This window comes from Pedobacter sp. Hv1 (assembly GCF_001412215.1).
In the GTDB taxonomy this organism is placed as follows: domain Bacteria; phylum Bacteroidota; class Bacteroidia; order Sphingobacteriales; family Sphingobacteriaceae; genus Pedobacter.
In genome coordinates this window covers 575627-633297 of sequence record NZ_LLWP01000009.1, presented here as the reverse complement: position 1 = coordinate 633297, position 57671 = coordinate 575627, and the positions used below count along the sequence as shown (strand labels likewise).

General features: G+C 36.3%; 50 protein-coding genes (2 of these 50 running past the window's edge). 15 read left to right on the top strand and 35 right to left on the bottom strand.

The annotated features are described in order from the left end of the window. The 10 genes in view from AQF98_RS18925 to AQF98_RS18880 are tightly spaced (at most 34 nt apart) and all read right to left on the bottom strand, a layout consistent with a single transcriptional unit that may run on beyond the window. On the bottom strand, positions 1-701 hold the 5' portion of the coding sequence (locus AQF98_RS18925; protein ID WP_055133518.1) for an EpsG family protein. 430 nt of this gene lie to the left of the window's left edge; only the first 701 of its 1131 coding nucleotides appear in the window; it begins with the start codon at positions 699-701; its stop codon lies off the left edge, out of view. After that, positions 691-1911: a glycosyltransferase gene (locus AQF98_RS18920; protein WP_055133517.1), complete on the bottom strand. Its 1221-nt coding sequence runs from the start codon at positions 1909-1911 to the stop codon at positions 691-693. The genes AQF98_RS18925 and AQF98_RS18920 overlap by 11 nt, the downstream gene beginning before the upstream one ends. 3 nt (positions 1912-1914) lie before the next feature. Next, positions 1915-3057: a non-hydrolyzing UDP-N-acetylglucosamine 2-epimerase gene (gene wecB / locus AQF98_RS18915; protein WP_055133516.1), complete on the bottom strand. Its 1143-nt coding sequence runs from the start codon at positions 3055-3057 to the stop codon at positions 1915-1917. A gap of 21 nt (positions 3058-3078) precedes the next feature. Beyond that, positions 3079-4203: an NAD-dependent epimerase/dehydratase family protein gene (locus tag AQF98_RS18910; protein WP_200911920.1), complete on the bottom strand. Its 1125-nt coding sequence runs from the start codon at positions 4201-4203 to the stop codon at positions 3079-3081. Continuing rightward, positions 4204-4638, bottom strand: a complete 435-nt coding sequence (locus AQF98_RS18905; protein ID WP_055133515.1) for a WxcM-like domain-containing protein — start codon at positions 4636-4638, stop codon at positions 4204-4206. It lies immediately after the preceding gene. Next, a complete protein-coding gene (locus AQF98_RS18900; protein WP_055133514.1) occupies positions 4638-5672 on the bottom strand; it encodes a polysaccharide biosynthesis protein in 1035 nt (344 codons plus the stop codon). Before AQF98_RS18900 ends, AQF98_RS18905 begins: the two co-directional genes overlap by 1 nt. A gap of 18 nt (positions 5673-5690) precedes the next feature. After that, positions 5691-6962 carry a nucleotide sugar dehydrogenase gene (locus tag AQF98_RS18895; RefSeq protein WP_055133513.1) on the bottom strand — a complete coding sequence of 424 codons (1272 nt, stop codon included), beginning with the start codon at positions 6960-6962 and terminating at the stop codon, positions 5691-5693. A 29-nt stretch (positions 6963-6991) separates the two neighbouring features. Next, the gene (locus AQF98_RS18890; RefSeq protein ID WP_055133512.1) at positions 6992-7960 is read right to left on the bottom strand and encodes an SDR family oxidoreductase; all 969 of its coding nucleotides are present in this window, start codon (positions 7958-7960) and stop codon (positions 6992-6994) included. 34 nt (positions 7961-7994) lie between these two features. Next, complete coding sequence (locus AQF98_RS18885) at positions 7995-10391, bottom strand: tyrosine-protein kinase (protein WP_055133511.1); 2397 nt, start codon at positions 10389-10391, stop codon at positions 7995-7997. A 14-nt stretch (positions 10392-10405) separates the two neighbouring features. Beyond that, positions 10406-11176, bottom strand: coding sequence for a polysaccharide biosynthesis/export family protein (locus AQF98_RS18880; RefSeq protein ID WP_055133510.1), 771 nt, complete (start codon positions 11174-11176; stop codon positions 10406-10408). Positions 11177-11827: 651 nt separating this feature from the next. Between AQF98_RS18880 and AQF98_RS18875 the strand changes: the two genes are divergently transcribed. Next, positions 11828-12556: a tyrosine-protein phosphatase gene (locus AQF98_RS18875; RefSeq protein WP_055133509.1), complete on the top strand. Its 729-nt coding sequence runs from the start codon at positions 11828-11830 to the stop codon at positions 12554-12556. Between the two features lie 426 nt (positions 12557-12982). On the opposite strand, the gene gmd is transcribed toward AQF98_RS18875, so the two are convergent. From gmd to AQF98_RS18770, 21 genes are all read right to left on the bottom strand, one after another. Beyond that, the gene (gene gmd, locus AQF98_RS18870; RefSeq protein WP_055133508.1) at positions 12983-14119 is read right to left on the bottom strand and encodes a GDP-mannose 4,6-dehydratase; all 1137 of its coding nucleotides are present in this window, start codon (positions 14117-14119) and stop codon (positions 12983-12985) included. A 785-nt stretch (positions 14120-14904) separates the two neighbouring features. Further along, positions 14905-15768, bottom strand: coding sequence for a glucose-1-phosphate thymidylyltransferase RfbA (gene rfbA / locus AQF98_RS18865; RefSeq protein WP_055133507.1), 864 nt, complete (start codon positions 15766-15768; stop codon positions 14905-14907). 45 nt (positions 15769-15813) lie between these two features. Further along, positions 15814-16377 (bottom strand): DUF3109 family protein, encoded by a 564-nt coding sequence (locus AQF98_RS18860; RefSeq protein WP_055133506.1) that lies wholly within the window; start codon positions 16375-16377, stop codon positions 15814-15816. A 9-nt stretch (positions 16378-16386) separates the two neighbouring features. Further along, the gene (locus AQF98_RS18855) at positions 16387-17157 is read right to left on the bottom strand and encodes a DUF3108 domain-containing protein (RefSeq protein ID WP_055133505.1); all 771 of its coding nucleotides are present in this window, start codon (positions 17155-17157) and stop codon (positions 16387-16389) included. Positions 17158-17190: 33 nt separating this feature from the next. Next, positions 17191-17706, bottom strand: coding sequence for a DUF2480 family protein (locus tag AQF98_RS18850; RefSeq protein WP_055133504.1), 516 nt, complete (start codon positions 17704-17706; stop codon positions 17191-17193). Positions 17707-17770: 64 nt separating this feature from the next. Next, positions 17771-19867, bottom strand: coding sequence for a peptidylprolyl isomerase (locus AQF98_RS18845; protein WP_055133503.1), 2097 nt, complete (start codon positions 19865-19867; stop codon positions 17771-17773). 204 nt (positions 19868-20071) lie between these two features. Beyond that, positions 20072-20650 carry an OstA-like protein gene (locus AQF98_RS18840; protein WP_055133502.1) on the bottom strand — a complete coding sequence of 193 codons (579 nt, stop codon included), beginning with the start codon at positions 20648-20650 and terminating at the stop codon, positions 20072-20074. Between the two features lie 2 nt (positions 20651-20652). Then, on the bottom strand, positions 20653-21996 hold the full coding sequence (locus AQF98_RS18835) for an outer membrane protein transport protein (RefSeq protein ID WP_235524269.1): 1344 nt from the start codon (positions 21994-21996) through the stop codon (positions 20653-20655). Then, positions 21977-22711, bottom strand: coding sequence for a type III pantothenate kinase (locus AQF98_RS18830; RefSeq protein WP_055133501.1), 735 nt, complete (start codon positions 22709-22711; stop codon positions 21977-21979). The genes AQF98_RS18835 and AQF98_RS18830 overlap by 20 nt, the downstream gene beginning before the upstream one ends. Positions 22712-22808: 97 nt before the next feature. Then, positions 22809-23789, bottom strand: coding sequence for a DUF6427 family protein (locus AQF98_RS18825; protein WP_055133500.1), 981 nt, complete (start codon positions 23787-23789; stop codon positions 22809-22811). A 30-nt stretch (positions 23790-23819) separates the two neighbouring features. Then, the gene (locus tag AQF98_RS18820; RefSeq protein WP_055133499.1) at positions 23820-24812 is read right to left on the bottom strand and encodes a glycosyltransferase family protein; all 993 of its coding nucleotides are present in this window, start codon (positions 24810-24812) and stop codon (positions 23820-23822) included. Positions 24813-24814: 2 nt separating this feature from the next. Beyond that, the gene (locus tag AQF98_RS18815; RefSeq protein WP_055133577.1) at positions 24815-25666 is read right to left on the bottom strand and encodes a UDP-2,3-diacylglucosamine diphosphatase; all 852 of its coding nucleotides are present in this window, start codon (positions 25664-25666) and stop codon (positions 24815-24817) included. A 413-nt stretch (positions 25667-26079) separates the two neighbouring features. Further along, positions 26080-28539, bottom strand: a complete 2460-nt coding sequence (locus tag AQF98_RS18810) for a hypothetical protein (RefSeq protein WP_055133498.1) — start codon at positions 28537-28539, stop codon at positions 26080-26082. Between the two features lie 205 nt (positions 28540-28744). Then, positions 28745-29458 (bottom strand): DUF4397 domain-containing protein, encoded by a 714-nt coding sequence (locus AQF98_RS18805; protein ID WP_161805890.1) that lies wholly within the window; start codon positions 29456-29458, stop codon positions 28745-28747. 170 nt (positions 29459-29628) lie between these two features. Then, positions 29629-29880, bottom strand: a complete 252-nt coding sequence (locus AQF98_RS18800) for a DUF4834 family protein (RefSeq protein ID WP_055133496.1) — start codon at positions 29878-29880, stop codon at positions 29629-29631. A 95-nt stretch (positions 29881-29975) separates the two neighbouring features. Next, the gene (locus AQF98_RS18795; RefSeq protein WP_055133495.1) at positions 29976-30491 is read right to left on the bottom strand and encodes a hypothetical protein; all 516 of its coding nucleotides are present in this window, start codon (positions 30489-30491) and stop codon (positions 29976-29978) included. 1 nt (position 30492) lies between these two features. After that, the gene (locus tag AQF98_RS18790) at positions 30493-30693 is read right to left on the bottom strand and encodes a YwbE family protein (protein WP_055133494.1); all 201 of its coding nucleotides are present in this window, start codon (positions 30691-30693) and stop codon (positions 30493-30495) included. A gap of 46 nt (positions 30694-30739) precedes the next feature. Continuing rightward, positions 30740-32074 (bottom strand): DUF5077 domain-containing protein, encoded by a 1335-nt coding sequence (locus tag AQF98_RS18785; RefSeq protein WP_055133493.1) that lies wholly within the window; start codon positions 32072-32074, stop codon positions 30740-30742. A 1-nt stretch (position 32075) separates the two neighbouring features. Continuing rightward, complete coding sequence (gene uvrB, locus AQF98_RS18780) at positions 32076-34112, bottom strand: excinuclease ABC subunit UvrB (protein WP_055133492.1); 2037 nt, start codon at positions 34110-34112, stop codon at positions 32076-32078. A 614-nt stretch (positions 34113-34726) separates the two neighbouring features. Beyond that, positions 34727-37135: a M1 family metallopeptidase gene (locus AQF98_RS18775; RefSeq protein WP_055133491.1), complete on the bottom strand. Its 2409-nt coding sequence runs from the start codon at positions 37133-37135 to the stop codon at positions 34727-34729. Between the two features lie 10 nt (positions 37136-37145). Next, positions 37146-37730 (bottom strand): HupE/UreJ family protein, encoded by a 585-nt coding sequence (locus AQF98_RS18770; RefSeq protein WP_055133490.1) that lies wholly within the window; start codon positions 37728-37730, stop codon positions 37146-37148. A gap of 90 nt (positions 37731-37820) precedes the next feature. Here AQF98_RS18770 and AQF98_RS18765 point away from each other — a divergent pair, with 90 nt between their 5' ends. Continuing rightward, positions 37821-38333 (top strand): DUF6702 family protein, encoded by a 513-nt coding sequence (locus AQF98_RS18765; protein WP_055133489.1) that lies wholly within the window; start codon positions 37821-37823, stop codon positions 38331-38333. Positions 38334-38402: 69 nt separating this feature from the next. Here the strand turns inward: AQF98_RS18765 and AQF98_RS18760 are convergent, their stop codons facing one another. Together AQF98_RS18760 and AQF98_RS18755 are read right to left on the bottom strand one after the other, a co-directional pair. Next, a complete protein-coding gene (locus AQF98_RS18760; RefSeq protein ID WP_055133488.1) occupies positions 38403-40853 on the bottom strand; it encodes an outer membrane beta-barrel protein in 2451 nt (816 codons plus the stop codon). 354 nt (positions 40854-41207) lie between these two features. Next, on the bottom strand, positions 41208-41699 hold the full coding sequence (locus tag AQF98_RS18755) for a hypothetical protein (protein ID WP_055133487.1): 492 nt from the start codon (positions 41697-41699) through the stop codon (positions 41208-41210). A 352-nt stretch (positions 41700-42051) separates the two neighbouring features. On the opposite strand from AQF98_RS18755, the gene AQF98_RS18750 reads away from it, so the two are divergent. From AQF98_RS18750 to AQF98_RS18690, 13 genes are all read left to right on the top strand, one after another. Next, entirely contained in the window at positions 42052-43359 is a 1308-nt protein-coding gene (locus tag AQF98_RS18750; RefSeq protein ID WP_152969760.1) for a polysaccharide deacetylase family protein, read from the top strand. Positions 43360-43420: 61 nt separating this feature from the next. After that, complete coding sequence (gene upp / locus AQF98_RS18745) at positions 43421-44065, top strand: uracil phosphoribosyltransferase (RefSeq protein ID WP_055133485.1); 645 nt, start codon at positions 43421-43423, stop codon at positions 44063-44065. Positions 44066-44471: 406 nt separating this feature from the next. After that, positions 44472-45161: a YjjG family noncanonical pyrimidine nucleotidase gene (locus AQF98_RS18740; RefSeq protein ID WP_055133484.1), complete on the top strand. Its 690-nt coding sequence runs from the start codon at positions 44472-44474 to the stop codon at positions 45159-45161. A 62-nt stretch (positions 45162-45223) separates the two neighbouring features. After that, positions 45224-46222 (top strand): DUF4476 domain-containing protein, encoded by a 999-nt coding sequence (locus AQF98_RS18735; RefSeq protein WP_055133483.1) that lies wholly within the window; start codon positions 45224-45226, stop codon positions 46220-46222. Positions 46223-46242: 20 nt separating this feature from the next. After that, positions 46243-46767, top strand: a complete 525-nt coding sequence (locus tag AQF98_RS18730) for a DinB family protein (RefSeq protein ID WP_055133482.1) — start codon at positions 46243-46245, stop codon at positions 46765-46767. Positions 46768-46801: 34 nt separating this feature from the next. Then, complete coding sequence (locus tag AQF98_RS18725) at positions 46802-47380, top strand: hypothetical protein (RefSeq protein ID WP_055133481.1); 579 nt, start codon at positions 46802-46804, stop codon at positions 47378-47380. Positions 47381-47410: 30 nt separating this feature from the next. Then, positions 47411-48739, top strand: a complete 1329-nt coding sequence (locus AQF98_RS18720) for a flippase (RefSeq protein ID WP_055133480.1) — start codon at positions 47411-47413, stop codon at positions 48737-48739. Beyond that, positions 48736-49383: a class I SAM-dependent methyltransferase gene (locus AQF98_RS18715; protein WP_055133479.1), complete on the top strand. Its 648-nt coding sequence runs from the start codon at positions 48736-48738 to the stop codon at positions 49381-49383. Before AQF98_RS18720 ends, AQF98_RS18715 begins: the two co-directional genes overlap by 4 nt. An 18-nt stretch (positions 49384-49401) precedes the next feature. Next, positions 49402-50175, top strand: coding sequence for a class I SAM-dependent methyltransferase (locus AQF98_RS18710; RefSeq protein WP_235524268.1), 774 nt, complete (start codon positions 49402-49404; stop codon positions 50173-50175). A gap of 1 nt (position 50176) precedes the next feature. Further along, a complete protein-coding gene (locus tag AQF98_RS18705; RefSeq protein ID WP_055133478.1) occupies positions 50177-51073 on the top strand; it encodes a glycosyltransferase in 897 nt (298 codons plus the stop codon). A gap of 149 nt (positions 51074-51222) precedes the next feature. Further along, positions 51223-52674, top strand: coding sequence for an alpha-L-fucosidase (locus tag AQF98_RS18700; RefSeq protein WP_055133477.1), 1452 nt, complete (start codon positions 51223-51225; stop codon positions 52672-52674). 95 nt (positions 52675-52769) lie between these two features. Further along, entirely contained in the window at positions 52770-53144 is a 375-nt protein-coding gene (locus AQF98_RS18695; protein WP_055133476.1) for a BlaI/MecI/CopY family transcriptional regulator, read from the top strand. After that, entirely contained in the window at positions 53141-54550 is a 1410-nt protein-coding gene (locus AQF98_RS18690; RefSeq protein WP_055133475.1) for a M56 family metallopeptidase, read from the top strand. Before AQF98_RS18695 ends, AQF98_RS18690 begins: the two co-directional genes overlap by 4 nt. Positions 54551-55031: 481 nt before the next feature. Here the strand turns inward: AQF98_RS18690 and AQF98_RS18685 are convergent, their stop codons facing one another. After that, a complete protein-coding gene (locus AQF98_RS18685; RefSeq protein WP_055133474.1) occupies positions 55032-55781 on the bottom strand; it encodes a bifunctional 2-polyprenyl-6-hydroxyphenol methylase/3-demethylubiquinol 3-O-methyltransferase UbiG in 750 nt (249 codons plus the stop codon). 121 nt (positions 55782-55902) lie between these two features. After that, positions 55903-57671: the 3' portion of a S41 family peptidase gene (locus AQF98_RS18680; protein WP_055133473.1), read on the bottom strand. Its footprint extends 1414 nt past the window's final position; the window shows 1769 of its 3183 coding nt (coding positions 1415-3183); its start codon lies off the right edge, out of view; the stop codon is at positions 55903-55905.

The following is a 57671-nucleotide window of genomic DNA, read 5'->3' as shown; positions in this document are numbered from 1 at the left end:
TAAATTGCCAACTGATTTTTATAGATCATAAAAATTGGGAAGAAAGAAAGAATGGCTGCATAGAAATATTTTGTATTCTTAATATTTGCAATAAAATAAAAAGGAATAAAAATCAATACAGATTTATGAATGGTTGCTGCTAAGGAGATCAATATCAAAAAAGGAATTAATTTCCTTTTCTTAATGAGTTCATATCCAAAAAGTGTGGCTGCTGTTGCTATAGTCTGTCGATGTCCTGTGATAGAGAAAAAACTATAAAATAAAGATGAATAAATTACAAAAGCAATGATTGCATCAACTAATCTTGTTGTATTTTTATAGATAAAACTACCAAGTGCTGAGAAAAATATGATTGCGATAATCATTAGATAAACCTGATAATCATCAATAATATATTGTAGTAGCTTTTGAAAAATTAAATAACCAGGATCTTTACCTATCCCTAATCTATAATAATCAGCTATTGAATTAAAGATGTCACTCCATGAAGTTGTTTTTACTTCATTAAACAACAAGGAATAGGCATAAGTATCATCCCCAACGGCTACATTTCTGAGACCAGATTGTAAAATCAAAATAAAACATATCGTACTGATATATTTCTTCCTATTGCTAGCTTTATCTACTGCAAGCTTACTCCCATTTGAAAATAGCTTACCAATACCAAGGATTAAAAAAATTACAAATAAGTTAACAATCATTTTTAGATATAACTAGTTGGTAAAGGTCAATAGTTTGTTGAATATTAGTGTGGCGATCATAATTTGCTTTAACATGTGCCCTACAGTTGTAGCTATATATTGACTTGGGTTGGCTTTTGATAAGCTTAATTTTATCATAAACGGCTTCGACATTTCTCTTATCTACAACGTAACCACAACCCTCCCCAACTATTTCAGGGCAAGCCGTTGAATTATAAACGATTACAGGTGTGCCACAGCTCATTGATTCGGCAATTACCTTTCCAAAAGTGTCTTCAGTAGATAAATGTACATATACATCTGCTGAAGCATATAACTCTGTTAAGGCAGATTCACTATTTAAATATGGAATACTAATCACATTATGAGGAATATCATTGAGGTTGTATGTCTTACCTATCAACACAATTTGCATATCCTCACTTACCATCTTAGAGAGTTTGATAAAATCTATAAGTCTATTTTGATTTTTGCTCCAACCAGCACTTACACCTAAAATTAAAAACTTATTTGGTTCTATTCCATATTGTTGATAGATTGTACGTCTTTCGATAGGTTTAAAAATATCATGGTTAACCCAATTATAAATTCTTAATGTAGTATGATCTTTCAAAAAAGATTGTTCAACCTGCTGAAGCAACCAATCAGAAACTGTAATAATACTCAAGTTTTTAATTGCATTAAACCATCTTTTTTTATCCTTATACATCATAAATGAACTATCTAAAAATAGACTAGCTGGGTATTTGTGCACTTGTGGACAGTGTTCACATTGTGTTTGCCATTTGAAGCACTGTACATCTGTATAATGTGTGCATTTACCTGTAAATGCCCAACAATCATGAAGTGTTAATACAACAGCTTTGTTATAAGTGATTAAAAAATCAAAGAGGATTTCAAGATTGATGTAATTACCATGTAGATTATGTAAATTAATTACATCGGGTTGGATTTCTTCGATAAATTTAACCAGTCTTTCGGTTCCCCTTTTGGTAAAGTACCCTTGCTTACCAAGCACACGTGAGCCCAAATTATGCAGATGGTTTTCTAAAGTAGTACCCACTTTGAATGACCTATAATACGAACTATGACCTTGACCATAGGCAATGTAACACTCATGACCCTGTTCTTCAAGCACCAACGCTTTTTCGATACATGTTCTACCTGTACTACCTATACCCGATACTGTATTGATCAATAGCACTTTCATAGGTTAATTATTCTCACTCCAAACCATGCGTTTAATGTAATCTACATAACTAATAATGATCTTTACCACTTTATCTGAAACATTAGGCATCGCATAATCAGCCACAAGTCTAAAATTTCTCTCACCTTCTATTGTTTGGTATTTAAGCTGTATTAGCCCCTGCATAATTCGTTCTGGGTTTAAGCCAACCATCATTACTGATGCTTCTTCCATTGCCTCGGGGCGTTCATGGGCATCCCGAATATTTAAAGCTGGGAAATTTAAAATAGATGATTCTTCTGAAATGGTACCACTATCTGACAGTACTGCATAAGCTTTCATTTGTAAAGCATTATAATCGCTAAAACTCAATGGCTTCAAGAATTGTACCTCGGGACGCATTTGAATATTCTTAGCTTCGATCATTTTCCTAGTACGAGGATGTGTGCTTACAATAATCGGATAATGATAGGTTTTGGCGATGAGATTTAAACTCTTCATCAGCCCTTCAAAATTCTTTTCGTTATTTATATTTTCTTCTCGATGTGACGATACCACAAAGAATTTGCCTTCTTTTAAGTTCAAACGTTCCAGTACATCAGATGCTTCAATTTTAGGCAGATAATGCATCAATACCTCAAACATCGGTGAGCCAGTTTTAATGATCCTATCTGCAGGCAAACCTTCTCTTAATAAATATTCTCTGGCTATTGAGCTGTAGGTTAAATTGACATCAGCAATATGATCGACAATTTTCCTATTGGTCTCTTCTGGTACACGTTGATCAAAACAACGATTACCAGCCTCCATATGAAAAATCGGGATATGATGTTTTTTAGCTGGTATAGCACACAAACAACTGTTGGTATCTCCTAGAACCAAAAAAGCATCTGGTTTTTCATTAATCAGTAAAGGGTCAATCTTGATTAAAATCTGTCCTATGGTTTCTATTGCTGTTGTACCAGCTGCGTCTAAAAAGAAATCAGGCTTACGAATACCCATATCGTCAAAAAAGATCTGGTTCAATTCATAATCATAGTTTTGTCCTGTGTGCACCAAAACATGCTCAATCGCATCAGATTCATCTAACTTTGCTACCACCCTCGCTAATCTAATAATTTCTGGTCTAGTACCGACCACAGTCATTACTTTCAATTTATTTTGCATCTGTTCGTCAATTAAACCAAATTAAACTACTTCCATATAAGTATCAGCATCAATTGGATCGTAAAATTCGTTGATCCAAAAATTCGTATATAAATCCTCATCACCAATATTTTTGATATTATGAGTATACCAAATTGGCATATCTACATAAGCTGGTTCATTCCCGTCAAGGTAAAAATCCATTACTTCAGTAGTACCAATACGACGTAGCTGAATGAGTGCCTTTCCTTTAATTACTGAGAAACGCTCTATTTTTCGGGTATGAAAATGGTTGCCCCTTGTAATTCCGGGAACTGTTGTAGAGAAAGAAACCTGCCCACCAGTGCCTAAACGAATTATCTCTACAAAAACTCCTCTTGCATCTGTATGTTGAGTGTACTTTACAGGATAATGGTTTTTAATATCCATGTAGCACCTAAAAGTGTTAAATAAATTGAGTTCAAAACGATTATTGATTTCTGGAATAATACCTAGTTTTACATACTGTTCGTTATACTTTTCTAATAATAACAGTATTGTAGAAACCTTTAATTCTTCTGTATGTGCTATCTCTAATAATGAATTCCCTTTAGCTTGTTTTATTTCTTTAATAATCAACTGAACCAGATCAGCTACATAAATGAGTTTAATCAATCCATCGGAATCAATTTTTGGCTGTTCATGATGCGTAAGTTGATGACAAAAAGTGGCAATAAATGAATTGTAATAAGGATGACCAAATGGACCAAAAACATTTGGGATAACCATTCCTGTAGCCTTTCCACCTGACTTTATTGCCCAATTGTTAAACAATTCTCTCCCTACTTTTTTACTCTTGCCATAGGGATTATCTCTTTCTTCTTGTGAGGATGAGGAGAATATTACATGAGCTTTACTTTGTACACTTTCTAGCGCAGTAATTAATTGATGAACTAGGGCTACATTGTTATCATAGATCATTTGGGGATCATTGTGTTTATTTAATGCTGCCAAATGAACAATTACATCACATTGTGCCACAAAGTTTACAAGTTCTTGCTGATCTTCAAAGAAATTGCGATTAAAATCAATGCGTTCAAACTCTTCTGGAGAAAGTCCCAATGTGTTGTATAGATGTTTGCCTATAAAACCTTGTTGTCCGGTAATGCCTATTTTTATTTTCATCATTTATTCTTCCCATTCCCCAAAATAATTTACGGGGAATAAATAATCATCATTTTTAGCATTTGTAATATCAGAATCTGCAAATATGATCATTTCTGAATCTTCTTCTAATGCTTGTAACCCGCTTGCATAACCAACCGGAATATGTAATACTTGATTTTCTGCTGCATTTAAAACGATCGTTTGTTGTGCTAAAACAGGATTAGGATTTTCCCAATCATCTATACAAATCAGTTTAACCTTAAACACTCCTTTACTTACATAAAACCAACGTTGTTCTAATTTGTGTGCCCGCCATGCCCTAATGGTACTAATATCTGGATGTACAATACAGTAAAATCTGCGCACCTGTTTCATATCAAAATCATTCACAAATTTGATCGTTCCGCGTTGATCTGTATGAGCACCTCCTTGTATAATTTTTGGCAAATTTTCCATTACCCAGCGTATTGAACTGCAGTTAAATCGCCAAAAACTTCTCTTTTTATCAATGGAAGATTTGACAACAATGTCTTCATCCCATTAACATCTAATTGTTCAGTATTATGCGAGTGGTAATCTTCAATTCTAGAAATATCTGTTTCTCCTTCAGAAAAGTACTGAGCATAATTTAAATCTCTATTGTCTGCTGGTATGCGATAAAACGCACCCATATCTTCTGCTTTCAACATTTCTTCTCTAGTGCAAAGTGTTTCGTATAATTTTTCACCATGCCTAGTTCCTATAATCTTAATCTCATTGTTAGCTTTACAAAGTTGTTTAAGTGCCTCAGCTAAATCTCTGATGGTACCAGCGGGTGCTTTATTGACAAACAAATCGCCTGAGTTTCCATTTTCAAATGCAAATAACACTAGATCAACTGCATCTTCTAATGACATTAAGAATCTGGTCATGTTAGGATCGGTAATCGACAACGATTCTCCCTCCTTAATTTGCTTTAAAAAAAGTGGAATAACAGAGCCTCTTGATGCCATTACATTACCATATCGGGTTAAACACACTGTGGTCTCCATCGAATTTCTTGAAGCGGCAATTGCTACTTTTTCCATCAGAGCTTTAGAAATACCCATGGCATTAATTGGATAAGCTGCTTTATCTGTACTTAAACAGATAACCTTGTTTACCTTATTTGTCATGGCAGAGTCGATCACATTCTGTGTGCCAAAAACGTTGGTTTTGGTAGCTTCAATTGGGAAAAACTCACATGAGGGAACTTGTTTTAAAGCAGCTGCATGAAATACATAATCTACTCCCTGCATTGCTCTATTGATACTGTCAAAATCACGAACATCACCAATATAGAATTTAAGCTTATCGTTTTTAAGTGTGTTCCGCATATCGTCTTGCTTTTTTTCGTCTCTAGAAAAAATTCGGATTTCCTTAAAATGGTCTGTATATAAAAAGCGATTCAATACGGCCGATCCAAATGAACCCGTACCCCCTGTAATCAGCAATGTTTTATCTTTAAGCATAGTATCTTTTATTTATAATTACAATCCCCCGTCAGCATCTTTCAATATCCCTTTCACATCGTAAATGATGCTATTTTCATTCTGCAATGAACTTAAATCCAGATTCAGGAATTGATTATGTGCAACACCCAATACTATAGCATCAAATTTTTGATCAGGTAAATTATTTGTGGTAAAAAGTCCGTATTCTGATTCTACTTCTGCTGGATTTGCCCAAGGATCATAAATAGATACATTTACATTGTATTCTTTTAAAGCGCCAATTACATCAACAATTTTAGTATTGCGAACATCAGGACAATTTTCTTTAAATGTTATACCTAGGATTAAGAGATTTGCACCCTTAACAGAAATATCATTTCTAATCATCAACTTCACTACTTCAGAAGCCACATATTCTCCCATACTGTCATTTAATCTGCGACCTGCCAGAATAATTTCAGGATGGTAACCATGTTCTTGCGCCTTTTGAGCTAAATAATATGGGTCAACACCTATACAATGTCCTCCTACCAATCCTGGTTTAAATGGTAAAAAATTCCATTTCGTCCCTGCCGCTTTCAGTACAGCTTTAGTATCTATATTTAGGATATTAAAAATTTTAGCCAGTTCATTTACAAATGCAATATTGATATCACGTTGTGAGTTTTCAATCACCTTTGCTGCTTCAGCTACTTTTATACTAGGTGCTAAATGTGTTCCGGCAGTAATTACACTTTTATATAAATCGTCCACCTTTAAACCAATTTCTGCAGTAGAACCTGATGTGATCTTTAAAATTTTATCTACAGTATGTTCTTTATCTCCAGGATTTATTCTTTCGGGAGAATAACCAGCAAAAAAATCTTCATTAAACTTTAATCCACTAATTTTCTCCAAAACTGGCACACATTCTTCTTCTGTTACACCAGGATACACAGTTGATTCGTAAATCACGATATCACCCTTTTTAAGCACTTTACCTACGGTTTCACTTGACCTGTATAGTGGGGCTAAATTTGGTCGGTTATTTTTATCTACCGGTGTTGGTACGGTAATAATGTAGATTGTGCAATCAGCAATATCCGCAAGTTCTGCAGTACAAAACAGACCCTTTTCAGCTAATGAAGTATCTTTTATCAATACTTTTCTGAGTTCGTCTTCTTCAATCTCTAGGGTATGGTCATACCCATTATTTAATGCATTGATACGGGATTGATTGATGTCAAAACCAACAACTTGATACTTCGTGGCGAATAACCTAGCCAATGGCAAACCAACATACCCTAACCCTATAACTGCAATCTTCATTCTATAATTTACTTAATAATATCAATACTTTATTTTAGGCTTTCCCAGTACCATTTTATGGCTTCCTTCAATCCATTACGAATAGTATGTGATGGTTCGTACTTTAACAATTCGCGTGCCTTAGCTATAGAGGCTAATGAATGTGGTATATCTCCCTTTCTTGTTGGTCCATATTTTACTTCAATTTCTGCGATGTCTTTATCATAAAAAGCTAAAAATTCTTTTAAATATCCGACCAACTCATTCAATGTAGTCCGATCTCCAGCGGCGGTATTATATACTGTATTAATTGCTGCTGGATCAGTTGTTAACATGGCCCTTTCATTCATTTGAATCACATTGTCGATATAGGTAAAATCTCGAGAGTAATCTCCTGTACCATTAATCTGTGGACTTTCATGCTGCATTAATTGTTTAACAAACAATGGGATTACTGCGGCATAAGCTCCATTTGGATCCTGCCTACGACCAAATACATTAAAATAACGTAATCCAATTGTTTCTAAGCCATACGCCTTGTTAAATATATCTGCATACAGTTCATTTACATATTTAGTAATGGCATAAGGTGATAAAGGTTTGCCAATTTTGTCTTCTACTTTTGGCAGACTTTCCGAATCACCATAAGTTGAGGAGCTAGCTGCATATACAAAGCGTTTAACTTTGGCATCTCGTGCCGCCACCAACATATTTAAAAATCCAGAGACATTAACATCATTGCTAGTTATTGGGTCCTTAATTGAGCGTGGTACCGAACCCAAAGCAGCTTGGTGAAGTACATAATCGACCTTATCAATTGCTCTTTCACAATCCTCCATTTTTCGAATATCACCTTCAATTAATCGAAAATTTGGATTTTGCAAACAAGATTCTATATTTTTCCTATAACCTGTAGCAAAATTATCTAAAACTACAACCTCATAGCCAAGTTTTAAAAAATGTGTTGTTAAGTTAGAGCCTATAAAGCCCGCCCCTCCAGTAATTAAAATCTTTTCCATTGTTCTTTTTTACTTCTATTACGCAGAGCAATGCTTACCAATTCTTTTTGAATCTGCTTAAAAACCTACCAAAGAAAGATTTGCTTCTATCGGCATTTACATCATCAGCATAATAGCCGTAACCATAGCCATAACCGTAGCCATAACCATAACCGTAACCATAGCCATAACTACCGCTTAATTTAATACCATTTAGAATAATATTCAATTTTGGAAATTTATTGGCTATATACAATTCATTTAAACGTTCGATCTGATTTTTAAGCGTAACTCCATGACGTACAATATAGATTGAAGCATCAGCCAAGCGACTTAAGATTTGTGCATCTGTAACTAAACCAATCGGTGGTGTATCGATAATGATTTCATCAAAATGAAGTTTTAAATAAGCCGTAAGTTCTTCAATTTCTTTTCCCAAAAGCAGTTCAGACGGATTTGGTGGAATTGGGCCAGAACTGATCACCATTAAATTATCATGTACGCCCGAAGGCTGTATAATATCTTTAATTTCTGCCCTACCGATTAGATAATTACTTAATCCTACCTTATTATCTAAACTTAAGTATTTAGAAACTTTAGGTTTCCGCATATCAAGCTCCAAGATAATTGTTTTTTTACCGCTAATGGCCAAAGCTGCAGCTATATTAGAAGCCACAAAACTTTTTCCTTCACCAGACATGCTGGAGGTAAATAAGGTAACAAAACCTGTCTGCTCTTCATTCTTATGTCTTAAAAACTGTAAGTTGGTACGAATGGCCCTAAACTGCTCTGCTATAGCATTTCGGTTATTGGCAGCTACAACAATCGGATTGGCGTGTTCCTTATACAATAATTCACCAATAATAGGTGTTTGGGTAAATTCTTCAATATCCCCTGGCGATACCACCTTGTTGTTCATTAGCTCCCTAATAAATACAATACCAATAGGTAATACCAAGGCAATGATAAATGCAGCTAAATAAATTGATTTTTTTGTTGGAAAAACAGGAGATTTAGAATAAGATGCTGGATCTACAATTCTGGAATCCGCTACATTTGAGGCTGCTGAAATAGCTGATTCTTCTTTCTTTTGTAATAAAAATAAGTATAAACTCTCTTTAATTGTCTGTTGTCTTTTGATACTTATGAATTGACGTTCTTGAGTTGGCACTTTCTTGATGGAGTTTTCGTATTTGCCAGCATTAGAATTCAGGCTAGACTTCATACTCATCAATGCTGTTTTTATTGTTTTTACATTTGATCTAATTGCCGCCTTTAACGATGTGATCTGATCATTAATTGGCCCAAACAATGGATTAGATTCTGGCACATTAGCTAATGTGGCAATTTTCTTTTGCTGCAATTCATTCAATTGATTTATCTGACCTAATAAGATTGGGTCTTCAATTCCAAAAATGCTCGGTGCTTTTCCATTTGTATTTTCAGAGTCTACATAACGTTGTAAATCATTTACTACACTAATCTTTAAATCAATTTCTCCAATTTTAGCATCATTGGCCTGCATGTTTTGCAGATACGTTTCGGCTTGCGCCGAAATATTTGTAATTCCTTGACTCGTGCTAAAGTCTTCTATATTTTTTTCTACACTCGTTAGTTCACCTGTAATCAGTTTCAAACGTTCGTCTACAAAGTTTAATGTACTTTGTACTGTTTTGTTTTTGTCTTCTAAAGTAGCTTCATTGTATACCTGCATTAATGTATTAACCACATCTTTACCTTGATCTGGTGTAGCTGATAAGAAGTTGATCTGCAATACCGAAGATTGCTTACCTACAGGCAAAACCGTTAATTTACTTAAATAACTATCTGCTACCTGATCTCTATCTCCAATAGAAAGTATATAGTTATTATTTTGATTACCCTTTAAATAGGAAGTTGTAGTTATCTGATATATACCTAAAAAATTACGTTGAATCTGATTGAATTTACCTAGTACTTTCTTTCCTGAATTCTCATCATGTATAGTGTAGGTACTATCACTTAAAATGGTGAATTTAAATAATTTACCTAAATTTTCTCTTGCGATATCAATGGGTTTAAATTTTACAGGGCTTGATGAGTAAGCAGAAGTATTGATTACCCTACCTTCTACCTGTAAATTGGCATCTAAACTTAACCGTTTTACTACCTGCCTCATTAATGTTTTAGATTTTAAGATCTCTATCTCATTATCTATCACCTTTGATGAGCCAAACATATCTAATTGCTTCAGTATTTCGCTGTTGGCATCACCTTTTTTCTCATCTTTAATTAATAAGGTGGCCTCTACCTTATATATAGGTTGTGCATAACGCAAGTATATGTAAGCACCTATAAACATGATAATTAAGCTTACTAAAAATAAAGGCAAGAAGTATAGGTATTTATGAATCAATTTTTGAAAATTGATGTTTTCAGACTTTTCTGTTAATAATGGGGTATTGGGTTGCATAGGAAGAAAATAAATTATAGACGTGATAAAAATATAGAGAGAATGGAAATCACTGATAAAATGATACCGACATTTCTATAACTGTTATCAACATTAGAATAAGCCACTTTATCTGGCTGTATATAGAGTACATCATTATTTTGCAGGTAATAATAAGGTGAGTTAAAAACATCTTTGCTTTGCATATCAAAACGGATATATTTTCTTTCACCATCAATTTCCCTTACTAATAAAACATCTTGTCTTCGTGCTGTGATATTTAAGTCTCCGGCTAAGCTCAATGCTTCTGCAATATTTACCCTCTGGTTATTAATAGGATAGACTCCAGGTTTAGCTACATCGCCCAAAATAGATATCTTAAAATTAGCCAGACGAATATTAACTACAGGATTTTTAAGATAGGTCGTTAACTTTTCTTGGATTAATAATCTTACTTCTGCTAATGACAATCCTACAATTTTTACTGCACCTACTAAAGGAATTTGAATATCTCCCTTTTCATCTACAGCAAATCCATTCATTGCCGTTAATACATTTGTATTGTTCTCATTTTGAACAGAACTTGTTGTGCCTACATTAAACATTGCTGCTGCCTCTGGACTAGGGCTAGAAACCGTGATTGCTAATACATCATGAACCTGAACTTTAAAGGTTGTTTGATTCGTAATTTTTTCCTTTATTTCTGAATCTCGTGGTAAATCTGTAAAATAAGGTACGTATTTATATTTAACGCCACATGAACTTAAAAAAAGAACGGTAATAAATAAGTAGATAGTTTTTTTCATAGAAGGTTTTCAATTAGATTATTTCTCCAAATATACTAATATGAGCTTAGCGGGTTATTAAAATGAGTTAATTATATATCGTCCTTTAATTTAATCAATTCAGCCTTATTTAACGAATTGTCATCTAAAAGCAAAATTCATGCCCTATTCGTTTAGCAACTTATCGCTCAAAGATTTTCAGATTAAAAATACAATTAATACACTATTAATCAGTATTTTAAATGAGATTTTATTTTTATACTTTATATCTTTTTTACTAAAAGCATTGTGTTTTTTGCCTCTCATCACTTCACATTAAACTTCACTTTAACAAATCCTGCGAATTTATCTATTTAAACTGGGTTCATGAATTCTAGTAGACTTAACCCATCATATAGTCTAGCAAAATAGCCATGTAGTAGACATTATAGACTATAGTCAATTTCTTTCCTTCAGTTTTCATACGATTTTAAAAAACTGTCAATAGATCAGCTTGGTTTTACTTAACTGTTACCCTATTTCTTTGGTGTAGATTTTCTACTATAAAAATCAAATTTTGTCATCAAAACAATATAGCTGTGAGAAGCGTTAAACTAGCATAAGAACCGGCAATCGGTTTTAAAAATTTTATTCCTTAGCTTCGTAGCTATTTATTTTAGATAAAACAAGATTATGTTTTTTTTCAATCGCTCAAAAAAATCCAGCTATTCAGATTTTAGTGCAGTAGGTTTAGATATGCATTCGCATCTTATTCCTGGTGTTGATGATGGAGCTAAGGATGTAGAAAATAGCATTCAATTGATTAGCGGCCTAAAGACATTAGGTTTTGCCCATTTAATTACTACCCCGCATACACTACAAGAGATACACCCTAATACAAAGGAAAGTTTAACAAGAGGTCATGAATTACTGAATGGTAAATTACCAGAAGGCATTACCTTAAATTTATCTTCTGAATATTATTTGGATGATCAATTTACTGATCAGATCAATTCAAATGGTGTGATGCCATTTAAAGGGAATAGGTTATTGATTGAGTTTAGTCAAATCTCTAGACCACATAATTTAGAAGAAAGTATTTTTGAACTCGGTATAAAAGGATATCAAGTTGTTCTGGCACATCCTGAGCGTTATTTGTTTTTTCACAAACAGTTTAACTATTACACTAGGCTTAAAGAAATGGGGGTAGAACTCCAAGTAAATGCTTTATCATTAACCCCACACTATGGCAAGAATATTAAGACAATTGCCGAAAAGCTAATTGAAAATGATATGATTGATTTTATTGGAACCGATATCCACCATGTTAAACACCTCGAGCTTTTAAAAGAAGTACCTACAACCAAACATTTTGCCCGCTTGGTTGATAGTGGGTTATTGAAAAACAAAGAATTGATGTAAATCTTATTTTTTGCGTTTAATCCAAACGTAACGATTGGCTACACACTTTGGACACCAATAAATCCGAATAGGTAAAAAACCTAATACTGATTTTAACAAAAACCCACGAGGAACCTGATAATGAAAATCGGCACCGCATTTTCTACAATTATAATCCTGAAAACTCATTGCCTGAGAAACGTCTTAAACACATCATACTTTAAATGATACAAATACCAATCCATTTGCATAGATGAAGTATTTTTATTTCTATTTTTTATATAAGTACGTCAGAATAAGACATTCAGATGCCTATAAATGAAAAAAATTGATAATCTGAATCAAACCATCAATTTTTTGTATGGGATTACTTTCTACAAATTGAGGAAGAACATAAGCGTTTCTTGGCACTTGTAGATAGAATTAGCTCTGAGTACTAATTTTTTATTATTCGAAATAGTTTAATGTTTTAAAATCTCCCTCTTTTAAATATTCATCTTTCTTCATTAAATGTAGGTCAGATTGCATCATATCTTTAACCAAGGCAGGCAAATCGTATTTAGGTTCCCAACCTAGTTGCGTTTTTGATTTTGTTGGATCTCCCAAAAGTAGGTCAACTTCTGTAGGTCTGAAATATTTAGCATCTACTCTAACTACTGTTGTTCCCAGATGTAGGTCTTCTGCCTTTATACCTAAGCTTGTTGCTTTTTCTTGATCAACGTCTATAATTACTCCAATTTCATTTTCATCTTTACCAGAGAACTCTATTTCAATACCTACCTCGCTAAATGCCATTCGTACAAAATCTCTTACTGTTGTTGTAATTCCTGTAGCAATTACAAAATCTTCGGCTTTCTCTTGTTGCAAAATCAACCACATTGCTTCAATGTAATCTTTGGCATGCCCCCAATCTCTTTGAGCAGAAAGATTACCTAAGTACAAACAGCTTTGCAAGCCCAGTGCTATTTTAGCGGCAGCTCTTGTAATTTTACGTGTAACAAAGGTTTCTCCTCTTAATGGACTTTCGTGATTGAACAATATTCCATTACAAGCAAACATTCCATAGGCTTCGCGGTAATTGACCGTAATCCAGTAACCATAAATCTTAGCCACTGCATAAGGCGAACGTGGATAGAAAGGCGTAGTTTCACTCTGTGGTACAGCTTGCACCAAACCATAAAGTTCAGAAGTAGAAGCTTGGTAAACTTTGGTCTTTTTTACCAGACCTAAAATTCTTACTGCCTCTAATAAACGTAAAGTTCCTATCCCATCAGCATTAGCTGTATATTCTGGCATTTCAAAACTTACCTGTACATGGCTCATTGCGGCCAAATTATAAATTTCGTCGGGTTGGGTTTCCTGAATAATCCGAATTAAATTGGTAGAATCGGTTAAATCTCCATAATGCAACTTGAAATGCACATTTTGCTCATGTTGATCCTGATACAAATGATCAATCCGATCGGTATTGAACAAAGATGATCTACGTTTGATCCCATGTACAAAATATCCTTTTTTTAACAAGAACTCTGCTAGGTACGCTCCATCTTGACCCGTAACTCCAGTGATTAAGGCAACTTTCATTAATTTGAACTTTTTTGATTAAAGAAAACAAACATAAACAATAATATTTGCTCATGCTCATTTAAAATTAATTTCAAAAGACAAAAAAACTGTGCGCCTTTACTATAACTATCAGACAATAAAATTTCTTTAAAAAGAATATACTCAACTCATTTAAAGCTTATCTCTATTTAATGAAATTAAAAACGAGCTGCTTAATTAAGGTTAGGCACTAACGTGATTCCAACCCCAAAAATAGCTCTTGGTGTCGCATTTGGAACACCAGAATATTTTTAGTGAAACCAGTTTAAAAATGAAATTACTTGGTACTTCGTAATAAAGGCTGCGCTCGCAGTTGCTGCATTTACAGGTCGTATACATAAGGGTTGGTTTAAGGGTGATTACCTTTACCAAGACAAAATCGAATCCATTTTTAAAATGAATTGATCCATTACCATTTAGTCCATCTGTTTTTGAAAGCTTAAAACGGATGAGCAAAACTTTTAAGTCATTCCGATTTAGGGTGTTTGTGTTATAAACAATTGATTATGACTATAAATAGGAACTTTTTAAACGTTAAGGTTAACACATACCCTTTTGAAAACTAGCACTTTAGTCATAAAAATTAATTTGAATTTAACCTATAATTAAGAATTTTTCCTTTAAAATAACGCAGAATACACAAAAAATATGGGTAAAAAAATCCCCACTTTGTAGAAAATGGGGAAAATATAGGTTTAAAATTCTACACAAATAACATGTTTTAACCTGCTTAATACATTCCGTTAAAACACAAAATATACTCGTTAGTGTTTGATAATTTTCAATAGGTATTCGCCGTAACCACTTTTAAGCAATGGGGTAGCAATTTCTACCAGTTGGTCTGTATTGATAAAGCCCATACGGTAAGCAATTTCTTCTATACAACCTATTTTTAAGCCTTGACGTTCTTCTATAATTTGCACAAACTGACCTGCCTGCATTAAAGATGCAAATGTTCCTGTATCAAGCCAAGCTGTGCCTCTACTGAGTACGCCTACTTTAAGTTTGCCCTTACTTAGGTATTCTTTATTCACATCGGTAATCTCATACTCGCCACGAGCCGAAGGTTTAATATTCTTCGCAATTTCTACTACACTGTTATCATAAAAATATAGCCCTGGAACTGCATAATCTGATTTTGGAACTTTAGGTTTTTCTTCAATAGAGATTGCATTTTTATGTTCATCAAATTCAACTACGCCATAACGCTCAGGGTCAGATACCTGATAGGCAAAAACTACCCCTCCATCTGGATCTGCACTTGCTTGTAAGAGTCTGGCCATACCATCACCATGAAAAATATTATCGCCCAATACCAATGCAACTTTATCCTGGCCTATAAAATCAGCACCTATTACAAAAGCTTGCGCCAAACCATTCGGTTCAGCTTGTACAGCATAAGAAAATTTACAGCCAAGGTTTGATCCATCTCCCAACAATTTTTCGAAGTTAGGTAGATCATGTGGGGTTGAAATGATCAATATTTCTTTGATCCCTGCCAACATTAAAGTAGACAATGGATAATAAATCATTGGTTTATCGTAAACAGGCATCATTTGTTTACTACATGCCAACGTTAATGGATGTAAACGGGTTCCGCTACCACCAGCTAAGATTATACCTTTCATAGAGAGATTTGAGACATTAATTGTAATAAATCTTATTTAAGATCTTTATTTTGAAGATACACTATTTTCTAATTCAGTATACCATTCTAAACCATATTTTCTAATTAATGGCTCTTTTAAGAACTGATAAACCGGCACTTTAAGTTCTCTTCCAAATGTACAAGCATCATGACAGATGTGCCACCTGTCGTAATTAAGCACATCAAATTCGGGATATTGCGTTATTCTAATAGGATACAAATGGCAAGAGATTGGTTTTTTCCAATCGACCAAGCCTTGTTCGTATGCTTTTTCTATGGCACACTTGGTAATCCCATTTTCGAACGTTACATAGGCACACTCTTTATGGCCATCTACACATGGCGTTGTCAGATCGCCATCCATATCAATTACCGATGTGCCTTGTTCTTCTATGGCTTTGATGCCCTTAGGTGCCAATAGGTGTTTAATTTTAGGATAAATTTCCGCTAAAATTACAGTCTCCGCATGATCTAAAGGCGCTCCTGCATCTCCTTCTACACAGCAAATACCTTTGCACTTACTTAAATTACACACAAAGCTTTCGCTTATCACATCCTCATGCACTAAGGCATTTTGTACCTCTATCATTTATTTTGTTTAGTTACCTATGGGATATTTTAACCCTTCGGCAGATTTAATTTCAAGCGACACAGATCCAACTAAGATCTCTACCTCGGCCTTTACAGGCACCCTGTTGCCATCATCTGTAATCCAAAGATACAACTTGCTATCCTTTTTAAAAATACGTCCAGGCTTAATAGAAGGACTAAATTTTAAACACCTTATACTTCCCAACTTGGTTTTGATTACTTCTTTACCAATATACTGGATCTCTAATTGTGAAATTTCATCGCCCAAAAAATAGTTGAGCTTAAATTTATCTCCAATTTTTAGGTCGGTGATGTCTAAACTACGGGCAAAATAATAGGCCGAAACCAAGTCAAATGTTTGGGTTGTAGGGGTAGCAAAAGTACCTCTATTGGCTACAACTTTTTTGGTATCTTGATAAAATCTGGCTTTATCTTGTCTGCGGTAACTGGCCTCTCTAATATTCTCTTGGTAGAAGTAAGGGGTTAGATCGGTTTTATCTATAAAAGAGTCGTAATGATCTCTTACCTTATAAAAGATATCAAATGTTCCAGATGTTTCTGCATCCACAACTAATCTATAAGCAGGCTTATTGTCAAACTTAACATCAGTTGCCTGTACCTTTAAGGTAGCTTCTGCTGCAGTAAGAAAACCATATTTGAGCTTATACTTTAAAACCTCTCCTTCCTTAAAAACAGGCTCCTTTTTTAAGGGCAACTCTTGTGCAAAACCAACAAAGCCATTTACTGCTAATGTTAGTACTAAAATCCATGTTCTCATATTATTGCTTAAACAAAAAGCAATCCAAAATTACTAATCTTTGCGTTTATAAATTGGAACAGTAGAACATGGCTCGCCATACATGATACTTTTAACAATGGGCGTGAGTAAGGAAGTAATCTCTACATAGGCAGAAACTGGCACTTCTAGGTCTGCACAGCCTTTAATTACCACACGTTCTCCGGCAAAATTATTAAGGTCTATTTTTGCAAAGGCTTTAGTGTACAATACCGTTTCTAATGTTTCTAGGCTACCAAACACAATTTCGTTAGCAAATGGTTTCATTTTATTGGCCAATAACATATAGGCCCAGGTTGGCACAATAGCATCTGTACTACATGTAATTGCTATATTTTTATCTTGGTACTGTTCCCAGTTATGTTCTTTTATAAATGCTCTAAAATCTTGCTCCTTTAACATTAATCCATGAAAAAGATTGTCTTTAATATCATACACTAAGCGCTCTCCTTTGTGGAAATATTCTTCAAGATTTAAGGTAACTAAACCACTTGCAGCAACTTTATTAACAAATTTTTCCTGAATGTCCATAGCTATCAAATAAAAAACCGCCTCGATGGTATATCGAGACGGTTACAAAATTACATAATAAAGATTAATAGAATTTCACCCTATTGTCTTTTATATCACTTTTATCTTGTAGTGCTTGGAATGCTGCGCCTAAAGAGCGTTGTGCCACACCAAGAATCATGGTTTCTTTTTGTTTAAATACATTGTCTAATGGCGCTGGGTTGGTAAAACCATCCACAACAAATGCATATACACCTTTATCGCCTTCAATGGCTTTAGATAATTTGCCTACCTGCGAACCAAATATTGCACCTATTACTTTGTTCTCTTGTGCTAAACCTGGAATGATAGGGTTAGAGAACACTACATTTTGTGCAGGAGTTGCAGTTTTACCTAATTTTTGAGCCACTTGATCAATGTTAGCTGCACCTTGCAAAGCTTTGTCTACTTTCTCAGTTAACATTTTAGCTTTAACAGCATTCATTACCATTGGTTGGATTTCTTTTTTCACATCAGCTAAAGACAATTGTCCTTTTGGTTTAATGTCTGTTAAACGTGCTACAACAAAACCATTATCCATGGTATAAACTTGAGTAAGTACATCACCTTTTTCTGCTTGGTATGCATCTCTAATTAGCTGACGAGGATTATCTAATCCTGGAGCAAAACCTTGTGTAGCTGTAATTTTATCAGCTAAGCCAACGGTATATCCTTTTTTCTGAGCTAAAGTGCTAAAGTTATCACCTTTTACTTCACTTAAGAAGCTAGAGGCTTTTTTGTAAGCAGCATCTCTAGTTTTCTGACTAGGCGCCAAACTTTTCTCGATGTAAGCTAATTTAGCCACTTTAGATGATCCTACTTGTTTTACAATTTTAATAACGTGAACGCCAAATTGTGATTTAACAACTTTCACATCGCCAGTTTTACCATCAAAAGATGCATTTTCGAATTCAGGTACCATTGCACCACGTGCAAAAGTTCCTAAGTCTCCACCTTGCTCTTTTGAACCATCAACGCTATATTTTTTAGCTAGATCTGCAATGCTTCCACCTTTTTGTATCAATGACTTTAATGAGTCTGCTAATTTAAATGCGGCTACTTCGCCACCCACTTTTGATGGATCAATTAAAATGTGACTTGCTCTTACAGAGTCAGGAGAAACCCTAGAACCTACCACTTTAATTAGTTTATAAGAGTTACCAGAGAATTTTGGTCCGTAGAAACTTCCCACTGGATAGTTAAAGATTACTGAATCTACCGCTGGATCTAATTTTCCTTTAGAGATAAAAGCAAAAGGAACTTTTACATCAGAGTTGTTAGCAGCAAACAATGAGTCGTTTGGTGTGATTTTAAAATCAGCTGCCAATTGATCAATCTGTGCTTTAACTGCGCTAGAATCTGCAGCCGTTGGCTTAATACTGAAAGTTACATATTCAAAACCACGAGTCTCTGTTGGATTATCGAAGCGTTTTTTGTTTGCATCGTAATAAGCTTGATAATCTGCATCTGTTATTTTAACGTCTTTGTCTAACACAGTGCTAAAGCCAAGATCAACATACTTAAAGTTTGCCAATTTGTTTCTGTTGTTATACTCGTCATTAGCTTCGATAGAAGTAATGTATACAGAGTTACGGATTAGGTTTGCATATTTTTGTTGCATTGCCTGTTTCTCAACTTCTACTTGCAACAAGTCCCATTGTTGTTTCAATTTCGGATCTTTTGCTTGTGCTTTTAAAGAGCTAATTACAGCTGCACGATCAAATTGCCCCGTTTGTGGGTTACCAAAATATTGAACGATAAGTGGACTAGGATTTTTTCCCTGCAATAAATCGAACAATTCATCGCCAGAAACGGTTAAGCCTAATCGGCTATATTCTTTTGTTAAAATTGTGTTTGCAATTTCTGCTTGCCAAGCTTGGTCTACAGCCATAGCTTGCATTTGTGGATTAATGCTACCACCGTATTGTTGTTTAAACTGTGCAATACTTTGTTCTACTTTAGGACTGAACTCTTCATACTTGATGTCTTGACCATCAATTGATCCTACTACGTTTCTAGATGCTCCCCAAATCGCTGAACCTTGCTGAAGCAAAGGTTCTAAAACAAATAACGCTAATACCACCGCGATACCTCCTACTAGAAAATATCCCATTTTGGTACGCATGAATGTCATTACTCCCATATTAATTATTATTATTTTTTATTTTTTAGAGGGCGCAAGATACAAATTTGCGTCTAATTAGAAAATATTAAATTTTATTTGATTTTTGTCCCCAAACTTACAATAGCTTAACCACTTACAAAGTGAAACAAATAAGCATTCTAATTGCTCAAAAGCCCTAAAATTTCATTCAAAAATTAAGTGGTATTTTAAGGTGATTTCTGTTTATTGTGTTAAATCTCCCTTAACATAGGTTTCGCCTGCGGCTTGTGTAATAGAATAAGTACTGAAATCTTGCGGCGCAGAAAACTGTGTACCTTTAAGCACACTACCATCAGCTTTTTTAGTTACTGTTCCTGCCGGCGAGAAATACATTTTTTTATTTTCATCCCAAATCAGCTCTTCAGTTCTAAAAGTAATCTGATCATTTACCACCACCACATTTTTCCTGAAAATGGTCATTCGCTCTGTTTCTTTATAAATGGCATAGTCTGAGGTGATGGTGCCCGTTATTTGTAGGTATTGATCATAAAATTCAATTTTAACTCCTTTGGGCATCTCACTATAAACAGCACCGGTTGATGGCATTACCTTATCTAAAATTGGTGCATAAGCCTTCGCTTTAACAACTGCAGAATCACTATAAGTCATTTCAACTCCATAAGACCTGTCTTTGGTTAAGGTAATTTTTTTTGAAGAGATGGCACTTGCATTTTTAAGGTCGTCATCATTACATGAAACCACCACAAATAGCAGTGCTACCAGAAGAAATGGGATGCCAGATTTGATACCCGACCTATGCATTATTAATCAAATTTAAATCTTTGGAACCATCTAGCATCATTCAACGTAAAGGCTACATGGAAATTGATATATCTTTCTTGCAACAATCCATTATTGATATTACCTCGTTTACCCAACTCGGCTGTAAGATTCATTTTATAGAACACACCTCTTTCGTAAGCTGAAAGTGGCAAACCTAGGCCGAATGTAATGGCCATTTGTTTGATATCTTGATTGTTCATTTGAATATACGTTTTGTCGTACTGGAAGCCTAAACGATATTCAACTCTTTTAAAGTAGTTATTAATTGAGCTATAGTCTGGAACAAATTGTCCACCTACTGAGAATCCGTAAGTATCTTGTAAATTTTGGTTCACATTGCCAATAGAAAGCTCAGACCATTTCCCCATTCTATAATCTAATCCAATTAACCATTTGTCATTTTTCTGCAAAGCGATACCGAAATTATGGATCAATGGTAATTTTAGGTTAGACTTATTGTCTTCAACTTTTTCTAAAGTGTCTAACGCCGGATTTTCACTTCCATTGCTAAGCGTATATTGTGTTACGTACCTATCTCTTGTAGAATTAAGTGGCGAATTTGAAGATCCTGAATAACCTAATACAAGATTTGTTTTGTTATCGATCCTGAACTCATATTGTGCTCCATAAGAAAAGTTAATTCCTCCAATGCTATTTTTATCTTGGATACGAGAGGCTAATGAGCCTGGATCATTTTGATATTCGGTAGATCTATTTTCTATTAAGTTACCAAACAAGTATTCAAAGTTAACACCTAGCCTAAGGTGATCTCCAAACTGTCTGCCATAACCTATATAAGCCTTTGTTAAACCTCCTTCTCCGGTATATTTATAATCAACCGATTTTTGGTTTTCTGAAGTTGCTCCAATTTTTACCGAATTTCTAAAATCATAGCCTAATTGCGAATAAGGTAAAATACCTACACTGATAGCTGATTTGGTGATACCTGATTTGCTACGGATTGGAAATGCCAATGCTACATGACTTAAACTGGCATTAAAGCTAGTTTCTTTAAGCGAACTATTCTTTAACTCTGTATAACCACCAGTCATCCCCATATCTAAAGTTGTGGAGATAATGGTTGCATAAGCTGCTGGATTTTGGACATTGATATTGTTAAAGAAAGTACTTCGGCCTACTGCTGTAGATATACCACCCATAGCACGGAATTGAGGCAGCAACGATCCCTTAATGTTACCAACCCCAAATTTAGAGTATGGAGATTGTATAGTAACTTGTGCGTTTGCAATTAGACTGGTTAGCAATAAGCATACTGCAAACGTATATTTTAATTTTTGGTACATATTATAATGTAATAACTTCATTTAATCCTTTTAAAACCAAATATGGATCATAACTGATTTGGGTGGCAAAGATGCTATTTTTTAATTGCTTGTTCAAAAAATCTCCATCTCCCCCTGTTATAATCACTTTTAGGGCCTTATTCTTTTTATTTTCTAGAGTTATAAACCCTTCTATTTCATTTATTATTCCTTGCAGTACACCATTTTTGATGGCATTATTGGTATTTGTACCTTCAGGAATAGCTTCTTCTTTGTCCCAATTTACCAATGGCAATCTGCCTGTATAATAATTCAAGGCCTCAAATCGCATTTTTATACCTAAGCTAATACTTCCTCCAAAGTATTGGCTATCTGCTGTCAGTACATCATAAGTAATACAAGTGCCAGCATCAATCATCAAACAGCTTTCACCTGGGTATAAGCCATGTGCAGCAATTACTTTTGCCCATCTATCCAAACCCAAAGTGGCTGGTGTTTCATAATTGTTTTTTATTCCAGCCTTTATGTTTGTTGTAAAAGGGATATACTTTACTCTTGTGCTTAAGAAGTTGCTTAATTCGCCGACATCTTTATTCACAGTTGAAACGGCTGCATTTTGTATCTGGTACTTTGCTATTAAGCTAGTCAGGCTGAGCTCATCCAATTCTTTTAATCGCTGGTAATGTACCAGTTCTTTATGGTTGAAAACTGCTAGTTTACTATTTGTATTCCCAATATCTATTACAAGATTATGCATTCACCATATCAGAGTTGAACCCTACTTGACTTCAAACTTTAGGACACAAAGCTATTAATCTTTAGCAAGTTTTAAGGTGTGAAATTGTTAAAAAAGGTTAAACAAACAAAAAATACTGGATACAAAGCACCAATACGGCAAATAATGATTCGTAAAACCAACGTTTTTTGGCGTTAGAAAAATAGTAGGCCAACAGCACTGCCCCTGGTGGCACGCTCAATAGAAAATGATAAACACGAAAGTCTGGCTTGGTATAAAAACTGATCATTACAATGATAAACATAAAGAACAGCATTTGGAAGGCTTTTCGGGTACTGATAAAACTTCTAAAAAAGTTCTCTCGCAATTGCAAAGTAGCCAACACAATAATGAGTGCCACAGGAATCAAAACCAGGTAATCGTTATAATTAATCTGAAGTACAGAAGGGAATTTGTTGACCAATGGTTTCCAAATTTTATAAAATTGGGTAATGTTATCATTCCAATAATAAAATACAGCGATGAAGAAGAAAATAGTCAAAAAACCTATCAACCCGGCAATCCATTCTCTCCAATTAAAAGAACGGTACAATAACAGACTAAGCCAAAGCATTACCAAAAGTACAATGAAAGGAAAATAGATTAGCGTACCTAAGGCGATGATCATACCCACATCAAACATGGTCATCATCCCATTTGTTGTTTTACCAATTTTCAGAAATTTATCCATGATCCAGATCAGTAAAAAATTACAGATCAAAGGAGGGCTTAAAATCAAAAACTGAAGAAATAAACTTGAACCAGTAATGTACAAGAGCCCTGGCAGGTAGCTTGGTTTAGCCAACAAACCATGATTATTGATTACTCGGTTAAATATAATGGCCTGAACAAAAGTAATTACTGTTGCAAAACACAGATTGGCCAAAGGCGAAAATGAACTGGTTAACGGAATTTGGATAAACAGCTTGGCATAAGGTTCCAAAAATTCGAAATTCAGTTGGTCTGGTAGGTTAATGAATATAGCTAAACGCATAAAAACTGTATATGCGGCTAGTATTAAAAGGTTTACTGGACTTAAATTTCTAAATTGATTGATCATGCCTCTTTGTTAAAGGCAAAGTAAAGAAATTTATCTGGCAAAATTCTTCACCACCTCATCAATTATTGAAGCTGTTTGATCTGGGAAATGAAATTGATGTTGTTGGCCATTTTTTACAAAATCTGCTAAAACTGGCACCCAATTATGGTTGCTTGGCCAAATTACGGGTATACCCAATTGCATTAGGGCGTAAGCATTGCATTGTTGCTCATACTGGAATTTCATTGGCATCACCAATAATTTTTTACCCAAAAACAAGGCTTCTGCTGGCCCTTCAAAGCCCCCCCCAGTAAACAATCCTTCGCAACTGGCCATGCTCTTGTTAAATTTTTCGTTGTTTACAGGTTCAACAAAAACATTTCCTTCGCTATAAGATTGATGGGTATGTTTAGAGAAAACTTCCCACCTAACGGAAGGAATCTGCTTTAGCAATTTAACCAAATGACGATCGTCAATTGCCGGAAGATAAACTGTGTAGTGACCTAAATTAGTAGGTTCTAGATTTCGGATTTCTCTACGGATTACTGGGCTATAAATAAAATCATCATACCTTTCGAAATGAAAGCCTACATGGTGCGTAGTTGGTGCATATCGATTTAAAATCAGTTTGCCCCAGTCTTTTACCTTAGGGCGAGGCACCTTAGGTGAAGTAAAAGAGGCCTGATGGCTAAGAGAAACACTTTCAATCCCTTTTTTGCGACAGGCCCATGCTGTAACTGGTTCAAAATCGTTTATAATGAGGTTGTAATCATTTAGTGGCAACATTTTCATGTCCTTACGGAAACGTCTCAAATCCATGTTTTTATAGGTTTTGAAATGATCTACCCCTCCGTTTTTACCAAAAATAAAACTGAATCCGTGTAATTGGTATTTCACCTCTTCTGCTAGCTTTACATCGGCTTGTGTTCCAGAAATCAGGATATCGAGGTCTCCATGTTTTTGAAGCAGGGGCACAATTTCTCGAGCTCTGCTGATGTGACCATTTCCAGTACCTTGTATGGCGTAAAGTATTCTTTTCTGCACTACTAAATAATTTCTAATTTGATCTTTTGCAATAGGGTATTGATATCTAATTTGCTGTGCAGATCTTCACTATCTGATAAAACACCTTGTTCTACTTCGTCTTTTTCAAAATCGGCAGCTTGATACTTAAAAATTGTCCATTGTTGCTGATTGTATTCTAATGCAGTTAAACTCTCTACCCAATCGCCACTATTTAAATAGGTTACCGTACCATCTTCGGTTACAATCTCCCTTAATTCTGCATGATGGATATGTCCACAAACTACATATTGGTATCCTTTTTCTATGGCCAAATCGGCTGCTGTTTGTTCGAAACTATTGATAAATTTTACGGCATCTTTAAATTTTGCCTTGATCTTTTGAGAAAAGCTCATTTTTTCTCTGCCTATAGAAGTTAGGCACCAATTGGTAAAGCTGTTGATGAGGATCAAACTATCATAGCCAATGGCTCCTAATTTAGCTAACCATTTAGAATGTTGCATGGTTACATCAAATATGTCTCCATGAAAAAACCAGGCTTTTTTACCATCAAGTTCTAATACCAATTTATTTTGAAGATGGAAGGCACCCATGTGCATATCTGCAAACTTTCTCAGCATTTCGTCGTGGTTACCCGTTAAATAATAAACAGGCACACCCTCTACCACAAATTTCATGAGTTTACGAATGATTTTCATGTGGGTTTCTGGCCAGTATCTTTTGCTAAACTGCCAAATATCAATGATGTCTCCATTGAGGATGATCATTTTTGGTTTAATGCTTTTAAGATATTTTAACAGCTCTTTGGCGTGGCAACCATAAGTACCCAGATGTACATCGGAAATTACCGCTATCTCAACTTCTCGCTTTTCCATACAAAATTTTTGAGCCATCAAATGCCTGACGCCCTATTTGGCAAACAGTTGAAATTGCATGGTCTTGTTTAGTCTTCTTCCTCATCAATAGTCAAGTCATACGGACTAAAGAAAAAAACAACAATTGCAAGCAAACAGATAACTAGAAACAATTCTGGCATTTTGATCTATTTTATGATTACAAAAATGCAAGACATAGATTAACAAGTTGTTAAGAAAATATTATGTTACCTTATTTTTATTAATTTGTTAACATGACCTGTTTATTTTCGGCAGTTATGGGTTGTGGGTTGCAGGTTATGGGTTACGAGTTGTAGGTTGAAAGTTGAATTTATTTATCCTTTTGGGGTTGACACAAAAAAGAAAAGCCCCAGATCTGTAGATCTGGGGCTTTTAAACAATTTATTATTTTTTTAAGCTGCTTTCTTTTTCTTGGTTTCTGTATAACCTGCAAAACCTAAGAATAAAAGCAATAAGATCGATCCTGCTAAAGAGATTTTCTCTCCTACGTAGTATGATGTTGGTTCAAACTTAAATTCAACTTTATGGTTACCCGCTACCAATTGAGCTGCTCTTAGTACATAATCGGCTCTGAAATAATCTTTCTTTACCCCATCTACATACATGTTCCATCCTTTATCGTAATAGATTTCTGAGAATACTGCAATAATGTCTCTAGGTGCACTATAAGAATAAACCAAATGATCTGGATGGTAACTTTCCAACTTAATGAATGCTGAAGGATCTGCACCTAAACGTGTAGTATCGATCAGTTTTTTATACTGCACGTCTACAATAGCGTCTTTCTTTGGATCAAAACTGCTGATTGCTTTCATTTCTTCATCAGCATTCTTTGCAAACTGTACACCGCTTACAATCCAAGCATTACCTAATGCCGTATTGTTTCTTTGCATTTTATAAGAACCATTCTGTGGGTCTTGTGTAATGATATATTTGGCATTTAACATGTCCAATACATCCATATTTACACTTTTTCCAAATTGGTGCTCAATCAACTCGTCGTATCTTTTCAGTTTTGCAGCATGGTAACCACCAATGGTTTTGTGGAAAGCCGATGTACTTGCATTAGAGAAAGTACTGATGGTTTGATCATAGACCCTAAAATCTGGGTCCTTGTCTGCCATAATGAAAGTATCAACATCACGTGGTTGGAAGTAATTGGCCAATGTCGATTTGTTTTCAAAGTTTGTATTGTTCAAATAGCGACGATCTACCTGCCACATGTCGATCAATACGGCAAGGGTCAATAGGCCAAAAGCCAATTGCATGTTCATTTTTTTGGTAATGAAAGCCCAAACAATACCGAAGCCCACTAAAATAAACAAGAAAGAGCGAATGGCATCTGTTTGTGCTAATGAGATCCTGTCTTTAACTAATGCATTGGCTACCTTTTGTCCCAATTCATTATTTTGAACTACACTGCTTAATTGTTGTACAAAATCAGCGTGACCAGAAGTTTTGAAATTGAAGAAAATTGTTGGTGCAATGGCTACCAATAAACAAAAGCCACCAGTAATGCCTGCTGCCCAAGTTAATTTTTTGACCAATACTTTTTGCTCAATATTACCTTCTTGTGCCTCTTTAACTGCTAAAAATGCCAATATTGGAACCATTAAGCCTACTACAGCCAAAATAGATTCTACCGCTCTAAACTTATTGTATAAAGGGAAATAGTCATAGAAAAGGTCTGATATTAAAGGGAAGTTTTTACCAAAAGACAACAACATGAATAAAATGGTTGTGGCTAAAACCCACCATTTTAAACGGCTACGAACAATGAATAAGCCAAATACAAAAAGGAAACATACAATGGCTCCGAAATAATAACCTCCAGAAGTACCTGGTTTTTCGCCCCAATAAGGTGGCAGCTGTTGTGCTAAACCTATGGCCTGCTCAGGTGTAGCCCCAACTTCTGTTAGTGTTTTGTATACTTCAGATTTATCGTCCAGTTTTCTGTCACTGCTTCCACCATAAAGATCAGAAATCAAAAAGGTAAAACTCTCTCCAACTCCTTGGCTCCAACCATAGGCATATTCTTTAGTCATGCCGGCATCTTTTTGGGTTGAAGTACTTGTTAGGTTAGATTTACCACGATTGGTTTCTTTGGCATACTCTGATGTGGTCCACAATAAACTGGCATTAACCATTACCGCCAAAACTACCGCAAGTGATAAAAATCCAATTGCTTTACCTAAAACTGGAAGTGTTTTTGATTTATAGGCCTGATAAACTTCAATTCCAATAAAAATTAGAATAGATAAGAACAGGTAATACGTCATCTGCACGTGATTTGACCTGATCTCTAAAGCCAAGAACAAGGCGGTTAAACTTGCACCCAAATAATATTTACCACGCATGGTTAATATTATTCCTGCTATGATAGGGGCAAAAAAGCCAATAGCTAAGGCTTTATTGCTATGCCCGGTTGCAATAAGTACGAAATTATAGGTGGTAAAGGCAAAGGCGATAGCTCCCGCAGCGGCTAGCCAAGGATTTACCTTGAGTACGATAAATAAAAAGTAGGCGCCGATTAACAATAAAAATACTGTACCCACCGGATTTGGCAAAGCTTTGGTAATTAAGGCAATACCATAAGTTGCTCCATTGTAGGCATATTGTGCCCAAATCTGATAAGCGGGCATCCCGCCAAACATCTGGTTGGTCCAAAGTGGTGCAGTACCATCTTTGGCTTTATAGTCCATAATTTCTTTTTGCATCGCTTTAGACTGAACTACGTCATTTTGAAGCGGTGCTTTTCCCTGTAATACAGGACTGAAATAGACAAAACAGATTACTAAGAAAGCTGCAAGAATGGCTACATGGATGCCATTTTTATTAAACCAATTATTCATTGAGGTTAATTAAAATTAAACGATTTCCCAAAAATAGAAAATTGGTCGAGATAAAAAAGGAAATAAAATAATTGGACGTATTATATTTAGAACCTCTTTAGATTGGATTTTAATGTCAATAGCCAGCAGATAATGGGATCATCACCTGCTGGCTATTGTACAGAATGGCATAACACCATCCATTTTATATATACCTAAATAAAGATTATTGGTTGATATAAGCTTGTACACCAAAGGCTTGTTCGTTATTTCCTGGTGTTAATAATCCTTTGGCAACAATGGTATAAAAACGGCCAGCTGCTAAATTAACATCGGTTAAGGTAGCTTTTACTACTCCGGTAGTTGCATCTTTAACTTCGAAAGTATAGGTTTTTGCTTCCATACCTGTAAAAGTACTCGATGCCTTGTAAGCTTTACCTGTGGTAATGCTTGCTCCATCCTTTATTTTCAGATCAAGTGCTGGTGCATCAACGCTTAGATTGATAAATTTCACGAATGTTTTATCCAATGTGGCCATACTCATGTCATCTACAATCAATAAACCATCTAAGTTTGGTGCTCTATCTACAACGTAAAAAGAATAAGCAATGTCTTTTGAAATCGCCACAGTTTTGGTCAATAAGCTTTGCACATCAGTTGACGTAGTCAATTTTACCGCATAAGTACCTGGCTCTGCTTGTAGGTAACCTGTTGCTCCACTAAAAGGTAGAGCGGCAGCGTTTGCCTTTTTTTCGTTTAGGTAAGCATTAAATGTAGCTCCAGTTGGCGAAACATTGATTATTCTAATGTTACTTATATTTACTACGGGTTGTTCTTTGTTTTTACAAGCGCCCAAAGAAAGTACACTAAAAGCAGCTAAAAACAAATACGCATATAAACGAACTGATAAAGTTGGTAGGCTTAGTTTAAGATTTTTCATAAAAATAATTAAAGGTTTTATTCTTTTAAACGAGTACATATTCAATTATGCTACAGCAAATATTGTTTTTATTTAAATGAATAGTCGTTAAATTTTGTTAAAATTAAATAGTTATGCCTAAAATTTTAACCATAAGAATACAAATTAGCCTACGGTAAGCTCGAAAAAGCTTATTTGATTTCTTCGTAGTCTACAAAATCACCTAATTTATCTGCATTGCCCTTTTTCTCTTTTTTAGGCATATAATCAATTGAAATTGAACCCTCTGGCTTAGTAGAGCGTTGTTGTTGTTGACCCGCAGCTTGGTTCTGCATGTTACCGAAAACATTTTTTAACATCACTGGAAATATCATTCGGAACAAAAGTCGAATAACCCAAAGTACGATGATTGAAATCAGTATAAAGTTTAATAAGTAACCCATTTTTATTATATTATTAACACAAATATAGACGTGGCGATTAATTTTTTGTTACTTTTTAAAAAGATAATTGCACTATCATTACAATTTACAGACGATTAAGGTTTTGTTTTTATCGCAATAAATTTAAGATCGGCCACTTCGGCAGTGGGTTTATTCACTACTTTTACTTTCTTAATTGCTGTTGCCGTGATAAAAAAATTAGCCCGATCTGTTATCAATTCATCATTGAGGTATAGGGGTAAGGAGCGATATTTATCTTTAATGCGAAATAAATCAAATAGCTCATCTATTTGATAGATGCTAACGTTACTATATAAATCAAGTTTAACAACGCCATTTTTACTCTTTTCGCCATACAATTGAACTAAACTATCTGATTTTTTAGGAATTGTTAATCGTTCAATATCGCTCACTTGCAACCTCGAACCAAAGTCTCCCGTCGGAAACATGATATATTTATTATTCACAATATAAATTGGTCCTTTTGCGGGATCAACTTTCCTAGCCCCACAATACAATATAATGCTTGTTTCTTTGCCTTTCTCTATCTCTTGACCAAAGCCATTCACAGCACCTAACAATAAAAGAAAAACAATGCCTATTTTTTTCATATCAGGTTTCTTCTACAATTTCTGTAACCCTACCTATCTGCCCATCTTCTAAGCGCACCTTTATTCCCCTTGAATGAAAAGCAGATGAAGTTAATAGATTTTTAACAACTCCATAAGTGATGTTTCCATTTCTTTGGTCTTTCTTTAAAATGATGCCTACTTCTAGGCCTGGGTAAATATCTTTTCTGTTTTGTCCTTGCATATTACTTAACGTATTTTGGAGTGCCCTGGTTTTCTCTTGTTAATGGTTAAGGGAGTTTTTTCAGGTCGATTTCTGGTTTTTTACCTGCTTCTTTTCTGCTAAACATGGTTTTTGCCGGTGTAAAATTAGAAAAGAAACCTCCATTTTTTAAGTAAAAGCTACCAGCTGCCAATCCACCAGCATAATCTTTACGGTAATTTACATTTCCGGTATTATCAGTGGTAAAACGAGCTGTATTTAATTCTGTCCACTTCCCTTTTGTGTCATAAATCCACTGGTTGCTGAACAAGACCTTTCTCGATTGATCGCCATATTCTGGAATAAAATTCTCTAAAAACGAATGTAGACGTTTCAGATAGGTTTGTGTTTTTGGACGTTTGAAGGAAGCAATCAATTGCCACTCATTTAACTCTGGTGCAAAAAAGTAAGCAGTATAAGTTGTGGTGCTGTCTTTGAGATTTTCGACATCTACGGTTCCATCTTTTGGATTTGGTTTTGGCACTGCGGTTCCCGGAACGGCATGTAATAAGAATTTGTAGGTGTTACCTGCCTTCCAATTGTACTTTAAATAGCTTTGGCCACCAGAACCTTCATTACCAAACTCGCCAGTATGTACATCTTTCCCTTTTTTTAACATTTTGATTTTATGACTTTCTGGAATATCCCTTGGATTATCTGTGGTAAATGGGCTCCAAACAGAAAATAAAATCCTTCTTTCTGTTGCCGAATTGACCTGAATGCCAAAATAACCTTCGCCAAAGCCATTGGCCATAAAATACGATCCAATTACATCTTCGCCTTTGGGTACTGTTACTTCGTTATAAAACCATTCGGCATCGGTTTGGGTGGGCAATTGATAGTTTAAATGTACAGACGGCCCTCTTCGGCCCCAGTGAAAAAAGTTGCCTTCATTATTTTTAACATAGGATGTTTGTTCATTAATGGCCGTACCTGATAACATCAAATTTCCAATATTTGGAAATTGTGCTCCTGTTTTTTTCAAGCCTTTTATTTCTATAGCCACATATCCGGTGTCTTTGATCTGCCACTGGCCTACTGGAGCAACAAGGTCCTTGCCTTCGATTATTGAAATGGTTTTATATTGCCCCTTTATCCCGAGGCTGAGCTGATTTTCGCCATTAATTTTAGTCACGTTATTTAACGCAACAGTTAAAGTTCCAGTTTTAACGAAACGGACATACACCTTAAATGTAGTATTGGTATTGCTCCAATTTTCAATTCCATTTCTGGTAATTAATCTTTCATTTACACTATTGGCGTATGCATTGCCTCCTAGAGGCACCACTATGCTTTGTGTTTGTTGCCCAAAAACTAGGGTGTGCAAAAACATCAAGCAGATGATTAAGGAAATTCTATTCATGTTATTTACTAAAACGTTCTTCAAATACTTTTTCTAATGCAAACATTTCATCACGCATACGGGCTGCCATTAAGAAATCCATTTCTTTTGCCGCCTTTTGCATGTCTTTTCTTGTTTTGTCTATGGCTTTTTGCAGTTCGGGCTTGGTCATGTACTGTACAATTGGATCTGCAGCAATGCTCACTTCATCAATTTCTACATAGGCTTTGTTGCGTGCCTTACTTTCAGAGAAATCTAACACTGAACTTTGTTCTATAATTTCTTCTCTGGTTTTGCCCACAGTTTTTGGGGTAATGCCATGTTCCAAGTTATAACTGATCTGTTTTTCTCTCCGCCTATTGGTCTCATCAATGGTTCTCTCCATTGATTGGGTCATGTTATCGGCATACATAATTACGCGGCCTCTATCATTACGTGCGGCACGGCCGATGGTCTGGATCAATGCCCTATCTGATCTTAAAAAGCCCTCTTTATCTGCATCTAAAATGGCTACCAAACTTACTTCTGGCAAGTCCAATCCTTCTCTTAATAGGTTGATCCCTACCAGCACATCAAATTCGCCCAATCGTAACCCACGTAATATTTCTACACGTTCTAGGGTCTTTACTTCCGAGTGGATGTAACGACACTTGATATTTAACCTGTCCATGTACTTGGTTAACTCTTCTGCCATGCGTTTGGTTAGAGTGGTTACCAAAATCCGATCGCCCATTTTAATGGTCTTGTCAATTTCATCTAACAGGTCATCAACTTGGTTAATGGCTGGTCTTACTTCAATAATTGGATCTAACAATCCTGTTGGCCTGATGACCTGTTCAATAACAACACCATCTGTTTTTTCCAGTTCGTAATCTGCAGGGGTTGCACTCACATATATAGTTTGTGGAGCTAAGCGCTCAAATTCATCAAAATTTAAAGGGCGATTGTCTAGCGCTGAAGGTAAACGGAAACCATATTCTACCAACGACATTTTGCGAGAACGGTCACCCCCGTACATGGCCCTGATCTGTGGTACGGTTACATGGCTCTCATCGATCACCATTAAGTAATCGTCTGGAAAATAATCCAATAAACAGAAGGGCCTCATTCCTGGCGAACGGCCATCGAAAAACCTCGAATAATTCTCAATACCTGAACAATAACCGAGTTCTTTCATCATCTCGATATCGAAGTTTACCCTTTCTTCTAAACGTTTGGCTTCTAACAACTGCCTATCATTTAACAATTGGTTTTTACGCAGCTCCAATTCTTCTTGTATGCCCCAAATAGAAGAGTTGAATTTCTCTTTCGGTGTAACAAACAGATTGGCTGGATAAATGGCCATGTCTTCTAGTTTCTCTAATGTTTTACCTGTAATCGGGTCAATTACGCTGAGTTCTTCAATGTCATCGCCAAAAAAAGAAATGCGGTAGGCACTGTCTAAATAAGCTGGAAAAATATCTACGGTATCTCCCTTTACCCTGAAGGTGCCTCTCTTGAAATCGTTAATGGTACGGGCATATAAAATCTCTACCAAACTGTGTAAAAAAGAGTTCCGGCTTATTCTTGTTCCTACACCAAAACGAAAAACCGATTTAGAAAAATCCTCAGGATTTCCCATACCATAAATACAGGAAATGGACGATACGACAATTACATCTCTTCTGCCAGACATTAATGCTGAGGTGGTACGCAAGCGTAGTTTTTCAATTTCTTCATTGATACTTAAATCTTTTTCGATGTAAGTATTAGTGGTGGGCATGTAAGCTTCTGGCTGGTAATAATCGTAATAAGACACAAAATAGTTGACAGCATTTTCTGGAAAGAATTGTTTAAATTCTCCATAGAGCTGTGCGGCCAGGGTTTTGTTGTGGCTCAAGATCAATGTTGGTTTTTGGGTCTGTTCAATTACATTGGCTACAGTAAAGGTTTTACCTGAACCTGTTACCCCCAATAGGGTTTGGTAATGCTCTTCGGCATTGACTCCTTGTACCAATTGTTTGATAGCGTTTGGCTGATCGCCAGTAGGTTTATAGTCTGAGATGAGTTTGAACTTCATTATAGGTAAAGATAAAGATTAATGCGCCATTTGTAAAGTAATTAGTATAAAGACACGGTGGTTCATTAGTATAAAGTAGTAAGTACAAAGTATAAAGACGCAGTAGTTCAATAGTCAATAGTTCATTGGTCATTGGTTCATTAGCATAAAGTAGTAAGTACAAAGTATAAATACTGAGCAAAGCATCTCAATTTTGTGAATATGCTCACATTTTGTGAAGTTCAGGTAGTCATTATTTTATGCTTTTAGCCTTTTGCTTTAAGCTTATCAGCCTTACGCCTTAAACCTTTTACCTTAATATGGGTTGTGGGTTATAGGCTATAGCTTAGGTCTTGAGTTTTATTCGTTCATCTGTCACAGGTTCATAAGAGGCATCTGTTGGTGTCCTCGCCAACGGTTCTTTGGAAGCCAGGTTTGCAGTTTTAATTTATCAATAGGTCTTCGACAGGCTCAGACTGACATTCTTTAATATATTATGGGTTATAAGTTTTACGATCCTTACACCTCAATATGGGTTACCAGTTTGCAGCTTTAAGCCTTCAGCTTTTTGCTTTAAGCTTAAAGCGTTACTAACAAAAAAAGTCCCGATTTGCATCGGGACTTTTTGAGTTTTCTTATTTACTTTTCTTTTCTAATTGCATTGGGTTTGAACCGACTGATTGGCCACGGGCGGGTGCACCACCTGCTCGCATTTTAAACAATTGGAATTTGCTTGGTGCGGCACCTGAGCCCCAAGTATTGTTCGTTTCGTCAATATCGGCGGTTTCACGCATCGGGTCTATTTTAATTGAGGCTACTTCTTTATTCTGTACATAGAATTTAGATGTTTTTTGCTCGTTCAATCTCCAGATCTGTGCAGGTATTCTATCAATGGCTTTTGTACCGTCTTTAAAAGTAAACTCTACAATGATTGGCATTACCAGCCCTCCTTTATTGCTAAAGTTGAGCTCATAAAAGAACTTATCGGCATATTTCGCTTTTTCTTCGGCCGTAAATTCTTCCATTGGCAACCTGGCTGGCTGACTAGCTGGTTTTGGTGCCAAAGTGGTATCAATCTGTACCAGACCTCTATCGTATTTCCAATAGAAATCTCTTGCTGCCAGATCTTTATCGGTATAGAATTTAATATTGCTATTTTCTCTGTTTCTGATTTTAGAAATGTCTTCGAAAGCATTTACTGCAGGTCTGTCTACTCTTATTCCTGTTCTTGCGCCTCCTCTATTGCCACCTGTTGGGCCAGTAAGACCGGCATAATCTGGTTTAGCATATCTTACGCTATCTAAAGCAATATCGCAGGCATCTGTTCCGTAAAACCAACCTCTCCAAAACCAATCTAAGTCTTCGCCACTGGCATCTTCCATGGTTCTGAATAAATCTGCAGGTGTTGGATGTTTAAAGGCCCATCTTCTTGAGTATTCTTTAAAGGCATAATCAAACAACTCTCGTCCCATAATGGTTTCGCGAAGGATATTTAAGGCTGTTGCAGGTTTAGAATAGGCATTTGGTCCGAACTGTACAATATTTTCTGAATTGGACATGATAGGTTCCAATTGGTCTTTCGGTAATTTCATGTAAGGTACAATGGTATAAGCTGGCCCCTTTTTACTCGGAAATTTATTGTCCCAAAGTTCTTCTGTTAGGTATTCTACAAAAGAGTTCAACCCTTCGTCCATCCAGGTCCATTGGCGTTCATCGCTGTTTACAATCATCGGGAAAAAGTTGTGTCCCACTTCGTGGATCACTACACCCAACATGCCATTTTTAGTGCTTTCGCTATAGGTTCCATCCGCATCCGTACGACCATAATTGAAACAGATCATCGGATATTCCATCCCGTTGGCAGCTTCGATACTTTGTGCTACAGGGTATGGATAAGGAATGGTAAAATCTGAATAGGTTTTAATGGTATGGGCCACTGCACGGCTAGAAAATTTGCTGTACAAGTGATAGGCTTCTTTGCCATAAAAACTCATGCACATTACATTTTTACCTGCAATGGGTTGTGCCATGGCATCCCAAATAAATTTACGAGAAGCTGTCCATGCAAAATCTCGTACATTGTTGGCCTGAAAAACCCAAGTTTTTTTGGCTTCTGATTTTTTAGTCTCTGCGGTTTTGGCTTCGGCGAGGGTTACAATTTCTACAGGTGCTACGGTACTGGTTGTTGCTTTGTTGTACCTAGCCAATTGCGTTGGGGTTAACACTGCAGCATAGTTGATACACTCTCCTGTTGAACCTACCATATGATCGGCAGGTACGGTCATCTGTACCTTAAAATTACCAAAGGTTAAAGCAAACTCGCCTCTACCTGTAAACTGGTGGTTTTGCCAACCCTGAAAATCGCTATACACACACAAACGTGGATACCATTGGGTCATGGTGAAGAGATAGTTTCCATCTTCTGGAAAAAACTCATAACCACCACGGCCACCACCTGCAATTCTGTCGGTAATTTTGTAATTCCAATCGATATTGAAAACAAATTGAGCTCCCGATTTTAAAGCAGGCACTTCTACACGCATCATCGTTTTATTGATGGTGTAACTTAATTTTTTACCTGTTGCATCGGTTAATTTGGTGATGGTAATTCCATAACCATTGTCGCCTTGCGTGGCTGCATTACTCAGGTCATCAACCTGTTTTGTACTTCCGCCTTGCGGCATTTTGGTGCTGCTCTGGTAATTGGCATTGCGCAGGTTGTTGTGTTCGTTTTCATCCAACTGGATCCAGATATAAGTCAATACATCTGGCGAGTTGTTGTAATAGGTAATGGTTTCGCTGCCTTTTAGGGTCAGCTTTTTCTCGTCCAATTCGCATTTGATGTTGTAATCGGCTCGTTGTTGCCAATATTTTACACCTGGTGCTCCGCTTGCCGTACGCTGCTCGTTGGGCGTAGTTAAAATGGTGCCCAATTGTTCAAACTTGTTGCCATGGTTACTACCAGGGTTGTTCTGGATGTTTTGAGCTGATACCACCTGGCTGGTTAGGCCCATTAATACCAAAAATTTGTAGCATTTATTCATTGTATAAAAATTAAAAAGGTATTCTCTCTAAGGCCATTTGAAGGGCTAGGCTAAACACAGCTGCTGATATAAATATAACCCACTCTCTCCGTTTGATCCTAAAAAAGGAAAGACCGAGCCAAGTAAGTAGTAAAATGATGATCACAAAAAATAGTTGTCCGAATTCTAGACCGATGTTAAAACCAAACAGCCCCCAACCTATGTTTTGGTCTTTGGCTAACATCATCCGAACGGAATTGGCAAAACCCATACCATGGATTAGCCCAAACAATAAGGCGAGATAGTAATTTGTATTGACGCCTTTGGTTGAAAAATCTTTTTTAAAAAGGTTACTAAACGCAGTGATAAAAATAGTGCAGGGAATTAAAAACTCTACCCATTTGCTCGAAAAACGGATCACATCTAACACACTCAGCAATAAGGTTAAGGAGTGGCCAATTGTAAATGCAGTTACCAATATCAATACCTGTTTTAGATTTTTAGCGGTGTAAACTGCGACCAAAGCCAAGATAAACAATTGGTGGTCTAACGCATCTAAACTTACAATATGAGTCCAACCCAACTTAAAATAAAAGAAAAAATCGCTTAGTGGCATCGGGTATAGTTAGGTTTAATGCAAATAGCACTGTATGTTTACAACACTAAATTAATTTCTTTTTTGTTTATAAACGAAACTTTGTTGCATATGAACCTTTTTTATTCAAAATTGTTACTTGTTTTGATGCTTTTGCCTTTGGGCGAAGGACTTAAAGCGGATAAACATCCTTTACATGTAAGCACCACAGAGCTCAATTTTAATGCAAAAGAAAAAAGTTTAGAGATCAGTTGCCGCATTTTTACCGATGATTTTGAAACTATCCTAGCCAAACAGTTTAAAACCAAAACAGATTTGGCTAAACCTGCTATGCACAAAGCGATGGACGAGCTGATTAAAAAATACATGAATGCCCATTTGCAGTACACTGTTAATGGAAAAGCTGCAACGGCCACTTATGTAGGTTTTGAGATAGACCATGAAGCTACCAATGTTTATTTGGAGATTGACAATATTGCTACTTTACAAAGCATTAAGTTAAGCAATACCATTTTGTACGATCTATTTGACGACCAACTGAACATTTTACATGTAGAGAAACTAGGGACTAGAAAAAGTACAAAGGCAAGTTATCCCAATCGGGAGATGAGTGTTGGTTTTTAGTGCTTAGTTGATAGTCCATGGTCCATGGTCAATAGTTGATGGTTTATCTGGTGAGCAATTCAGCAATTACTAGTTATTGATCAAATCGTCGTTGTTTACTCCTTTTTTCTTGGTTAGGTTTTCTTTTAACTTGCCGAAATTATAGGTAAAACCAAAGTATATTACGCGATAAGGTGTTGTAACGGTCGATCTTGTACTGAAATTCGCATCTTCTGTATAGGATCTATTGGTAAACCATTTGTTAAAAAACCGATTGAAATTAATTGAGGTAGTCAGTTTTTTATCGAACAATTGGGCACCAATATTCATCTGATAATATGGAAATGCTTTTGTTGTGTTGATTAAACTATAAGCTGGTCTGCTAATGCCCCCATTGCCGCTTAAAAATAACGATTTATATACCGTATAGGTGAAAAAACCGTATACCTGCCCACTAAGTCCTTCTTCGTGCTGCGTAGATACCAATGTATTTTCTATTTTGTTGTAGCGCAGGGTTCCGCCAAAACCGCCATTGAATTTTTTCAGGTTGGTAGAAAGTGCAACCGACATACTTGCATCTCTATTTTTACCTGTATTGCCATACTGTGTAGTGCTAATGCCAGAAGCTGGCTTAAATGTAGTGTATTGTACAATCATATTTCCCGAATAGGATGCACTTAGGCCAAATGAGATAAAAGTAGGTCCTTTTACCAGGCGATTTTGAAAAGATAAGGTATGTATGGTTTGTGCACTCAAGTTGGGATTGCCAAAAGAGATGTTTAAGGGATCGTTGTTATTTATAAATGGATTAAGCGTATTGATGTATGGACGCTGCAAGCGTTTGGTATAGCCCAATACAATGGTATAATCTTTACCCAGCTTGGTATTCATTGAAAAATCTGGAATTAATGAAGTATAATTTTGCTTGACATTGGTGTTGGAGCTAAAAAAATCGCCATCTACTGTAGTGTGTTCGAGGCGAAGACCAGTTCTAAAGTTGAGCTTCTGTAGACTAAAAGACAGAGAACCGTAGCCACTGTACACTTGTTGTTTGTAGGCAAAGCTATTCGAATTGGAGTAATCTGGTTCAAAAGGTTCGTTTGCATTGGTTTTGCTTAGGCTCAAATAATCTGCATCAGCATCTCTAAAAATGAATTTTGCACCTGTCTCTAATTTCATCGATTTGGCCAATGGTTCTATGTAGTCTGTTTGTAAAGTATATTCCCTGTTTTTAGAATAACTATCGTTTTGCCTAAACAAGTTGCTGTTTGCCATAGCCATCAAACTTGTATTGAGGCCATCGTTTTTGCTAAACTGACCATTGAATCTAAAACTTAACTCCCTATCGGTATTCCCTTTAAATTTCTTGATAAAATCACTTCCAAGTCCAAATGTTGGGATATTGTTTTTTACATTTTGCGTAAAAAGGCTGTGCTGAGAGGCTGCATTGGCAAAGTCGGTTGTAATGTTTTGGTCGAACCTACTTTTATTGTTGCCACCACCAATATTGGCATAGGCTACTATGGTTTGTAGGCTATCAAGGTTATAACTCATCTCCAGGTTTCCATCATTTGAAAAACGGTTGGTTACACGTTCTCCCTCTAAATACCTTCTTTGGTAAAACGACGATTGCAAAGGCAGGGTTTCGCTGGTTAGACCTGCCCTGTTGTTGTAATTACCACTTAAAAAATAAGTACCTGTAATGGCAAAATTACCCGAACGGATACTGAGGTTTGTACTGGTCTGATAATTAATATTCGAATAATAGGCACTTAAAAACCCATTATAGCCCATCACACCTTTTTTGGTAATGATGTTAATCAGTCCGCCAATACCTTCTGCATCATATTTGGCAGAAGGGGCGGTAATGATTTCAATTTTATCAACCACCAAGCCGGGAAAGCCCCGCAAAGCATCTTTGGTATTTTGTGCAAACATGGCCGTTTCACGTCCGTTTAATAACACCTTATAATTGGTTTGTCCGTTCAATTGTACATTACCCTCTCCATCAACACTCAACATGGGTACTCGTCTAAAAATATCGCTCAGGTTTTCGCCTTTGGCCATTGGATCTTGCGCTACATTGTATACCAATTTGTCTTTATCTTGAGAAATTAAAGATCTTTGGCCTGTTACGGTAATCTGTTTCAATTGGTTGACCAATGGTTTCAACAACCATATTTTTAAGGAGCTAGCCATTGTTTGGTCGATCTTGATTTTTTGGGCAAGCTTGGCATAGCCGAAGAGTTGTAATGAAAGGAGGTAAGTTCCTGTGTCTATGTTAAGGGTAAATTGCCCTATTGAATCTGACAGTGCATTTACCACCACGGCTTTTGTAGCATCATTCTTTTGCAAAAGAATACTGGCATAGGCAATGGGTTGTAACGTGGTACTGTCTTTAACCATACCTTGGTATTTAATTTTTTCTTGTGCTGTTGCTGTTAAAACCCAAAAGGATAATAAAAGCAAAATCCCAATAAATACGAAATATTTCGTAGATTTATGCTGAGCGAATACAGTTGAGTTAGATATTTTCTTCATGGGTAGCTGTTTAATTAATTATCGTTTTTTAAAAGACACCACAAAAAATAAAGTGTGACAATTACTTTAAAAAAAATTTAACGTTTTGTGACGTATCAATCTACGTTTGATAAAGTAGACTAACGAAAATACTACTAATTAGTTAATAACAAAACTAATTGATTAGTAAATATGTAACTTTTTCGTTTCAAAAAGAAGATTTATATCCGCTCACCTTACTAAATAAAACAAGTTATTATAAAGCAAAAAAGTTTTGATACTTTTTACGACACCAAAACTTTTTGTCGTTTAAAACACAAGTGGGATGATTGTGATAGAGGGGGTATGCTGGAAAATTGTTAATACAATATTCTGTCATTTTTGTATAAAAGAATTGATATAAATATTTTTTGCTGTCGGTAAATCATCACATATTTTCCTAAGATCAATTATTTGTTTTTCATACGATGTCTTATCAAATAAGTAGAGAAAGAAATAAGGCACTAAACTATCATGACCATCATTTGTTTTCAGTATTATTTTACAATCATCCTCAGAGAAATCGGACATATAAAGTCTATAGGAAAAATATCTTCTCCAAAAAATTAATTCTATGTTATTATGATAATACTCCAACCCCTTATCGATTGTTGGCATAAAATTTTTCTCTCCAATTACACTCCACTCATCGGGAATATGATTTGGGTCATTAAATTCAATTTGCTCAGTTGCAAAAGACCAATATAGAAAAGCTAGGTTTATGAAATAATCAAGTGGGGGAAAGGTATTTGTATCTATTTCTTCCTTATAGTATTTAACAGCTTCCAAATACTGTTTTTCTATATCTTTTGTTATTGCTTTATTCATTTTCTTTATTATTTAGCCACTAAATTTACACCTGCATTAATAATCTTACCATTGAATGTTTGAACCCAAACTTGTTTTCCATTATTAAATGTTTGAGCAACCCCCTATCTGGCGCAAGAGTCTCCTTGTACCAATATACTAAGCTATAATTGAAAAGATAGGATTTATTGAACGTTTAAATTTATTTCTGAACTGGCATTCTAAAATAAAGCCTTTCTTCAAACTAGCCCAAAACAACATTTAAAGGAGCTACCTATTGCATTCACAAATCAGCTATTAACCTTCTACTGAAATGTTAATTTTTAATTAAAAATAATGGCGCAACATTTAACTTTTAAGAATAACTTTAAACATGCAATTACTCATTTACATCCCTAAGGTTACGCCTCGGATTAAGTATATTTTCAATTTTATCTTTAGGGAGATATTGAGCTGCGATTTTGAGTTGACAAGTATCGCTGAAGATTTTATACAAAGCACTTTACCTAAAATGAGTTATGCTGATGCACCGCTAGATGAAGAGTTGTTCTTTGCTTGCGCACCTTTATTGACACAATATCAGATTGAACCGATTGCCATTCATACCACTACATTTGGCGACCAGAAAGTTCCCTTTGCTGTAACCAATGGCACCTTACCTTTTGATATTTTTGCAGCCTCTTTTTATTTTTTAAGTAGATATGAAGAATACCTACCTTTTGCCGCTGATGAACATCAACGTTTTCCGGCTGAACAAAGTTTGCAACATCAACTTGGTCTACTTGAGTTTCCTGTAATTGATGGATGGGCATTGATCTTAAAGAACATTTTGCTTAAAAAATTTCCCGTCTTAATTTTTGGCAAAAGGAAATTCAAATTTGTGCCAACCATTGATGTAGACCGGGCCTATCATTTTCGTTCCAGTGGCCTCATTAAAAATACAGCTCGTTTTTTAAGGGCAGCCATAAACCTTAATACCGAAAAAATTGCGGCCATTGTTAGCACAGGAATAGGCTTGAACGATCCTTTCGATACTTATGAGTACCTGGCCGACATCCATCAACAATACCAATTAAAGCCCATCTTCTTTTTTCTGCTGGCTAAACATGGCCATGAAGAGTTTGACCAAAATATCAACCCGGAGAACGAAGCTTTTAAAACCTTGATTGCTAAAGTAGCCAAAGAAGCCCAAATTGGCCTTCACCCCTCTTATGCTTCTACCATTGAAACCCAAAAGATAAGTGAGGAACTGCTCACCTTACAACAACTCACTAATAAAAAAGTAGATCAATCACGTCAGCATTTTTTAAAGATCCAGTTGCCTCAAACCTACCTTCAATTGATCAAAGTGGGCATCCATCATGATTATTCGATGGGTTATTCTTCTAAAATTGGATTTAGGGCCGGCACTTGTACTCCTTTCTTTTGGTACGATTTGCAACTTGAAAAACAGACCCATTTAAAGATCCATCCATTTATGGTGATGGATGTAACCCTACAACAGTATTTAAAGCTGAGACCTGAGCAAACCAATCAGAAAATAGATGAACTCCTCTCTAGTGTAAAATTGGTAAATGGTACTTTTTGTAGTTTGTGGCACAATGAATCGCTTTCTGAAACTGGCAGATGGAGAGGTTGGAAAGCTGTTTATGAAGAGATGTTAAAAAATTCCTTAGCCTAAAATAAACGTCGATTATTGCATTCATTATCACTTTTTGTTCAAAATTCGTTATCTTTAGCTTATGATCTTCGACCTCAGTAAAACAGATTCTATTGCCAATACTTTCATCGCTGAACTCAGAGATGAGGTGATCCAAAAAGATTCCATGCGTTTTCGTAAAAATTTAGAACGTTTGGGGGCTTTTTTCGCTTACGAAATCAGCAAAACACTTGTTTATACAGAAATTGATACGCAAACTCCACTTGGTATTGCCAAAAGTAAAGTACTTAGTCAACAACCTGTTTTGGCCACCATTTTAAGAGCTGGTATCCCCATGCAACAAGGTTTGTTAAGTGTTTTTGATCAGGCTGAAGCTGCTTTCATTACTGCTTATCGCAAAACAAAAAAGAGTGGCGATTTCATTATCCAGATGGAACACATTTCTGCTCCAGATCTCGAAGACAAAACAGTAATCCTTGTCGACCCGATGTTGGCAACAGGCTTAAGTATGGTACTTTGTGCCAAAGAACTGATTAATCGCTATCAAATTAAAAAACTCCATATCATAGCTGCCATTGCCAGTACCGAAGGGGTAAAACATGTACGGGCAAATTTACCAAAGGCCGATTTATGGTTGGGTGCCATTGACGAGGAGATGACCAGCAAATCTTACATTGTACCTGGCTTGGGCGATGCCGGAGATCTCGCTTATGGAACTAAGGCTTAATATTGTTAATCGGGATTTGTAATCCTGATTTGTCTAACTTGCAGGTTTGCAACCTACTTTAACCAGCTGAACCAGACTAATTAAACCCGATTGGAGTGTAAAGCCCACAATGTAGCGCAGCGAAATGAGGACTTGGAACGAAAGGCGGGACTAACATTGAAAAAAGCACTGAACCTGCTTTACTCATCAAACCAAAAGCTTAAAATTTGATACGCTTCATCTGATCTCTTAACACATAGGAACATAGTAGGCATAGATTTAGTCGCCCCTATCTTGTAAAAGAATATCGTGCTGGGCCTGTGGTAGCATTTTTTCGTTAGTCGGGATTTTAAATCCCGACTAGCAAAATAAAAAAGCAGGCTGTTTCTTCGCTCTTTGCCAAAAAACTTTGCGACCTTTGGTCTTAATGATCAAGCATATTTTCTTCGACCTCGACCATACCATTTGGGATTTTGACCGCAATGCACAAGAGACCCTTTTAGAACTTTACGAAGCTTATGAACTCAAAGCTTTGGGACTTCATTCTGCCCAAGATTTTATTGACCGATACACAGAGAACAACCATCAACTTTGGGCAAAATACCATTTGGGAGAAATTACCAAAGAAACCTTAAGGACAGAACGTTTTAGAAATACTTTTCTTGAACTTGGCGTAAGTCCAGAACTGGTACCCCAACAATTTGAAGATGATTATGTAAGGATCAGTCCTACCAAAACCCATTTATTTGCCGGAGCAGAGAAAGTGCTCACTTATCTTCAAAAGAAGTATCAATTGCACATCATTTCTAATGGTTTTAAAGAAACTACCTTGACTAAAATGGAGGTGTCGGGCTTAAATCCATATTTTACCCAAGTCATTATTTCTGAAGATGTAGGTGTGAACAAGCCCAATAAAGCCATTTTCGAACATGCTTTAGCCAAAGCTGCTGCAGAAAAACAGGAGAGTATTATGATTGGAGATAGTTTGGAGGCCGACATTCGTGGCGCACAGGCTTTTGGTTTAAGCGCCATCTTCTTTAACCCTTTAAATGTTGAAAAACCAGCTGATGTAACGTGGCAGATTTCCAACCTTGAAGAATTATTAAACCACTTTTAACATTTCTTAACAATTATCGGTTTAATGTTTGAACATGTTGAGGTACACACAAATGAACCCATATGAAACCTTACATCCTTTTAATGCTGGCCCTACTCGGTGCACAGCTAAGTTTAGCACAAAACAACCGCAGCAAAGCCGAAGTATTTATCCAAATTGAAGATCAAGGCAATTTTACCGTTTATTTAGACGATGAATTTGTAGGGTCGGCCAACGGGCGATTTAGATTTTACGATGTTTACAATACCCGACCTACACTGTCTATTTTACAAGGCAACAAAAGAATTTTCAGTACCAAAATTGATCTTCAGCTAGACCAACGATTGATATTAAATTATTCTCTAAGGCGAGGTCTTCAGTTTTACAAAGAATTGAGCATCTATAAGGACAGACAATATGCCTTAAACGATTTTGACGATTATAGCAATAATTTTAATACAGGGATTGTTCCGCCAACAAAACCTCGTCCGACAGAAAATAGCAAGGCTTTTAACGACCTGAGCATTCTAATAAAAAAGGAGTCTTTTGATGATGATAAAATTAAATTGATTCAAGCTTATGTTGCATACAATGATTTGTCTACGATACAAGTGGCCATCTTGTTAAAAAGCATAATAAACGACGACAAAAAATTAAGCTTGGCGAAAAGTTTAACCCCTGCAATTAGTGATATACAGAATTACTATACCTTAAAAGAGTCTTTCACTTTTATAAGTACGAAAGATAATTTTATTAACTTTTTAAACAGTAGGCCAAAACCAAGAGCAGAGCAGGGTTCAAGTTTGGCTGCTGATTTTGAGCAATTAAAATCTGCTGTTAAACGAGAGGCTTTTGATGATGATAAAACGAAATTGATCCAAGCTGCATTCCAAAATAAATCGCTATCTACAGGCCACATGGACGTATTATTGAGGCTTTATACTTTTGAAGACAAAGCTTTGATCTGCGCCAAATGGGCCTACCGCTATGTAAATGATCAACAAAACTATTTTACCTTAAAAGACGTATTTAAATACAAAACCAACCAAGATGCCCTACTTGATTTTATAAGTAAGCGATAAATATAGTTTAACTTTACTTTATGAACATAGCCAAAGTTTATCGATCGATCCTCAAAATTGTAAATGCTTATCAGGTAAAGTTGAACAAACTTGACGATGATGATTTTATTTTAACTCCACCCATTGGTGGATGGAGTTATAGTGAGGTGTATGCTCATATTTTCGATTCTAGCTTACTTTCTTTAATGGCCTTAAACAACTGTATTAAAGGTGAGGGTGAAAAACAACCTACCTTATTTGGCGCAAAAATGGTCTTGTTTTTTGGCACCTTGCCACCTGGTAAAAAGTATAAAGTTCCTAAAAGATTGGCCGAAAGAGTGAAGAAAATCAACATTATGGCAGCACAACAATTTATTACAGATTTCGAGCTCCAGTTAGGGAAAACCTTCCCTCAGATTAACAGCGCCAATCCAAAAATAAAAGTTAAACACCCTAGACTAGGTTACCTCAATGCTAAGCAATGGTTACGATTTACCGAAGTGCATTTGAACCATCACTTAAAACAATTGAAACGGATAGAAAATAGTTTTGAGTTAGCAAGGTAATTTTCACATCTTTGAATAATTAGCGCTTTAAATTATGAAACAGGTTTTATATCTATGTTGTGTGGTAGGCTTAATGGCCTGTAATTCTAAAAAACCAGAATCTACACAAACTTATGCGGCAACACCAACAGGCTTACAGGGCATTCAGAATAGTGCGCCAAGTGTTCCTGCTGCAGCAACTGGCCAAACCACAGGCAATGCTGGTGTTAATCCACCTCACGGTGCTCCTGGCCATCGTTGCGACATTGCAGTAGGTGCCTCGTTAAATGCAGCCCCATCAACACCTGTTACGCCAACAGTTAACCCACAACCTATCAATACCACAGTACCTGCGGTAACACCAACAACAGCACCTGTTGAAGCAGTAGTACCTAGCAGTGGACAAAAATTGAACCCTAAACATGGCGAACCTGGCCACCGTTGCGAAATAGCTGTAGGTGCTCCTTTAGATTCGAAACCTCAAACCACAACAACTACAACCACACCAAAAGCCGTTGATGTTAAGTTACCAGCCAACTTACCAAAAGAAGCTAAGAATGGTGTAAAACTGAACCCTAAACATGGTGCACCTGGCCATCGCTGCGAAATTGCAGTTGGCGCACCACTTACTTAATAACTCAATGATTTTACGATCTTTGCTTGAATGAAACTACCCAAGATAAATGGTTTTGATGAGCAGGCCTTAAACAAGTATTTTAAAAATACAGGTTTATTGATGTTAGGCAGGGTAGGCAGTATGGCCATTAAAATGCTGACCACCATTCATGTGGCCAATTACCTTTTACCAGAGCGGAATGGTGTTTTAAGTACCTCTACCTCTTACGTTTTTCTATTTGCAGCCTTGGCTGGATTGGGTTTAGATAGTTTCATTGTTAAAGAGCTGCACCAGTTTCCCAAACAAAGAGATACCATTTTAGGTACCTCATTTTTATTAAAGATATTTGCCGGATTGTTATGTATCCCCATCATCTTTATTGCTTGGCAATTGTTTCCCCTTACCAATATCCCCTACTTATTTATCCTTATTTTATCATTTGTAGGGCTGTTTCAATCCTTTACCATTATCGATTCGTACTTCCAATCTGAAGTACAGTCTAAATATATCATGCAGGTGCAGATTATTGGCAACATTGTTTCTGCAGGCATTAAAATCCTATTGGTTTACCTTGCTGCAGACATCATGTATTTTATCTATGCTTATGCATTTGATATTTTGATCCTGTCTATAGGCTATTTTGTTACTTATCAGCGAAAAGGTCGCAGTGTTTTCAATTGGAAATACGACCACCAACTAGCCAAAAAATTATTGCACCTTTCTTGGCCATTGATCATTTCGGGTATTATGGTATCTGTGTACATGAAGATTGATGTGATCATGCTCAAAGAGATTTTAGGCGATGATGTTGGCACCAAAGCCTCTGGTGCTTACGCAACTGTAGTGATGTTTAGTGAGGCGCTGAACTTTGTGCCTGTGGCCATTGTCACCTCTCTTTTCCCCGCCATTCTAAATGCCCGCAGAGACGACCCTCAACGTTATCAAAAACGACTTCAAAATCTGTTCGATTTGATGATATGGTTAAGTTTGGCATTTGCCATCTTCATCACCATTGCTTCACCATTAATTTATCAATCATTTAAACCTCAGTATGTAGCTGCAGCACCCGTTTTGGCCGTACACGTTTGGGGCAGCTTGTTTGTGTTCTTAGGTGTAGCCAGTGGTCAGTTTTTAATAGCCGAAGGTTTTAACAAGCTTACCTTTATCCGTACTGGTCTTGGTGCCATTGTCAATATTATTTTAAACTTTTTATTGATCCCAAAAATGGGGATGATGGGAACGGCCATTGCTACAGTAGTGGCTTACTTTTCTGCTACTTTTTTAATTCTTTTTATCCCTAAAACACGCCCGCAAGGAATAATGATGTTAAAATCACTATTTTTGGTCTCCGCATTTCAAAAAATATTTAAACGTTGAGTAAATTTAAAGCATTAGCAGATCTAATTGGTAAGCCAAAAAGGCTGAACGCCCTGTTATCTTATGGACATAAAGGCTATTTGGCCACTATTGGTTGGTTCACCGCATTTGATACCCATCAAGCCGTAGATGAAGCAGAACAACCCTTACCATGGGTAACTTATTCGTTCATCGATTTCATCAAAACTCGACTAAACAAAGAGCTTGCTATTTTTGAATATGGTTCTGGCAACTCTACTTTATTCTACGCCAAACGTGTAAAAAAAGTAGTTTCTGTAGAACATGATGAAGCTTGGTTCAATAAAATTGTAAAAGAAAAAGCCAGCAATGCTGAAATGATTTTTACCCAGCTTGAAAAAGGTGGAGAATACAGTCAGAAAGCAAAATTATTAGCAGAAAAATTCGATGTCATTATTGTAGATGGTAGAGATCGGGTAAACTGTTGTAAACACAGTGTTGATGCTTTAACAAGCAATGGTGTTTTGGTTTTAGACGATTCGGAACGTGAAATATACCAAGAAGCCAGAACATTTTTAACCGAAAAAGGATTTAAAGAACTTCCATTTACTGGCATTTCTCCAGGTCTATTTTACAACAAGGCCACTTCTGTTTTTTACAAGGCCGATAATTGTTTAGGCATTTAATCTCGTTATTTAAAAATTATGAGCACTGAAATGTTGAGCGAAGAAGTAAAGGCAGCTTACGACAATTTTTATACAGACAATGATGTGGCCTGGCGAATGCTGGGTGCAAAATATAAAGCCCAAAACATTGTTGAAGTTTGCCAAAGTATCCAGCCCCATAAAGTTTTAGAGGTTGGCGCAGGCGATGGAAGCATTTTACATTACCTTAACGAATGGAACTTTGGCACCGAACTTTATGCACTGGAAATTGCGCAAAGTGGGGTTGATAAGATTAAGGAACGCAAACTGAGCAGGCTTAAAGAGGCACAAACCTTTGATGGCTACAAAATTCCTTATGCGGATAATAGTTTCGACCTGATTATTTTAGCCCATGTATTGGAACATGTAGAACATGAACGGATCTTGATTAGGGAGCTCAAACGAGTGGCTAAACATATTGTAATTGAAGTGCCTAAAGATTATCGTTTTGGGGTAGACAAACGCATGAAACATTTTATGGATTATGGACACATTAACATGTACACCCCTACTTCTTTGCGTTTTTTATTAAAAAGTGAAGGTTTAGAACTAGTGGCCGACAAAGTATCGATGATTAAGCCAGAGGTGAGTTATTTCAATGAGTTTATCAATAAAAAAGCAAGTAGATCGATCAGCAAGCGGTTAAAAATTCAATTGGAATATCAGCTCAAACGTTTTTTAGGTGATGTGCTAGGACAAAATAAAAAAGAACAATTTGCCAACGCCTATACCGTTTTAACCAAAAAATCAGACCTAAACCTGCAGATCTTCTAACATGCAAAATCTTGCACCCATAGCGCTATTTGTTTACAATCGCCCTCAGCATACTGAGCGTACGTTAAAGTTTTTGCAACAGAATGAGCTGGCAGCAGACAGTAGGTTATTTATTTTTTCTGATGGAGCCAAAACAGCTGCAGACGAGGATAAAGTAAAGGAAGTACGTGAACTGATCAAAACAGTTGAAGGTTTCAAATCTATTGAAATTATAGAAAGCAAAAGCAACATGGGGCTGGCCAATTCCGTTATTGCAGGAGTTAACCGTTTAACAGCTGCTTACGGACAGGCTATCGTTTTTGAAGACGACCTGATCTCTTCTCCGTATACACTTACGTATTTCAATGAAGCCCTAAACCGTTACCGTAACGAAGAAAAAGTGATGCATATTGGGGCATATATGTATGCCTTAAAGGAAGCGCATTTGCCCGAAAGTTTTTTCTATAGAGCAGCAACCAGTTGGGGTTGGGCAACCTGGCAAAGGGCTTGGCAACATTTTGAGCCAAATATTGAAACCTTATTGGACCAGTTTGATGCCAAAAAAAAGCATGCCTTTTCTATCGAAAAAACGATGAACTTCTGGAAACAGATGCAAGATTTTAAAAATGGTAAAAACAATTCATGGGCCATCCGTTGGTATGCCTCTATCTTTTTAAAAGGAGGGCTTACTTTAAATCCTGCTCAGTCTTTAGTAAATAACATTGGGCATGATGGAAGTGGGATCCATTCTGGGATGAACGACATCTATAACGTGATCATCAATCCAAAACCAATTGGCCAATTTCCAACAGTAGTTGAAGAAAATACGCAGGCCTACCATGCCATTAAACACTTTTTAACCAATAGAAAAGGCAGTTTGTGGGCAAGAATCAAAAGGTACATCAAAGAGAAGTTTTAAACACCTTGCTCAAATCCCATCATTAAAAGACAATATCATTTAATTGGAAAGTTAGAATTACTTTTAAATTTGAGTGAGCACACCGTTTACGCTTCTCATTTAATGAAACTTATAGGATGTGCTTCATTACCTTTTAACATGAGCTGTTTATGAAAAAATTAATTGTCCTTTGCCTATTGCTTGCCAATTTTACCTATGCGCAGCAACCGATCAAACCTTATGGAGCTATTCCATCTAAAAGACAATTGGCTTGGCATGATACTGAAGTTTATGGCCTGATCCATTTCACCCCTACTACCTTTGAAAATAAAGAATGGGGCTTTGGAGATGCTGACCCTAAAACATTTAATCCTAGCAATTTTAGTGCAGAACAAATTATCAAAGCAGCAAAAGCAGGTGGTTTAAAAGGGATTATCTTAGTAGCCAAACACCATGATGGTTTTGCCTTATGGCCTACCAAAACCACTAGTTATAACATTTCTGCAAGTCCGTTTAGAGGTGGGAAAGGAGACATGGTTAAAGAAATAGAACAAGCTGCCCGTAAAAATGGGTTAAAATTTGGCGTGTACTGTTCACCCTGGGACCGCAACAACCCAAAATACGGCACCTCAGAATATCTGGCTATTTACCAAGCACAATTGAAAGAATTGTATAGCAATTATGGACAGCTTTTCATGAGCTGGCACGATGGTGCTAATGGTGGTGATGGGTATTATGGTGGTGCCAGAGAAAAGCGTTCGATAGACAACATTACTTATTACGACTGGAACAATACTTGGGCCATTACCAGAAAAATGCAGCCTATGGCTAGTATTTTTAGTGATATTGGTTGGGATGTGCGTTGGGTAGGTAATGAAAATGGTTATGCCAACGAAACCAGTTGGGCAACTTTTACACCTATGCCATCTGTAGGCCACAATGTGGCTGTACCCGGGCAAGCCGATTGGCCTTTAAACCCTAAAGGAACCAGAGATGGAAAATTCTGGATGCCTGCTGAATGTGATGTTCCACTACGTCAAGGTTGGTTCTATCATGCGCAAGAAAAACCAAAAACACCCGCCACCCTATTTGAGCTCTACCTTAAAAGCGTAGGCCGTGGTGCTGGTTTAGATTTGGGTTTAGCACCTGATACCCGTGGTCAATTGCATGAAGATGATGTAGCCGCACTACAAACCTTTGGCAACATGGTTAAACATACCTTTGCTACCAACCTAGCCAAAGGAGCACAGATCAAGGCTAGTAATACCCGTGGCAAAAACTATGGTGCTACCACCCTGCTAGATGGCAATAAACAAACTTATTGGGCCACAGCAGACAATGTTCATCAAGCCACCTTAGAGATTAATCTCAACACCCCAAAAACCTTCGACATCATTAGCCTGCAAGAGTATATTCCTTTAGGCCAAAGAATTGAAGGTTATACTATTGAGATTATGGAAAATAACACTTGGAAAAAGGTATACGATGGGACAAGTATTGGCGCCAAACGTTTAATTAAATTAGATCATCCAGTAACTACAAAAACGGTAAGGTTAAATATTAGCAAATCGCCAGTATGTATTACCCTGTGTGAGTTTGGTTTATATCAGTTCAAAGCTTAACCTCTATACTTTCTTGATTTTCAGGTTTTTTTGAGAAATATTTGGATGTTATTCTTTTTATTCTACATTTGTAGACGCAAGTCTAAACAAATAGAATGATACAACTTTCAAAAGCCGAAGAACAATTAATGGAAATGATCTGGAAAAACGAGACCATTTTCATGAAAGACATTATAGAAAGTTATCCAGATCCTAAACCCGCACCTACTACCATTGCAACTTTATTGAAAAGAATGCAGGACAAAAAATTTGTGGGTTATCATTTGTATGGAAATTCAAGAGCTTACTTCCCACTGGTTAAAAAAGACGATTATTTTTCAAATCATGTAAACGGAATGATCAAAAATTATTTCGACAATTCGGCCTTACAGTTTGCTTCCTTTTTTGCGGCCAACACCAATTTAACACAAGCCGAATTAGAAGACCTTAAGAAAATTGTAGAAGATCAAATTAAAAAAGGGAAACCATGATCATTTATCTAGCCAAGTTTGTACTCTGTTCGGGGTTATTTTTAGTAACCTATCTCTTACTATTAGACAAAGAAAAGGCACATCGGTTTAAAAGATTGTACTTATTGGCTAGCCTATTCTTAGCATTGCTTATTCCTTTGATCACCATTGAAAGCAAAGCAGACATTCTACCTGTCGAAACCATTCCACACTTCAATATCGAGCCTGTGGCATCAGCTTCAATTGGAGCCGCAGTTGCTCCAGTTCAAGAACAAACCAATTACATTCCTTACCTAATTTGGGCTGTTTATATTGGTATTAGTACGATACTCTTGTTCAAGTTTAGCCGTAATATTTTTATGCTTTTATCAAAAATAAAACAGAGCTCAAAAACCAACTGGAACGGTGTTACTGTAGTGCTCAGTGAAAAACCTAGTGTTCCGTATAGTTTTATCAATTGCATTTTTGTGGATAAAATGGATTATGAGCATGGGCAAATTGCCGAAGAAATCCTCCAACATGAATTGGCACACGTACAGCAAAAACACTCGCTAGATGTGATTGTAATTGAGCTTTTGCAGCTTTTCTTCTGGTTTAACCCCTTCCTTTATTTTTACCGCAAAGCCATACAGACCAACCATGAGTATTTGGCCGACGAGGCTGTCATCAATACTTCTCATGACATCTCTACCTATCAATTGGTTTTGATCCAACAGGTCTCTAAACAAAGTGGCTTAACCTTAACCAGCCAATTCAATTACTTAACCATTAAAAAAAGACTAATGATGATGAGCAAAACCAATTCGATGAAAAAACTGATTACTAAACAACTGTTGCTGCTTCCAATAATAGGCTTTGCCGTAATGATGTTCGCCACACAAACCATTGCACAAAACAAGCCAAGCCAATCTAAAATTAAACAAACTGCAACTTCAAAAGAAGGCCTCACTACAGCTGAATTAGCAGAATTCAACACCATATTGGCAAAATATAATATCCAAAAACAACCTGAACACTTTGTAACCTTTCCTAAAAAACTAGAGAAAGCTGATGATGACAGGTTATTCGTACTTTACAATAGACTGTCTGCACAACAGCTAAAAACTTTTAATGCCAAAATAGTCCATACCAAACCTCTTCAGGCTAATGTGCCTTCTTCTAAGCAATTAACTGATTGGCAAAATTCGAAAAAATATGGGGTTTGGATAGATGATAAAAGAGTAGACAATACAGAATTGGCCAAATACCAACCTAGCGATTTTAAACATTGGGACTCTTCTAACCTAACAGAAAAGGCCATTAATTATGGCAAACACTACTTTCAAGTTAATTTGATGACCAAAGCCCATTACCAAACTTATCTTGCAGAGGCCAATAAGAATAAATCTGTAAAGGTTTGTTTTTCAAAACACGATCAAGCTAAATAATTTTGTATTTATAAATAATATGTCACACTGAGCCTGTCGAAGTGCCCTAAAGTAATCAAATAGTCTTCGACAGGCTCAGACTGACAGCTGTTGAGTTGATTTTATTGTTGGTCGGCATCTGCTGGTCGGGATTTATAATCTCGACCCTTCTATTTCAATTTCAGAAAAACATTCCCAGTAGTTCTTCGGTTATTTTAGCCCCGCCTGCCTACCGCAGGCAGGCTTTCCGTTACTGCCGAAGAAGAATCGGCATACACTACAATCAGGTTTATATCACTAAGCCAGTAATTCTTAGCAAGCTGCAGCTTCAAATAGTTGTACAGACCTGCGTTAATTAAAGTAGTGCTGACTCTTCTCAAAGTGCATTCCAGTAGTTAAATGGTCTTCGACAGGCTCAGACTGACATTTGTTGAGTTGATTATATTCTTTGCTGGCCGGAAATTGTTGGTCGGGATCTATGATCTCGACCTGAGTAACTATGCTACTTCTTCTTAGCCTCCAATAAAATATAAGGAGATAACTGCTTCGAATCAAAAGCAAAAACTTTGGTAAATAATTTACCCATTAGCCACATTGTTTTTTTAAGCAAACGAACAGGTAAAGATTTTTGTTGCTCATTTTCTAACCATAAACTAAACCTGCCAAAGTAACGAGATTGAATAACTTCCAATCCTGCGGCCGCACAGATTTTCTCCAGCAAGGCTGGATCCATACAATCGATATTATGTTTATCGTAGTTTTCTTTATCAAAATTCTTTTGAAACCAACCATTTAAGGCCTTAAAGTTGGGAAGGGTAATGAACAAACTTCCTCCGGGCTTAACAAAAGCAATATGCCTGTTAATGATATCTGCAGTATCGTTAAAATGTTCAATCAGTCCGCAGCTCAACACCAAATCATATTGTTGTGCAGGGGTGTAATTGAACAAATCTGTTTCAATGATATGGATATCATCCTTTGCCAAGTTGTTGGTTTCTAGTAATTGTTCTGTAATGGGTGGATGAACAAAATAGTCTAACAGGGTAACATCCAACTTGAGGTATTTTTTTAAAAAAACGGCATAGTAGCCCGGAAAACCTCCTAGCTCTATTGCCGTTTTTACGTTGTTATTTTTTACAATATCCGCCAGTTGGCGATGAAATAAATATGTTTCTGGTATTACAACCGACAAATCTGTCTTACTTTCCCAATATTTTACCCAAAAATCTCTGTCAGTTAATAAATTACTCATTCTTACTCAAATGTATACTTGCTCAGTTCTTATATTGCTCAATTGTTAGATTGTTTTATTGTTAAATTGCTCTTGTTTAACCATAAAGCAATTTAACAATATATGGTATCGGCAATAATTTTTACTTCAGGTCTTTCAAGATTTCTGCAACAGCTCTCTGCAATTGCGGATCTCTATCTGCCAATCTATCTTCAAATGTATTTTTCACAAAGATATCAGGTTTAACCCCTTCTTTCTCTAAATCTTTTCCATCCATGGTAAAACATCCCCATGATGGTAAACGGTAAGAAGAACCATCAACCAATCCTTTTGAAGAGGTAAAGATAATCCAACGGTAAGTTTCTGTACCGATAATCTTTCCTAATTTCAATTCTTTAAAGCCCGCAGCAGTCATTTCTGCATCACTTAAAGATTGTTCATTAATTAATAACACAATTGGTTTGGCAGCTGGCCCGAAATTACTTTGTGGAGCCAGTTTACCACCACGGTATTGCCATTTTAAATAAGGTCTTTGTGATAGGAATCTCAATACATCATCGTGCACATTACCCCCAGTGTTATAACGTAGATCTAGGATAATCGCATCTTTATTGTTTTCTTGCTCTACCATATCCAACATGAAACGTTCTAGCTCACCTCCGCTCATATTTTTCATGTAGGTATAAGCAATACGGTTATTACCCCATTTATCTACATTGTCGCGATTTTTGGCAATCCATTCATCGTACAAATTGGTTTTTAAGGCTCCGGCACTTTGCGGATGTACATTAACCGTAACTGGCTTGCCATTGCGTAAAAAAGTCAGGGTCATTTCTCTATCTAACGATGGTTTGCTGAAGTAGTAATCACGGTCCATTTTTTCGTCAACCTTTATGCCGTTTACTTCTGTCAACACATCACCACTGTTAATTTTTTCTCCAGTTAACCAAGCGTTGCTCTTTGTGGCAATCCTTTCTACCTGATAAGGTTTTTCATTATTGAAGATAATTCCTGTTTCATTGGTTACATAGTTCATGTTTCTACGTTCTTCGGCACCAAAACTGTTAAAGCCCATATGCGAAGAGTTAAGTTCGCCCAACATATCATTTAACAAGATTCTTAGGTCTGTACGACTATTCACATAAGGAAGAAAAACTTCATAACGTGTTTTCATTTTTTCCCAATCTACTCCATGGAATTTTTCATCATAGAAGTTTTCATCTAAGCCCACCCAAGTTTCGTAAAACATCTGGTTAAACTCTGCATTCAGGTTTCTGTTAAATTTATAAGTATGGTCTACTTTATCCAATTTATTGGCATCGATATTATACTTGCCGATTACACCTCTGGTTAGCGTATAGAATTTAGCTCCCGCCTCCATAATACCCATGCCTCCATCGGTAACTTTTTCTGTTTTATTGGCTTCAAAAGGCTCTATAACTGTTCTATAGGTAGCTGTTGAACCACCTTCGTGGTTTGAACTGTAAAACACATAAGTTTTGTCGCCTTTGGCAAACACATCCGTAAGAAATTGGCTACCAAAAGAAGGACTAATCAATTCCATTCTGTCTAAAATTCTTTGGGTATTGATGGTAATTAACGCTGGAGCTTTTGGTGTTGGTTTAATCTCTGGTTTTTTCTTTGCCGTATCAACCTTTTTATCCGCTACGATTACTGGCTTCACCTCTTTAGGTTCTGCTGGTTTTTCATCCTTAAACAATTCGTCGAATTTCTCAGAGCGGAAAGGGGTATCGTACTTGTTCAAAGCGATACGGTACACATGTGCGTTTGGCATACCTGAAGGATATGATGGCTTGATCCGATCGCTTGTAAAATAGATATACTTGCCATCTGGCGACCAAACTGGCCCGGCTTCGGTAACCCCTGTATTGGTTAAGTTAATGGTTTTAT

Excerpts from the sequence above, each read along its gene's own strand:
- AQF98_RS18920 (WP_055133517.1), bottom strand. The coding sequence starts at position 1,911 with ATGAAAGTGCTATTGATCAATACAGTATCGGGTATAGGTAGTACAGGT.
- wecB (WP_055133516.1), bottom strand. The coding sequence starts at position 3,057 with ATGCAAAATAAATTGAAAGTAATGACTGTGGTCGGTACTAGACCAGAA.
- AQF98_RS18910 (WP_200911920.1), bottom strand. The coding sequence starts at position 4,203 with ATGATGAAAATAAAAATAGGCATTACCGGACAACAAGGTTTTATAGGC.
- AQF98_RS18905 (WP_055133515.1), bottom strand. The coding sequence starts at position 4,638 with ATGGAAAATTTGCCAAAAATTATACAAGGAGGTGCTCATACAGATCAA.
- AQF98_RS18900 (WP_055133514.1), bottom strand. The coding sequence starts at position 5,672 with ATGCTTAAAGATAAAACATTGCTGATTACAGGGGGTACGGGTTCATTT.
- AQF98_RS18895 (WP_055133513.1), bottom strand. The coding sequence starts at position 6,962 with ATGAAGATTGCAGTTATAGGGTTAGGGTATGTTGGTTTGCCATTGGCT.
- AQF98_RS18890 (WP_055133512.1), bottom strand. The coding sequence starts at position 7,960 with ATGGAAAAGATTTTAATTACTGGAGGGGCGGGCTTTATAGGCTCTAAC.
- AQF98_RS18885 (WP_055133511.1), bottom strand. The coding sequence starts at position 10,391 with ATGCAACCCAATACCCCATTATTAACAGAAAAGTCTGAAAACATCAAT.
- AQF98_RS18880 (WP_055133510.1), bottom strand. The coding sequence starts at position 11,176 with ATGAAAAAAACTATCTACTTATTTATTACCGTTCTTTTTTTAAGTTCA.
- AQF98_RS18875 (WP_055133509.1), top strand. The coding sequence starts at position 11,828 with ATGTTTTTTTTCAATCGCTCAAAAAAATCCAGCTATTCAGATTTTAGT.
- gmd (WP_055133508.1), bottom strand. The coding sequence starts at position 14,119 with ATGAAAGTTGCCTTAATCACTGGAGTTACGGGTCAAGATGGAGCGTAC.
- rfbA (WP_055133507.1), bottom strand. The coding sequence starts at position 15,768 with ATGAAAGGTATAATCTTAGCTGGTGGTAGCGGAACCCGTTTACATCCA.
- AQF98_RS18860 (WP_055133506.1), bottom strand. The coding sequence starts at position 16,377 with ATGATAGAGGTACAAAATGCCTTAGTGCATGAGGATGTGATAAGCGAA.
- AQF98_RS18855 (WP_055133505.1), bottom strand. The coding sequence starts at position 17,157 with ATGAGAACATGGATTTTAGTACTAACATTAGCAGTAAATGGCTTTGTT.
- AQF98_RS18850 (WP_055133504.1), bottom strand. The coding sequence starts at position 17,706 with ATGGACATTCAGGAAAAATTTGTTAATAAAGTTGCTGCAAGTGGTTTA.
- AQF98_RS18845 (WP_055133503.1), bottom strand. The coding sequence starts at position 19,867 with ATGGGAGTAATGACATTCATGCGTACCAAAATGGGATATTTTCTAGTA.
- AQF98_RS18840 (WP_055133502.1), bottom strand. The coding sequence starts at position 20,650 with ATGCATAGGTCGGGTATCAAATCTGGCATCCCATTTCTTCTGGTAGCA.
- AQF98_RS18835 (WP_235524269.1), bottom strand. The coding sequence starts at position 21,996 with ATGAAGTTATTACATTATAATATGTACCAAAAATTAAAATATACGTTT.
- AQF98_RS18830 (WP_055133501.1), bottom strand. The coding sequence starts at position 22,711 with ATGCATAATCTTGTAATAGATATTGGGAATACAAATAGTAAACTAGCA.
- AQF98_RS18825 (WP_055133500.1), bottom strand. The coding sequence starts at position 23,789 with ATGATCAATCAATTTAGAAATTTAAGTCCAGTAAACCTTTTAATACTA.
- AQF98_RS18815 (WP_055133577.1), bottom strand. The coding sequence starts at position 25,666 with ATGGAAAAGCGAGAAGTTGAGATAGCGGTAATTTCCGATGTACATCTG.
- AQF98_RS18810 (WP_055133498.1), bottom strand. The coding sequence starts at position 28,539 with ATGAATAATTGGTTTAATAAAAATGGCATCCATGTAGCCATTCTTGCA.
- AQF98_RS18805 (WP_161805890.1), bottom strand. The coding sequence starts at position 29,458 with ATGAAAAATCTTAAACTAAGCCTACCAACTTTATCAGTTCGTTTATAT.
- AQF98_RS18800 (WP_055133496.1), bottom strand. The coding sequence starts at position 29,880 with ATGGGTTACTTATTAAACTTTATACTGATTTCAATCATCGTACTTTGG.
- AQF98_RS18795 (WP_055133495.1), bottom strand. The coding sequence starts at position 30,491 with ATGAAAAAAATAGGCATTGTTTTTCTTTTATTGTTAGGTGCTGTGAAT.
- AQF98_RS18790 (WP_055133494.1), bottom strand. The coding sequence starts at position 30,693 with ATGCAAGGACAAAACAGAAAAGATATTTACCCAGGCCTAGAAGTAGGC.
- AQF98_RS18785 (WP_055133493.1), bottom strand. The coding sequence starts at position 32,074 with ATGAATAGAATTTCCTTAATCATCTGCTTGATGTTTTTGCACACCCTA.
- uvrB (WP_055133492.1), bottom strand. The coding sequence starts at position 34,112 with ATGAAGTTCAAACTCATCTCAGACTATAAACCTACTGGCGATCAGCCA.
- AQF98_RS18775 (WP_055133491.1), bottom strand. The coding sequence starts at position 37,135 with ATGAATAAATGCTACAAATTTTTGGTATTAATGGGCCTAACCAGCCAG.
- AQF98_RS18770 (WP_055133490.1), bottom strand. The coding sequence starts at position 37,730 with ATGCCACTAAGCGATTTTTTCTTTTATTTTAAGTTGGGTTGGACTCAT.
- AQF98_RS18765 (WP_055133489.1), top strand. The coding sequence starts at position 37,821 with ATGAACCTTTTTTATTCAAAATTGTTACTTGTTTTGATGCTTTTGCCT.
- AQF98_RS18760 (WP_055133488.1), bottom strand. The coding sequence starts at position 40,853 with ATGAAGAAAATATCTAACTCAACTGTATTCGCTCAGCATAAATCTACG.
- AQF98_RS18755 (WP_055133487.1), bottom strand. The coding sequence starts at position 41,699 with ATGAATAAAGCAATAACAAAAGATATAGAAAAACAGTATTTGGAAGCT.
- AQF98_RS18750 (WP_152969760.1), top strand. The coding sequence starts at position 42,052 with ATGCAATTACTCATTTACATCCCTAAGGTTACGCCTCGGATTAAGTAT.
- upp (WP_055133485.1), top strand. The coding sequence starts at position 43,421 with ATGATCTTCGACCTCAGTAAAACAGATTCTATTGCCAATACTTTCATC.
- AQF98_RS18740 (WP_055133484.1), top strand. The coding sequence starts at position 44,472 with ATGATCAAGCATATTTTCTTCGACCTCGACCATACCATTTGGGATTTT.
- AQF98_RS18735 (WP_055133483.1), top strand. The coding sequence starts at position 45,224 with ATGAAACCTTACATCCTTTTAATGCTGGCCCTACTCGGTGCACAGCTA.
- AQF98_RS18730 (WP_055133482.1), top strand. The coding sequence starts at position 46,243 with ATGAACATAGCCAAAGTTTATCGATCGATCCTCAAAATTGTAAATGCT.
- AQF98_RS18725 (WP_055133481.1), top strand. The coding sequence starts at position 46,802 with ATGAAACAGGTTTTATATCTATGTTGTGTGGTAGGCTTAATGGCCTGT.
- AQF98_RS18720 (WP_055133480.1), top strand. The coding sequence starts at position 47,411 with ATGAAACTACCCAAGATAAATGGTTTTGATGAGCAGGCCTTAAACAAG.
- AQF98_RS18710 (WP_235524268.1), top strand. The coding sequence starts at position 49,402 with ATGAGCACTGAAATGTTGAGCGAAGAAGTAAAGGCAGCTTACGACAAT.
- AQF98_RS18705 (WP_055133478.1), top strand. The coding sequence starts at position 50,177 with ATGCAAAATCTTGCACCCATAGCGCTATTTGTTTACAATCGCCCTCAG.
- AQF98_RS18700 (WP_055133477.1), top strand. The coding sequence starts at position 51,223 with ATGAAAAAATTAATTGTCCTTTGCCTATTGCTTGCCAATTTTACCTAT.
- AQF98_RS18695 (WP_055133476.1), top strand. The coding sequence starts at position 52,770 with ATGATACAACTTTCAAAAGCCGAAGAACAATTAATGGAAATGATCTGG.
- AQF98_RS18690 (WP_055133475.1), top strand. The coding sequence starts at position 53,141 with ATGATCATTTATCTAGCCAAGTTTGTACTCTGTTCGGGGTTATTTTTA.
- AQF98_RS18685 (WP_055133474.1), bottom strand. The coding sequence starts at position 55,781 with ATGAGTAATTTATTAACTGACAGAGATTTTTGGGTAAAATATTGGGAA.